Origin of the sequence: Leucothrix pacifica (assembly GCF_003172875.1) — a bacterium.
GTDB lineage: Bacteria > Pseudomonadota > Gammaproteobacteria > Thiotrichales > Thiotrichaceae > Leucothrix > Leucothrix pacifica.
The window spans coordinates 1-57,671 of record NZ_QGKM01000078.1 but is presented as its reverse complement, the minus strand read 5'-3'; the positions used below and the strand labels follow the sequence as shown (position 1 = coordinate 57,671).

Below are 57,671 nucleotides of genomic sequence, written 5' to 3'. Positions count from 1 at the left end.
TCAAACTCCATTAATCGATACAAACGTCCTGCATTCTGCAATGCTAACTCGTTGAACGTATCCAAGTGAGAGTAAGCGGACTGATCAATGCCATATGCCGCTTGTTCCCCAGCGTCATCATCCAATAATTTCTCAACCTCGCTGCGCATATAGACCAGATAATCACGGGTATACTTTCTGAGTTCTCCAATGTCTTGAGTTGCTGCGCCATGTCCGGGGATAATGTGCGTAGCATTTAACGCTTCAATCTTATCCCATGTATCAATCCAACCTGCAGTGTCTGTATGTTCAAAGATCGGCATCAGACGTTGATGGAAACTAAGGTCACCAGTGATCAACGTTTTCTGCTTTGGTATCCACAAGGCAATGTCTCCCGGACTATGACCGGGACCAAGATAAAGCACTTCAAAGGTTTCACCGCCCATTTCAATCACCAACTTATCTTCAAACGTTTGATCAGGCTCAACAAGTTGTGTCCATTGCGCTTTATCCCGGCGACCACGTTTCATGCGTTCAAGCACTTCCTCGCCATACTCTTGAAGTTCAGCATGAGAATCGACGTGCATAATGATGTTTGCGCCTTGCTCTTTCCAGTAGTTAGAGCCCAGCATCGCGTGACCCTGTGCATTTTCCAGCACAACATATTTGACGGGTTGATCGGTGAGTTTTTTGATTTCGTGATGCAGCGCTTTGGCCAGCAAATAATTATCACCTGCATTAAATACCAAGACGCCTTCATCTGTAATGACGAAGGATAAATTGTTATTGTGGCCAGAGTTAGCATAAGTACCGGGGGCAGTCGCCCCAATCGCGGAGTAGATATTAGCGGTGACCTGCTCTGGCAGGCTAAACAGTAAAGATTCCGGTGCTTTGTCGGTCAATTTTATTGGCTTACCTAGCTCTCTCCATTTTTCAAAACCATCGGCAAGGTTTTTAACATTGGTATAACCAAGATCCATCAGTTTCTTAGCGGCAAGTGGGCTACGTTGATTAGTACCGCAATAGACTACAATTGGTGCATCCTTGTTTTTTACATAGGCGGCCAAGTTGAACTCTAACCAACCGCGCGTAATATTGACGTGTTCATCCGCATCAATATAACCACCCATGAAGTCAACTTCATTGGCACTTCTGACATCGACTAATTCGGTCTTTGGGTTATCTTTAAGAATTTTTTCAAGCTGATCAGAGTTGATATTGGTAATGACTTTATTGGCTTCAGCTATAGCGCGAATACCATCACTTGCTTCATCATCTGCAGCATAGAGGGGGTGTGAGCCTAATGAAGCGGTAAGCATTAAGAAGCATAGCATTCGTATCGGTCTTGTCATTTCCATCCTCACTATAAAATCAGCCTGAAGCCACAAGTACCAATGCCTGTGACGTCGTGTTCATTCAATCAACCTAGTTTACAGTGTAGGGTGGTAATTGATAATTAGCCAAATGGGGGAGTGTGAGCTAAGGCGAATAGGCGTGATTTGCCTTGATTACATTAGCGGCAAGGTTTTGATAAGGTCTTTGACTTCCTGAGTTTTAGCGTCATCTTCGCCATAGGTGAGTTTGCTGGCCTCAAGAGCGCGTTCGTAGTAATTTTTCGCGCTTGTGTAATCTTTTTTAGCCACATGCAGTGCTGCAAGCCGGTTAAATATCGCTATCGTGCCAGCATTGTTGAGCCGTTTATAGCGCTGCTGATTGTTTTGCAGGCCTTCAAATATCCCTTCATCATCAGCAGACCTTGGTTTACCTAATCTGGTGCTCAGTGCCTGCTCATAGTAGCTTTGCGCCTGATCAATGTGTTTGTCGCGCTCTGCAATAGTACCCAGATCAAAATACGTTTTACTGACGCTGTAAGTATTGACGGGGTTTAGGCGTTTTTTTGTCTCCAGTGCTTTGAGATAGTGCGCTTTCGCCTCTGCAGTATCGTCTGCTTTAGCATGTAGCTGGGCCATCTCTTCATATATTTCGGCGGTGTCAGTGGTTGTTTCTTTGTCGGTACCGAGCCGTTTTAATAACAACCCACGATAAAGGCTGAGCGCTTGCGTATGGTCGCCCTGAGCAACAGCTTCTTTGATCGACAGTTCTTCTTTGCTCTTTCCTAAGTCTTCAAAGAAATCAGGATAAAAATGATTAACGATTAATCCGTAAGCGATTAGGGCGATGACGCCATAAAAGATAATATTCGACTGACGATTTGTCATTGATTCCTTGTTACTTTATTTGCCTTGTGCTGTTCAGTTTATCAGTCATTACAGCTGTGCGTTGCGTTCTTTCACCGCGTTTACCGCGTCAACTAAACCACTCGGTACCGCATCCGGTACAGCCTCATCCAAATTCTTTTCCTCAAACACAGCTTTTCCCTGGGTGATGGTACGTTCGTAGGTGTTGATATAATTTCGGCAGTCACGACATACTTTCACATGTCGGTCGAACAGCCGTGACTCGCTTTTGTCTAGTTTACCCGTAATATACTTATCGATGTATTGTTCGAACTCAAGGCAAGTCAACATACCCGGCGTATGTTTTAGCATTTTGCCTTTCATAAAACTCATGATTGGAGAGCCAAAGATATTCATTGCTCACCCCAACTGCTTGCATTACCCGTTTTTATTAGTGCCATTCTTCTTAGTATCAACAATTGTTGCATTTTTATCTCCTAGTTGTGTATCACAAAAGGGCTTCCCTACTGGGATTACGAAGCAACTTATTAGGTGGATTCAATTATATTCTAAGTGACTTAGGCTGTAATGTTTAGCTCTTGCATGTTGTTTGATTGCTCCAACTTATCCACTTTGTCCACACGAATTGGGGATAACGTTGTTGATAGCTAATATATTAAGTAATTATGACGCTATAAAACAGTAGCTTAATCGAATTGATTAATAATTAATCAGTATTGGGTGTGCTGATTTAGACTGATGAAATGAGTCTAAATCGCACTGTAAGATGGCTGATTTACCGCTTACCGTTTTTACAAAGAAAGTGGGGATTGTTTAAAACGGACTACTATTAACAGCAATCAGTTGATCTTTCAGTTGCCAGCGTAATAATCCGGCTCGTTGTTTTTCGAAGTGCTGAAGGTATTGTGCTTCTAGCTCCATCTGTGCACCACGCGGATCGATTACTTCTTCTACCTCACTGGCAGAAGCATAACGACTCGGCGGGATCTGAGGCGTTGTGTCATCTCCTAGTTCACCTTTCCATAGCACTGGATAGGTTTCATCAGGCATGATTATTTCTTCTTTAGGGCTTGTTGGGACTGGGTCCCAGGCTATCATTGCTGGTGCTGGTGCTGGTGCTGGTGCTGGTGCTGGTGCTGGTGCTGGTGCTGGTGCTGGTGCGATAGCAACCTTAGTACCGAGATAGGTGATTTTTTGTTTTTTGATCAGCTTAAAGCGGCTACCAAAGAAGCCAATCATGTACTGGTCATCTGGTGTGAGTACATCCGGCCCACACTCGGAAGCCGTTCTCATCAGCGAAATGGTTTCCGTTAACTCATCCTCTAAGCGCTGGCATTCATCCAGCACATTACACACAGCATACTGCTTCATACGTGCTTTGGTAGACTGAAAGGTTTCGCCCAATGAGCCATGTGTCCACTGACAATTAGCAAATGCGGTAGATGTCACAGGCACAGTTAAAATAGTGGCGAGTAGCGTGAAGGTTTTGATGGTTTTTTTCATTATTATTTTCCCCGTCAGCGAGTGCTTACTGATTCATATTATCACTTTACCGAGGGTCGGTATGTTACGGCAGATAAGCGGTCGTACTTGAAGTCAGCTCAGTTATAGCTCTTCCAGATAGCTTTCTAACACCAGATTGGGACGGGCGTTTTTTCGGGTAATGGCTGTGTAATGGGTCGAATAACTGAACTGTTTTGGAAGTAATGCACGAAGACTACCTTTGAGCAACCAACGCTCAGCAAAATGTGTGGGTAAATAACCGATGTACTGTCCGGTCAGAATCAGAAATGCAATCCCTTCGCGATCCGTTGCCGTGGCGGTGCTTTTCATACTCTGGTAAAGCGCTTTCACCTCAGGTGACTGCGCATAAGCGGGCAATACCGCATCACTTGCGTGAATATCCTCCAGACTAAGATCACTTTCATCACGCATAAATAGTTGATGCGTATTACTACAATAGAGCTGTGATTCTTCATCATATAAGGGGAGGTAGGAAAGCCCTGATAGTGGTTTAAGCGTCGGCACCACGCCGATATGTAAGCGACCATCAAGCACCGCCATTTCAATTTCACTGGGCGGAGTCATGCGGATATTAACAGTGACATCCGGCCCTTTTTCTTTGAGTGCTTTAATCGCGCGGGTGATACGCATGCGTGGCATGGTGACCAGATTATCCGTGATGCCAATATTCAGTTCACCCTTAAGCTGCGTGTGGATGCCGTTGACTTGGGTGCGAAAGTCCTCCAGTGCCGACAACAATTGCAGAATCGCCTGATATACTTGCTGCCCCTGATCGGTCAGCGAAAAGCCGCCACGACCTCGCTGACAAAGCCGCAGTGATAGCCGCTGTTCAAGGTCACTCATGGCGATGCTAATGGCCGCACGGCTAATATTCAATGTGACTTCCGCAGCTGCAAAGCCACCACACTCCACCACAGCTTTGTAGATTCTTAGTAAGCGAATATCGGTGTCAGCGATACGACCGGAGAACTCATTTTTCATTAGCGGGATACGTTATAGCGATCACCACGGGCGTTTTCTACGACGAAGTAATCAGGGTAGCTCGTGATAATTTTACCTCCACCGATTTGTATAGAATGGCGGGTGCTGGTATCACGAATGGAGCGACTTAGGCTGTCACCAAAGGCGCGGTATGATTGCATAGCATTGTTAAAGTGCAGTTGATTAAGCTTAAGCTGCTGTATCAATGCACCGGCAAGGATTTGTTCTTCGATGGCGCTGGGTTGCTTATTCTGTTTCATTTCTGTCAGTAGGCGATGGTTGTATTTATTCACAATATCCATCAAATCACTGTTTGAGCGTTGCGCGAGCGGGTCATTTTTAAAACCCTGATAAAAGCGTCGGTAAGTATTGGCACGATATTGCGCGCGCGTCTTAGCGTTACTCGGGTTCATGGCGAATGGCACCATCTCATCCAAAAATAGCGCGTATGCCATCATCGCTTGCTGCGGCTTTGCTTTGAAATCCTGCAAGCTCCATTGGTGCATTGCTTGTGAGTCTTGATGTGAAATGGGTTTGCCAGCCAGTAACACTGCAACCGTATTTAACGCACTCCACATCGGGCGCGAATAAAAATAATTCCCGCTACGCAGCAACACGATGTCATTTTTAGTCAGGATCATGCGCTCTTTATTGAGTCGTTTCACAATCGGGTTGTAGCGCTGAATCACGTCATACAGCGTTGCCTGAGAAGGGCGGTATTTGGGAAAGCGCCAGTTGAATGTCATATGGCGGTAAAAATGATGCCAGATCATCGCTTTCATATCGCGCTGCTGGTGTTTATGACTCAGGTTGAGGTATTTGCTATACAGCGTAAATGCTTTTGTCACACCCTGAATCTGAGGCTCTTTGTTGAATAGTTCGATGGCCCATTGTTTTAGTCTGAGCTTTTCCTGAGCCGTAAAATTATGCCCTGCAATTTGCTCACCTGCGCGAATCATATTGTTCACGTCAGCTTGCTGTAGTTTGTTTTGGCCACGCGTTGCCAGCGGTGCTGCCTGTAATAAGCTACTGAACAGCAACGTCAGTACTGCGACTTTCCAAAATAGCGCCATGATTTTCATAAATCGTATTGTCCTTGTTACATCATTTTTTTAGTTTGTTGAGGACAGTATAGTAATTTCCAAAATAGTTCTGACCGAAACTTACTGATGATATGTCTTTAAATAAGGATGAACTGTGACCTCTTAGCAGTGATGGGCGGTATTGTCGCAACGAGAAATGTGAGTGTTTAAAGTTAACTAAATACTTACCTAAGTGTAAATAAAAATATATTTTAAAAACATTATGGACGACAGAGAATGCTTGTAAACCCTAGTCACTACAGAGCGTCACTATGTCTGAATTTAACACCGCTAAAGCCGCAGGCATGAGCCGCGAGCAATTAGAATCCTACTGGATGCCATACACGGCTAACCGCCAATTTAAAGATGATCCACGCATTATTGTCTCGGGAAAAGGCTCTTACTTTACTGATGCAGAAGGTCGCCAGATTTATGATGGTCTATCAGGATTATGGACGTGCGGAGCAGGGCATTGCCGTCCTGAAATTGCTGAGGCAGTTGCTAAGCAATTGAGCACACTGGATTATTCACCGGGTTTTCAATTCGGTCACCCCAGCGCTTTTAAGTTGGCAAACCGCATTAAAGACTTTATGCCGAACGGTTTGAACTACGTCTTTTTCACCGATTCCGGTTCTGAAAGTGCGGATACTTCCTTAAAAATTGCCCGCGCTTACTGGCGTAAAAAAGGCATGCCAACTAAGACCAAATTGATCGGACGGGTAAAGGGTTATCATGGTGTGAACTTTGGTGGCATTAGTGTCGGTGGTATCGGTGCCAATCGAGTGTTGTATGGTAATGCGGTGGATGCTGACCACTTGCCACATACCTTACTTAAAGAAAATGCATTTACCCGTGGCATGCCAGAGACTGGCGCACATACTGCCGAGGAGTTGATTGAGCTGATCGGCCTGCATGATGCGTCGAATATCGCAGCTGTGATCGTTGAACCCATGGCAGGATCAGCGGGCGTCATTCCACCTCCGGTTGGCTACTTGCAACGTCTGCGTGAGATCTGTGATCAGCACAATATTTTGTTGATATTTGATGAGGTGATTACCGGTTTTGGCCGAGTAGGGTCAAATACGGGTGCAGAAGAGTTTGGTGTGACGCCGGATATCCTGAATGTAGCGAAGCAGTTAACCAACGGCGCAGTACCTATGGGTGCGGTGATTGTGACAGACGATATTTACCAAACTTTTATGGACAATGGCGGGCCGGATTATTTGCCGGAAATGCCGCACGGTTACACCTACTCAGGCCATCCGGTGGCTTGTGCAGCCGGTTTAGCCGCGTTGGATGTGCTGGAAAAAGACAATTTGGTACCGCGGGTTAAAGAGATGTCGCCGGTATTCGAAGAAGCGCTGCACAGTCTAAAAGGCATTCAATACATCACCGACATTCGCAATTATGGTTTGGCAGGTGCATTACAAATCGAAGCTTATCCTGGCGAACCGGCAAGACGACCTTATGAAATCGCCATGAAATGTTGGGAAAAAGGCTTTTATGTGCGTTATGGCGGGGATACTATCCAGCTAGGTTTACCGTTTATCGTGGAACGCGAAGAAATTGATAATCTGATTAATGCCATCGGCGAGTCAATTAACGAATTAGCATAATCACACCTATTTTGAGGAAGAAATAATGAGCACAGTTGGACACCTAATTAACGGCGAAAGCATCACCACTGCAGAACGCACTCAGGATGTATTTAACCCATCCACCGGTGAAGTCAACAAGCAAGTTGCGTTGGCCAGTAAGGAAACAGTCGAAGAAGCTATCGCTGCAGCACAGGCTGCTTTCCCGGAGTGGCGCAATACACCGGCGGCAAAACGTGCCCGCATTATGTTCCGTTTCAAACAATTACTTGAAGAAAATGCGGATAAAATCTGCGCCATGATTGGTGAAGAGCACGGTAAGATTTCACATGACGCAGCGGGTGAGCTAACGCGTGGTATCGAGAATGTGGAATACGCATGCTACGCGCCAGAGTTGCTGAAGGGTGAATACAGCAAAAACGTTGGTCCTGAGATTGACTCCTGGAGTGAGATGCAGCCACTAGGTGTGGTTGCCGGAATTACGCCGTTTAACTTCCCGGCGATGGTGCCATTATGGATGTATCCTGCAGCGATTGTTTGCGGTAACTGCTTTGTGCTCAAGCCTTCTGAGCGCGACCCTTCCTCTACCTTATTTATCGCAGAATTACTGCACGAAGCCGGTTTGCCAGCAGGTGTAATGAATGTGGTCAATGGTGACAAAGAAGCGGTTGATACACTACTTGAAGACACCCGTGTGAAAGCGGTGAGCTTTGTTGGCTCTACACCGATTGCTGAATACATTTACACCACAGCAACGTCGAATGGTAAGCGTTGTCAGGCATTGGGTGGCGCTAAAAACCACGCGATTATCATGCCGGATGCGGATATGGATAACGCGGTCAATCAACTACTGGGCGCAGCCTTTGGTTCATCGGGGGAGCGTTGCATGGCGCTGTCTGTTGCCGTTGCCGTGGGTGATGCTGCTGCCGATGCCTTGGTGAGCAAAATGAAAGAAGCGATGCAGCCGCTAAAAGTGGGCGCATTTAGTGACAGCAGCAATGACTTTGGCCCTGTGATTACAGAAGCCGCGCAGCATAAAGTGAATGGTTGCATTGACAGTGCAGAAGCTCAGGGCGCAACAGTTGTGGTTGATGGTCGTAATCCTGATGTCGCTGGATTTGCCGGTGGTTTCTTTGTTGGTGCCACGCTGATCGATAATGTCACGCCTGAAATGGACAGCTACAAAGAAGAGATCTTTGGCCCTGTGCTGCAAGTGGTGCGTGTTGACACCATGCAAGAAGCGATGGATCTGATCGATGCGCATGAATATGGAAATGGTACCTGTATCTTCACCCGTGATGGTGAAGCGGCTCGTTACTTTACCGACAATATTCAAGTGGGCATGGTTGGGGTGAATGTGCCGTTACCAGTGCCGGTGTCTTACCATAGCTTTGGTGGCTGGAAGCGTTCATTGTTTGGTGATCTGCATGCTTATGGGCCGGATGCGATTAAGTTCTACACGAGACGTAAGACAATTACTCAGCGTTGGCCTTCGGCGGGTGTTCGGGAAGGGGTTTCGTTCTCGTTTCCTTCTTGAGTGAGGGGGAAGCTACCATAATAGCTTGGTTATGCTTGGGCTAAACACCGTTCGCGGTGATTTAGCCACAGGCGAGAATGGCTTGGCAGCGCTTTGGGGCAAGATAATGCCCTTGATTGGTCATACCAAATTGCGTCAGTGCCTGATCGGGCTGAACCGGATCATGGTGAGTTGGATTATGCGCATGTTTTTCAAGTGCTGCGTGAGTTGGGCTATGACAAACCATTGGGAGCGGAGTACAAGCCTGCTGGTAGTGTTGAGGCGGGGTTTGGGGTGGATGATATCTGATTTAGTTTTTAACTAGCACTCAGGCGTTGTTGGACGAGCAGGGGTATTACATTTTCTACAGCTAAAAATATCTGAGTTAAGTGCAGCTAATATTTAGTTCGAAGACTTCGAAGATTACTTGGTCAAGTGCATACATAGTTTTGTGTAGTTACTAGGAACAACACCCGGTATACGGCATAATCCTGTGCATATTCATAACAGGAAGTACGCTGCAAATGGCCCAATACATTTACACAATGAATGGGGTGGGAAAAGTTGTCCCACCTAATAAGCACATACTCAAAGACATCTACCTCAACTTTTTCCCCGGTGCCAAAATCGGCGTACTCGGTTATAACGGTGCGGGTAAGTCTACTTTGCTACGTATTATGGCTGGGCTGGATACCGATATCATCGGTGAAGCGCGTCCACAACCCGGTATCAATATTGGCTATCTGGCACAGGAGCCACAGCTGAATCCTGACAAAGATGTGCGCGGTAATGTCGAAGAAGGCTTAGCAGTTATTTTGGAAGCGCAGGAAAAGCTGGATGCTGTTTACGCGGCTTATGCGGAACCTGATGCAGACTTTGATGCGCTGGCTGCTGAGCAGGGCCGATTGGAAAATATCCTACAGGCATCTGATGTGCAAAATCTTGAGCATACGCTTGAAGTGGCTGCAGATGCGTTGCGCCTGCCACCTTGGGATGCGGATGTGACAAAACTATCCGGTGGTGAGAAGCGCCGTGTGGCACTGTGCCGCCTGTTATTGTCATCTCCCGATATGTTGATTCTCGATGAGCCAACCAACCACCTTGATGCAGAGTCTGTGGCTTGGTTGGAGCGCTTCCTACAGGACTTCGCAGGTACAGTGGTTGCGGTAACCCATGATCGTTACTTCTTAGATAATGTCGCTGGCTGGATTCTGGAATTGGATCGCGGACAAGGTATTCCATGGGAAGGCAACTATTCTTCTTGGCTTGAGCAAAAAGAAAATCGCCTTATGCAAGAAAAGAGGTCTGAGCAAGGCCGCTTAAAAGCGATGAAAGAAGAATTGGAATGGGTGCGCTCAAACCCTAAGGGACGTCAGGCAAAAAGCAAAGCGCGTATGCAGCGTTTTGAAGAGTTATCCTCTAGTGATTATCAGGCGCGTTCAGAAACCAATGAGATCTATATTGCGCCCGGCCCACGCTTGGGTGATTTGGTAATTGAAGCTAAAGGCATTAGTAAATCGTTTGGTGAGCGGGTGCTGTATGAAGACCTAAACTTCAATCTACCGAGAGGTGGTATCGTCGGTATTATCGGGCCTAATGGTGCAGGTAAAACCACGCTTTTTCGCATGATTACGGGCGAAGAAACACCGGATAAAGGTGAGTTTACTGTCGGTGAAAGCGTACAAATTGGTTATGTTGATCAGTCACGTGACTCACTTGATGATAATAGATCGGTTTGGGAAGAAATTGCCGATGGCCAAGAGATCATTACCGTCGGTGGTTATCAGATACCGTCGCGTGCTTATTGCGGGCGTTTCAACTTTAAGGGTGATTCCCAGCAAAAGCGTGTTGGCGACTTGTCTGGTGGTGAACGTAACCGTGTGCATTTGGCGAAATTGCTTAAATCCGGCGGCAACTTAATGCTGCTCGATGAGCCAACCAATGACCTTGATGTGGAAACCTTGCGTGCATTGGAAGAAGCATTGCTTAACTTCCCAGGTTGTGCGGTGGTTATCTCGCATGATCGTTGGTTCCTGGATCGAATTGCTACCCATATTCTGGCGTTTGAAGGCGACTCACAAGCGGTGTGGTTTGAGGGTAATTACAGTGACTATGAGGAAGACTATAAGCGCCGTCATGGTAATAAAGAGCTGAACCCTGAGCGTATTAAGTATAAGAAGCTTAAGACTGCTTGATGCACCTTACAGGACACGTTTTTGAACCGTCTTACCCAACTCAAACCTCACCAAGTCACCAAGGCACTCATCATTTTCGGCTTAATGATTAGTGCCTTGGTACTGTGGCAAACAGCCTATTGGACAAAGCAGGTCGCCAGCGATGAAATCCGCAATCGCAGCAGCAATACCCTGAAACTAGTAGTATCAAACCTCAATGCTGAATTACAACGATTCCGCGCTCTACCAGAGCTGATCTCTGCAGACAAACGCCTCATTCCTGTTCTCAACAATACTGCCGACGCCCAACAACTCAGAGCTTTAAATTTGGAGCTGGCGCGTATTAATAGAGTGTCTGGTGCCAGTGATGTCTATCTAATGAAGCCCGATGGCTGGACGGTTGCCGCCAGTAACTGGGATAAGAATCCTACCTTCATCGATCGTAACTTCAGTTTTCGTCCGTATTTTAAAATTGCTTTGCAAGGTGAGTTAGGGACGTATTTTGCATTAGGTACAACCTCGGGTGAGCGTGGTTATTTCTTTGCTTATCCGGTAGTACAAGCGAATAAAGTACAGGGCGTGGTTGTCGTTAAAATCACTGTGGAGGGTCTTGAGAACAAATGGCGTCAAGCCAAAGACAAGATCATGGTCTTAGACTCTCATGGTATTGTGTTTTTGGCGAGTAATACCGACTGGCATTTAAAATTGGTCAATGATTTGACGGATAAAGAGATGGCAGGGATTGTGGATAGTCGGCGTTATGGTGATCATAAATTTGAGAAATTACCCATTGAATCAGCGAGCTGGGATGATGAGGTACTGCGTGAGTTGCAGCTTGCTGATGATGCTGGTCAGATGCAGCGCTACTTCGTTGAGCAAGAAAATATGCCTGCAGAGGGTTGGCGAGTGATGTTATTGGTCGGCGCTGATGAGATTACCGGTCGGGTCAATGCGGCGCTCGCAGTCGCTGCATTGATGTTGGCCAGTTTGCTTCTGGCTATCGCCAATATTGTGCAACGTCGTCGACGCTTAGCTGAGCGTATGGCGATGAAAGATGCGACGAGTCGTGAGTTGGAGCGGCGGGTTGAAGAGCGTACCTTGGCTCTGAGTGAGACTAATGAAAAGCTGCGCAATGAAGTGCGTGAGCGTGAACATGCTGAGTCAGAACTGCGCGATACACAAGCCGGTTTAGTTCAGGCAACTAAGCTTGCTGCACTGGGACAAATGTCAGCGGGTGTTAGTCATGAACTGAACCAGCCATTGGCAGCAATTCGCTCCTATGCCGATAACGCCAAAACCTTTATTGAGCGTGGTAATACAGCGACGGCCAGTGAAAACCTACAATCTATTGGCGAGCTTGCGGATCGCATGGATCGTATTATTAAGAATCTGCGCACCTATGCTCGCGATGAATCGATTTCCATGCGCCCTGTATCAATCATTTTGCCGCTTAATGAGTCGTTGAGCTTGCTGGCGAATCGCATTAGTGACGATGGGGTTGAAGTGAATCTATCTATTCCGGATGAGTCACCGGTGGTGATGGCGGGAGATGTACGTTTACAGCAGGTGTTTGTGAATATCCTGTCCAATGCTTTGGATTCCATGCGTAGCGTGAGTGTGAAAATGCTGGATATCTCAGTGACTGAGCAAGCGGATAAGGTCTATGTGAGCATTGCTGATAGTGGTTCTGGTGTGCCTGAAGCGCTTCGCGAGCATGTGTTTGATCCGTTTTACTCAACCAAGTCAGTAGGGGAAGGAATGGGCTTAGGCTTGTCGATTACCTACGGCATCGTTGATCAGTTTGGTGGTAAGATTGAGATCGATAATCGACCGCAAGGTGGTGCGATTTTTACGGTTATTTTGAAGAAGGCAGATTTAAGTGCCACGCAGGCTTTGTCCGCTGGCACGAGGTAAAGAGAGTAAATGGCTACGGCAGAACCGCAACAATCTATTATTCTAGTGGATGATGAAAAACACCTGCGTCAGGCCTGTACTCAGGCGTTGGAGCTGGCTGGTTTGCCGGTGCAAAGTTTTCCTTCTGCGGTTGGTGTACTGGATGAGTTGAGTCATGACTTTCCGGGCATTGTGGTGACTGATATCCGTATGCCGGGAATTGATGGTCTGGAGTTGATGTCAGAAATTCTCAAGCTGGATGAGACCATTCCGGTGATTCTGATTAGTGGTCACGGTGATGTGCCAATGGCGGTTCAGGCGATGCGCGACGGGGCTTATGACTTTATTGAAAAACCATTCCCGTCGGATATGCTGGTTGATGCGGTACGTCGGGCCATGGAAAAGCGTCGCTTGGTGTTGGAGAACCGTCGCCTAAGAGCAGAGTTGGAGGGTGGTAGCAATCTACAGAGTAAATTGCTCGGCACTAATCCGGCTATTGAACAGCTACGACAACAAATTCTCGATTTAGCCAGTATCGATGTGGATGTATTGGTTAATGGTGAAACGGGTGTAGGAAAAGACCTGGTTGCGCGTAGTCTGCATGAGCAGGGCACACGCGCTACCTCTCGTTTTGTGGCAATCAACTGCGGTAGCCTGCCAGAAAGTGTCATTGAGAGTGAGTTATTCGGGCATGAAGCCGGTGCATTTACCGGTGCAACTGAGCGACGTATCGGCAAATTCGAACACGCCTCAGGTGGCACCTTATTCCTTGATGAAATCGAAAACATGCCGGTGGAATTGCAGATTAAATTGCTGCGTGTGTTACAGGATAGGGTGGTTGTTCGTCTGGGCTCCAATCAGGAGATTCCGGTTGATGTGCGGGTGATTGCGGCGACCAAAGTGGATTTGCTGACGGAGTGCGCTGAAGGGCGTTTTCGGGAAGATCTGTATTACCGTTTGAATGTATTGAATTTACAAGTGCCAGCCTTACGTGATCGCCGTGATGATATTCCCCTGTTGTTTCAGGCCTTTGTGAATCAAAACTCTGTACGTCATCATAAAGAACCGATGCAGGTGTCATCCGATACTATCGCCTCATTGGTGGCGCATGATTGGCCGGGTAATGTGCGTGAACTGCAAAACGTGGCGACGCGTTATGCCATCGGCTTGCAGGTCAACGTGGGTGCTGGCACTGAAACCTTAATGCCACAACATGGCACGCTAGCGGATAAGGTGAATGCCTTTGAAAAACAAGTCATTGAGTCCAGTATTCGCGAGCATGAGGGAAGTTTGAAAGCGACTTACGAAGCCTTGGGTGTGTCACGAAAAACACTCTACGATAAAATTCAAAAGCACGGCATTCAGTCGGCGGGGTAATCTTCTACCCACGAAAATTTGGTGGATGGGTAAGGGTCTATACATCAGTGCGTTGTCTATGCTTTTTTAAACGGGTAGTAGGTTTATAAAAAATATTAAATATCAATAATTTAGGCTGTTATCTGGTTTATTTTGCCGATTCACTTTCTGATCTGATTACGAGTTGTTAATATAATGTGAGTCCCCAAATACATAGGGGGCGTAATTATATCTATTCTTTTTTGAGGAGAGAATCAATGCGTAAATTAATGTTATCAGTCATGGTTAGTGGCGCTCTAATGGCTGGCGCAACGTCTGCATATGCGGCAGATGCTTGTCAGGACGGCGAAGTAAAAATCAAATTCAGTCACGTAACTAACACTGATAAACATCCTAAAGGTATTGCTGCTTCTTTATTAGAAAAGCGTATCAACGAAGAGATGGATGGCAAAGCGTGTATCGAAGTTTTCCCTAACTCAACACTGTATAACGATGATCAGGTTCTGGAGGCAATGCTTCAGGGCGATGTTCAGTTAGCAGCGCCTAGTCTGTCTAAGTTTGAAAAATTCACTAAGAAATACCGTATTTTTGACCTTCCGTTCATGTTTAACAACGTGGATGCGGTCAATGCATTCCAGCAGTCTGAAGCAGGTCAGTTTCTTAAGAACAGCATGCAGCGTCGTGGTCTGCAGGGCTTGGCGTTCTGGCATAACGGTATGAAGCAGATGTCTGCTAAGAAGCCATTATTGGTTCCTACTGATGCGAAGGGCATGAAGTTCCGTGTTCAGTCTTCTGATGTACTAAAAGCACAGATGTCAGCAATGGGTGCAAGCCCACAGCCAATGGCTTTCTCTGAAGTATACGGCGCGCTACAAACAGGTGTTGTGGATGGTCAGGAAAACACTTGGTCAAACATCTTTGGTAAGAAGTTCTTCGAAGTACAGGACGGAACCACTGAAACCAACCACGGTATTCTTGACTACATGTTGGTAACGTCAACTGAATTCCTTGATTCTTTGAAGCCTGAAGTTCGTGAGCAACTGTTGACGATCATTGCTGAAGTGACTGAGACACGTAATGCTGAGTCTTACAATGTGAATCAGGCGGCTAAAGCTGCGGTTATCAAAGCAGGTGGTGTTGTTCGTACTTTGAACGAAGCACAGCGTGCTGAGTGGGTTGCTGCAATGAAGCCGGTATGGGCACAGTTTGAAGGTGATGTTGGTAAAGAGAACATCGAAGCGGCTCAAAAAATCAATGGCGTAATGGATCAGATTGCAGGCTTGCAGGCTCAGATTCAGGAACTACGCGATTCACTGAAGTAAGCATTAGACCTGTCAGTGGCTAATACGCACTGATATCACAAGGTTTAAACTCGATTGAAAGACAGCTCTGGTGGCTTTGTTGCCGGAGCTGTGTTTTTTAAGCAACGCTGAAAAGAGAGGGAGTCATGAGTACTACTACTCAAGCTGCACCCCAGGGTTTAATTGGTCGTTGGGTCAATTCACTAGAAGAGAACCTGATTGCCTTGATTCTTGGTCTGATGACCATCATCACATTTGTTAACGTTGTGCTTCGCTATGGTTTTGATAGCGGTCTGATCTGGGGCTTAGAAGCAACAGCAATTCTATTCGCATGGTTGGTGCTGTTTGGCATGAGCTATTGCGTAAAAATCACCGCGCATCTCGGGGTTGACGCATTAATTACTTATTTTTCACCGCCGCTACGTCGCACTATTGCACTAGTTGTAGCTGTGATTTGTATTGCTTACGCCTCTTTATTGATGAAAGGTGCGTGGGATTACTGGGCGAATTTCGCCAATTTACCGGGCACGGAGGGGCGTTGGTTCCCGTTGGGCTTTGAAGAAAAGTTTCTGGCAAAGGCTTGGTATGAAGTTGAAGATATTCCACTGCCGGAGTTTCTGCGCTTTTTAGAACCGATGATGAATGAAGGCGAAGCGTATGAAAAATTACCGCGCTTTATTCCTTACGCTATCTTGCCGATTGGAGTTGCGCTGTTCTTATTCCGTTTAGTGCAGGCAACGGTACGTGTATTCAAAGGCACTTCTGAAGGCTTTATTGCCAGCCATGAAGTTGAAGATGAACTGGAAGAGTTGGCACGCGAGCGAGGTGACAAATAATGGAAGTTGCAATTTTATTTGGACTGATTATTGGTCTGTTGCTCCTTGGTGTTCCGATTGCGATTGCATTGGGTTTTAGCTCTATCATCTTTTTATTGGTTCTGTCTGATACCTCGCTGGCATCAGTCGCTCAAACGCTGTATCAGGCGATGGCAGGGCATTACACCTTGCTGGCGATTCCGTTCTTCATACTAGCCTCCAGCTTTATGTCGACCGGCGGTGTGGCGAAGCGAATTATTCGTTTCTCGATTGCTTGTGTAGGGCATTTACACGGTGGATTGGCGATTGCCGGTGTTTTTGCTTGTATGTTGTTCGCGGCTTTATCCGGTTCTTCACCAGCGACGGTGGTGGCGATTGGTGGCATCGTAATCGCAGGTATGCGTCAGGTCGGCTATACCAAAGAATTCGCAGCAGGTGTTATCTGTAATGCGGGTACGCTGGGTATTTTGATTCCGCCATCTATTGTTATGGTTGTGTATGCAGCATCCGTTGAAGTCTCAGTCGGGCGTATGTTCCTTGCAGGTGTCATTCCTGGATTGCTGGCGGGCTTTATGCTGATGCTGGCGATTTATATTATTGCGCGTATTCGTAATATGCCTAAGGGCGAGTGGGCCGGTTGGTCTGAGGTCTTTAGCGCAGGTAGTGAAGCAGGTTGGGGATTGTTCCTGATCGTGATTATTCTGGGCGGTATTTACGGTGGTATCTTTACACCGACAGAAGCAGCTGCAGTGGCGGCGGTTTATGCTTTCCTGATTTCTAGCTTTATCTATCGTGATATGGGGCCGCTGGCTTCTGGTACGGAAGAGGGTGAGCGTACCAGTTTGCTGAAAAAGCCGTATGCATTGGTGACAGCGTTTTGGCACGTCGATACACGTAAAACATTATTTGAAGCGGGTAAGCTAACCGTTACACTGATGTTTATTATCGCCAATGCATTGATCCTGAAGCATGTACTAACGGATGAGCAGATTCCTCAGCAGATTACTCAAGCCATGTTAGCAGCAGGTCTTGGGCCGGTTATGTTCCTGATTGTTGTGAATGTGATCCTGCTGATTGGTGGTCAGTTTATGGAGCCATCAGGTTTGTTGGTCATCGTTGCGCCATTGGTGTTCCCGATTGCGATGGAGCTTGGGATTGATCCTATTCATCTGGGTATTATCATGGTGGTAAATATGGAAATTGGTATGATTACGCCGCCGGTTGGTTTGAATCTGTTTGTGACCAGTGGGGTGGCTGGTATGCCGATGATGGCGGTGGTTCGTGCAGCTCTGCCATTCCTGGCGATTCTGTTTATCTTCCTGATTATGGTGACTTACATTCCTTGGTTATCCACGTTCCTGCCTAATCACTTTATGGGACCGGAGATTATCACTAACTAGCTTTGGAGGCACAGTAGCAGGATTATCTTCACTACGCCGACTCGCGGGTTCGTAAGGACTTCGTGAATTTAATCCTGCTACTGCTAAAACTCAGCAAGTGTGTTGGTATACATCAAAAATAAAAGAGCGCTATCTGCATGCACAGATAGCGCTCTTTTTACTTCAGGTTCCGGATTAACCGGTTTTTAGTTTCTCACAAACGATTAGTGTCCAGGGTATGGACAGATCTCGTAGGTATGACCATGGTGTGTGTGAGATTTTGAACTGCCTTTACCATAGGTGTGGACATGGTGATTCAAACCATTAGGGTGGTTGTGTATCAAGTCATTAGTGTAAGGATTGGCAGGGTGTTGGTGCCAGTTGTCAGCTGGTTTAACATACACCGGTTTCACATAAACGTGATGTGAGTGTGTACCATGATAGTGTTTACCATGGTGATGGCCTTTCCAGGCATAGGCTTGGCTGCCGATTAACGATGCGCCAAGTAAGGCGACTATTGTCAGGCTTTTGAGTTTCATAACATATCATCCTTGATTATGTTGTTGATAAATTTATTATTATTTTCGTAAGCCCTGTGGTTGCCTCTTGCTATGGCAACTAATGGTATAGACCTTAATGTGCTGTAAAGTGCAATTTAAATTGTTGAGTATCCGCCATAAGATTTATAGTGATCAGTGTTTATGCCTGACAGATAAGCCGCAATTGGCCTTAGAATGACCGAGGGTTTACCGGAATAGTTGTTAATCCAAATACAAACCCTATAATAACGTATCAAATACCAACAAAATAAGAGAGGAGACGCCAGATGCTCAATCCTGCCATTGCTCAATCGGTGATAGATCACGCCCTTTCCCTCGGTGCAAATTTTGCCGAATTATTCATTGAAAAACATCGTACATCCTCTATTGATACCTTAAGCGATAAAGTGAAGTCGGTAGACTCGGGTATCGACTTTGGTATCGGCTTACGCATCGTGTTTGGAAGTAAGGTTTTATATGGTTATACCAATCAAACGGATGCTGACAGTCTAAAAAAGATAGCCTCAAATCTGTCCTCACGTGATTTGCGTGAGCGTGTTAATGAGTTCATTAGTTTTGATTACCGCAAAATGAGTGATCATCACCCTGCGAAAATCGTGCTGAGTAAAAATGCGGCTATCGACAGTAAAGTGGAGTATTTGTTAAAAGCTGATGCTGCGGCGCGGGCAGTGAGTGAAAGCATCAGCCAGACTCGCGGATATTGTATGCAGCGTGAGCAAGAGATCGAGATCTTCAACTCTGAAGGTTTACACACTGGTGACACACGAAACTATATTCGCTCTGGTTTGACCTCGATTGCCAGTGATGGCACCGAGCAGGCGACCGGTGGCTGGAATGATGGTGGCTTATTGGGCTGGGAGCTCAGTGATTCAATGGACCCTGTGTATACCGGTGAGGAAGCGTCGCGTCAGGCTTTGGTGAATTTAAGTGCCAAGCCTTGTCCGTCAGGCAAAATGCCAGTAGTGATTGGTAATGGCTTTGGTGGCGTTATTTTCCACGAAGCCTGTGGTCATTTGCTGGAAACGACGTCAGTCGCTAAGAAGGCGTCTGTTTTCCATGACCAGATGGGTGAAATGATTGCCAGTGAAGTAGTGAATGCGGTTGATGACGGCACCATGAATAATGAGTGGGGCTCAATCAATATCGATGATGAAGGCATGGAAACGCAGCGCACGCAGTTGATTACCAATGGCAAGCTAACTAGTTTCCTGGTGGATCGTATGGGGAGCGAAAAAACGGGCTATGAGCGTACTGGCTCTGGTCGTCGTCAGTCTTATCGTTATGCGCCAGCCTCTCGCATGCGTAATACCTTTATCGAAGCCGGCGATAGTGAGATTGATGACATGATCTCGTCGATTGATAAAGGAATTTATGCTTCACATATGGGCGGTGGTTCGGTGCAGCCGGGCACGGGCGAGTTTAACTTTGCGGTGACAGAGGGTTATTACGTTGAGGATGGCAAGATTCAATATCCGGTGAAGTCTGCAACCTTGATCAGTACTGGCCCTGAGGTACTAAAAGAGATCAGTATGGTCGGTAAAGACTTTGCCTTGGCTTGTGGAATGTGTGGCTCTGTGAGTGGGTCGATACCAACAACAGTGGGGCAACCCGCGCTCAAAGTGGATACCATTCTGGTCGGAGGTAATGCCTGATGACACAGCAAATTAGTGAGACATTATCGACTGCGAGTGAGCAGGTTTTTTCACGTGCGAAAGCAGCAGGTGCGGAGGCTGATCTTATCGTGCTGGAGGGTGAGTCTTTATCCCTGAAAGCCAATGAGGGTGAGCTGGAAGAACACACAGTGAGTAACACGCAAACGTTTGGTGTGCGTGTGATTAAAGATGACAAGGTAGGGATAGCCTACAGTGAAGCCAGTGATGCCGAATCGCTGCAATGGATGGTTGATCAGGCTTTGCAAAATGCCACTTACTCAGCGGTTGAGCCTGATGAAAAGATTCTGGAATATCAGCAATCTCTGCGCAGTGATGATGCGATCTTCTATCCTGAAGACACCGGCACAGTTGATGAAAAAATTGAAATGGTATTGGAGCTTGAGAAAGGCTTAGTTAGTAAAGACCGTATCAAAAGCTCTCCGTACAATGGCGTAGCAGAGTCGTCTAGTAGTCGTTATATCTTCTCCAGTGCCGGATTAAATGCAGCGAGTCGTAGCCGTATGGTTTATGCCTACGCTTATGCGCTAGCTGAAGAGGGTGAAAAGAACGCAATGGAAGGGACGGGCCAAATGTTCCGCCTGACTAAAGAGCTAAGCATTCCGACATTGATCGATGAGGTTGCAGATCTCAGTTTAAATATGCTGGATGGTAAGCCTGTGCCTTCAAAGCACTATGATGTGATCTTTGATCGGGAATGTCAGGTAGAGCTGTTTTCAGTGTTTTCAATGGTGTTATCGGGCAAAGCCGCTAAAGATGGTATCAATCCATGGCGCGAGAAAATCGGTGAGCAGGTTGCTGATAGCCGTTTGCAATACTGGGATAAGCCATTATTGATGGATGGTTTTGGCTACAGCCTTTTTGATGATGAAGGTACAGCCGCTGCAGATACACCTTTTGTGGTGGATGGTGTGTTCCAGAACATGATGCACAACAGTGTGACAGCGAAACATTTCGGTGTGAAAACCAGTGGTCATGCATCGCGTGGTGCGCGCTCTACCCTTGGTGTGGGCTACCACCAGTTAGTCATAGGTGAGGGCACAGCCGCTGCTGCAGAGTTAAATGCTGGTGAATATATTGAAGTGACCAGCATGGCAGGATTGCATTCCGGTGCGAATCCAATCTCGGGCGATTTTAGTCTGGGTGTGTCAGGTTTTCTGTGCCGTGATGGTCAGCGCGTTCAACCTGTTCGTGGTATCACGGTTGCCGGAAACTTCTACAAAATGCTAAACCAGATTCAGTGCATTGGCGATGAGCAGTTCTGGAACTGGGAGCGCTCTGCATTGATGCCATCCATTCGTTTCGCGGATATAGCCATTTCAGGCGAATAATATGTTCTATTTAGTCGATTCTCTGAAGCGCCTTAGGGCGCTCAGGATACTGCGGGAAAACAAGTATCTGTTGTTGTTTTTCCTAGGTATCTCCGTTTTATTCGCCTTGTACATGTGGACGGTTGAAGGCTTATCGCTACTCGACACTTATTACTTCTTAGTCACTACTGCCACCACGGTGGGGTATGGCGATATTTCACCAAAAACCGGTTTCGGCAAGGTGTTTGTTACCGTGTACATGGTAGTGGGTATCGCACTGCTTGGATTGTTCTTAGGTAAGGTAACAGAGGTGATGGTGGACATCAGTTCACGTCGCAAACGAGGTTTAATACGCATGAAAGACAAGATTGATTTGATCATTACCGGTTACCCAAGTGATGACAAGGTTGAGAACATCGTTGCGGAGTTGCGCAATGATGACCGGTATAAAGATTTAGGCATCGTCTGTGTTAATAATCAGTTAGAAGAAAAGCCGGCATGGATGACAGCGTTGAATGTACACTTCGTCAAAGGGGTGCCTTCCGATGGGAGTGTATTGGAGCGGGCAGGTATCCAGACGGCCAGCACCTTGTTAATTTTGGCTAATGACTCCCGACGTATTGAGTCAGATGATTTGTCGACCTCAGTGTGCGCGGTAGTAGAAAAACTGCGGCCTGAAGTCAGAACAATTATCGAGAAAGTACGCAAAGATGGATTACTGTTTGAAGTGGTAAATGCTGATACGGTAGTTGATGTCGCGGCACCTAGTGTACTAGCTCAGGAGATATTGGATCCTGGTGCGATTGAATTGCAGAATGCTATTTTCTCTACGCATACCGATGGCACTCAATACAATTTAGTGTTCAGTGGTGAGGATGCGAAGTGGTCTGATATTGCGATGGCAGTATTAAAAACGGACTCTATACCAGAAGGCTACCAAAACCCGGGTGAGCGGAGTTTTCGTTTATTACCAAAGCAAGGTGAGCAGGTAAAAACAGGCGCATTAGTGAAATATCGTGGAACTAAAGTGTTGGGTAATTTATCACTTTAATTGTGCAATATTATGTTTTTGAAATAAATTGAGAGAAGGCTTGCGCATTCATTGAAGCCTACCTATAATGCGCTCTCTCTGGTGCGGGGTGGAGCAGCCAGGCAGCTCGTCGGGCTCATAACCCGAAGGTCGTAGGTTCGAATCCTACCCCCGCTACCAATTTGACTGAGGATTGCCTGTCCTCTTTTACGTTCGGTTTATCGCTAAGATAAGATCGTCACAATCTAGCTAAATCGCACACACTGGTGCGGGGTGGAGCAGCCAGGCAGCTCGTCGGGCTCATAACCCGAAGGTCGTAGGTTCGAATCCTACCCCCGCTACCAATTTTCTGATATCTCCATTCTTGCTGCGTAATACTTGTTCCGTTGGTCTCGTCAATACTGGCTTTCATACCGTATGGTAATTAGCGATTTTACAAAATCACTCTATACTGCGATTACCGTTTGGGTTATGTTTGCTATAACATCAAAATAAATCGCGATTGTTTCACGAACCAAACATTCAGTCTTGGGTCATAATTTTTACAGTCTCCGGGTCTAAAATTAACCCCTGCTGAAAGAACAACAGAGTAAGGCCGTTGGTCAGGTTTTGTTTGTTTATTGAACGTTAAGCGCGCTATATAGACTATAAACCTCGTCCAAAATCTGTGTACTAAGTCATTACTCTGACACCGTTTTAATTACGAACTATTTAAGTTACACAGAGGTATAAAGCACTATCGAGGTCATGCCCTCGTGGCATCAAGACCATACATAATAAAAACTTCAGTCTACAATTAGGTGGTATAAAAATGAGCATATTTGATCATTATCAGTCAAGATACGAGTCTTTAAAGGAAGAAGAGTACTCGCTTAATGAGTATCTCGACCTATGCAAGAACGACCCCTTAACTTATGCCACAGCGGCCGAGCGCATGTTGAGTGCGATTGGTGAGCCTGAGATTGTAGATACTGCAAAAGACCCACGCCTGAGCCGAATTTTTATGAATAAGGTGATTCAGCGTTATCCGGCGTTTGCTGATTTTTATGGCATGGAAGACAGCATAGAGCAAATCGTTTCATTCTTTCGCCATGCCGCGCAGGGACTTGAAGAGAATAAGCAGGTTCTGTATCTGCTAGGTCCGGTGGGTGGTGGTAAATCATCTCTGGCTGAAGCATTAAAAGCATTGATGCAAAAGCAGCCGATTTACTGCATTAAAGGCTCTCCTATTAATGAATCACCATTGGGCTTATTCGGTGACGAGGATGCGGTGATTCTCGAAGAAGATTACGGTATTCCAAAGCGTTATCTCGACACCATTATGTCACCTTGGGCTGCTAAGCGCCTGAAAGAATTCGGTGGTGATATCAGTCAATTCCGTGTCGTTAAGCGCTTTCCATCAATTCTGAATCAAATCGCTATTTCTAAAACTGAGCCTGGTGATGAGAACAATCAGGACATCTCATCGTTGGTTGGTAAGGTTGATATTCGTAAGCTGGAAGACTTTCCTCAGCATGATACAGACGCTTATAGCTACTCAGGTGGCTTGTCGATGGCCAATCAGGGCTTAATGGAGTTTGTGGAGATGTTTAAGGCGCCAATTAAGGTGTTACATCCTCTGCTAACTGCAACACAAGAAGGTAATTACAATGGTACCGAAAGTATTGGTGCGATTCCTTTTAATGGTGTGATTCTTGCTCACTCGAATGAGTCGGAATGGCAGACCTTTAAGAATGATCGCAATAATGAGGCGTTTATTGACCGTGTTTCTATCGTCAAAGTGCCTTATTGCCTGCGCCTGAGTGAAGAAATTAAGATCTACGAAAAACTGATGCAACATAGTTCATTGTCTGAAGCGCCTTGTGCGCCAGACACGCTGAAAATGTTGGCTGAGTTCTCTGTGTTATCACGCCTGAAAGAGCCAGAAAACTCCAGTGTTTACTCCAAGATGCGCATTTATGATGGCGAGACATTAAAGGACATCGACCCAAAAGCGAAAACGATGCAGGAGTATCGTGACGCAGCAGGCGTTGATGAGGGTATGAGCGGTATTTCAACCCGTTTTGCCTTCAAGATTCTGTCTAAAGTATTCAATTTTGATTCTACTGAAATTGCGGCTAATCCCGTGCACCTCATGTATGTGCTGGAGCGTCAGATTGAGCGTGAGCAGTTCTCTGAAGAAATTCAGGATCGTTATATGGGTTACATCAAAGAGTATCTCAGTCCACGTTATGTGCAGTTTATTGGTAAAGAAATTCAAACGGCTTATCTGGAGTCTTACTCAGAGTATGGTCAGAACTTATTTGATCGCTATGTCACCTATGCTGATTTCTGGATACAGGATCAGGAATATCGTGACCCTGAGACGGGTGAGTTACTAGACCGCAATGCCTTGAATGCTGATCTTGAAAAGATCGAAAAATCCGCGGGTATTAGTAACCCTAAGGACTTCCGAAATGAGGTTGTGAACTTTGTGTTACGTGCACGTGCGAATCACGGTGGTAAGAATCCAGACTGGACAAGCTACGAAAAGCTGCGTCGCGTAATTGAGAAGAAGATGTTCTCAAGTACTGAAGAGCTGTTACCGGTGATTTCATTTAGTGCCAAGTCTTCGACGGAAGAGCAACGCAAGCACGATAACTTCGTAAACCGCATGGTTGAGCGTGGTTATACAGAGAAGCAGGTTCGTTTATTAGCGGAGTGGTATTTACGCGTACGTAAGTCACAGTAAGTCATTGCTGATGACTCGCTGTATCCGATAACTTCGTATGAGGGGCTTATGCCATACATAATTGATCGACGTCTTAATAGTAAAAATAAGAATACGGTAAATCGCCAGCGTTTTTTGCGCCGTTATCGCAAGCAGATAAAGAAGGCTGTGTCTGAGGCGATAGGCAAGCGTAGCATTACCGATATGGATCGCGGTGAAGATGTGAGTATTCCGCGTGAAGATGTTAATGAACCAGTGTTTGGCCATGGCCCCGGCGGCCGTCGTGATTTCGTTCTGACAGGTAATAAGGAATTTGTTACCGGAGACCGCATTCAACGTCCACCACCGCAAGGTGGCGGCGGTGCAGGTGAGGGCGAGGCGTCGGACTCTGGCGAGGGTGATGATGACTTTGTATTCCAGATCTCCCAAGAGGAGTTTTTGGAGTTCATGTTTGAAGACCTTGCCTTACCGAATATGGTGAAACGGCAGCTTGCTGATAGTAGTGAATTCAAATTAGCACGCGCTGGCTTTAGTGAGGTAGGTAGTCCTAGTCAGTTAAACGTGGTGCGTTCATTACGTAGCGCACATGCCCGTAAGATTGCCCTAGGTGGGAAGAAGCGACGTCGACGTAAAGAGTTACGCTTGGAGTTAGAGGGGTTTGTTGAGCCTTTGACTGAAGCAGAAGAGTCTCGCAAGAAAGTGATTCTTGATGAGATCGATGTATTAAGTCGCAAAATCAATGCCATTCCGTACATTGATGAATTTGACCTTAAATACAATTTGACTGTAAAGCTTCCTCAGCCTTCACCAAAGGCGGTGATGTTTTGTTTGATGGATGTGTCGGGTTCAATGACAGAAGAGATCAAAGATACCGCTAAACGATTCTTTTTTCTGCTGTATTTATTCCTCAAACGCAATTACGAGAAGATTGAATTGGTGTTCATACGTCATCACAACACGGCATCTGAGGTGAATGAACATGACTTTTTCTATTCACGAGAGACTGGTGGAACGGTGGTTTCCAGTGCGTTGACGCTGATGGATGAAATTATTCAGGAGCGTTATTCGCCCTCACAATGGAATATCTATGCGGCTCAAGCTTCAGATGGTGACAACTGGCAGGGTGATACTGAAAAATGTGTCGAGTTACTGACTGAGAAGGTTTTACCGTGTGTGCAACACTATTCATATATTGAAATTGGTAAGCGCCCACCACAGGAGCTGTGGTATAGCTACAAAGAAATCCAGGGTGGGATTTTTAAAGATCGCTTTGATTTAAAAGCCGTGCAGGATAATACACAGATCTATCCGGTGTTCCGTCAACTATTTGAGCGAGGTGTGTCATGAGCAGACGTGAGCCTATTTCGACTGGGCCGGATTGGACCTTTGAGCTACTGGAACAATACGACCAGGAAATTGCGCGTATTGCGAAGGAGAAGTTCAAGCTTGATACCTATGCAAACCAGATAGAAGTTATTCGTTCTGACCAGATGATGGATGCTTATGCATCTGTGGGAATGCCTGTTAGTTATAATCACTGGACCTATGGAAAGAAGTTTGTTTCTACGGAGAAAAATTATTCCCGTGGACGAATGGGGTTGGCGTATGAGATTGTTATCAACTCAGATCCTTGCATTGCCTATCTAATGGAAGAGAACTCCATGACGATGCAGGCGCTGGTGATTGCTCACGCCTGTTATGGTCATAATTCTTTCTTTAAAGGTAACTATTTATTCCGTACCTGGACGGATGCAGAAGCGATTATTGATTATTTGGTGTTTGCCAAGAAATACATCGCTGACTGCGAAGAACGTCATGGGGTTGATGCTGTTGAGTCTCTTTTGGATTCTTGCCATGCCTTAATGAATTATGGAGTGGATCGTTATAAGCGTCCGTTGCCGATTTCAGCGGAAGCTGAGCGTGCGCGTCAGAAGGAGCGTGAACATTACATTCAAACGCACCTGAACGACTTGTGGCGCACGATTCCGGATACCGCTAAACAAATTGATGAGCCTCAGCGTAAGACTTTCCCGGAAGATCCTCAGGAGAATATTCTTTATTTCGTTGAAAAAAATGCGCCACATTTAGAGTCTTGGCAGCGTGAGGTGGTGAGGATTGTCCGTAAAATGGCGCAGTATTTTTATCCTCAGCGACAAACTCAGGTCATGAATGAGGGCTGGGCTACGTTCTGGCATTACACCATTCTAAATGAGATGTATGACGAAGGTTTGGTCAATGATGCTTTCATGCTTGAGTTCCTGACTTCGCATACTAATGTGGTGGCTCAGCCTGAGTATGACAGCCCGTATTATTCCGGCATTAATCCGTATGCCTTAGGCTTTGCGATGATGACGGATATTCGTCGCATTTGTGAGAACCCAACCGATGAAGATAAGCGCTGGTTTCCTGATATTGCGGGGTCGGATTGGTTGGAGACGCTTCATTATGCGATGAAGAACTATCGTGATGAGAGTTTTATAGAGCAATATTTATCGCCGACAGTTATTCGCCAGTTCCGCTTCTTTGCGCTGGAAGATAATGAATATAAGTCGACCATTGATGTTACGGCAATTCATGATGACGAGGGCTATCGTCGTGTTCGGGAAGTGCTGTCACAACAGTATAACCTCAGTAGTAATGAGCCTGATATTCAGGTTTACAATGTGAATATCAGGGGTGATCGCTCACTGACTCTGCGTCATTATCAACATAACGACAGGCCTTTGAATGAAGAAACAGATGAGGTGCTGAAGCATATGCGACGTCTGTGGGGTTATGATGTCAGGTTGGAGTCTTTTGGTGATAATCATCAGGCGAAGGTATTTGAGGCCTAGTGCCTGTTAATCCAATCAAGAGTATTCTTTCGCTGCATCTCTATCGATGAGTATTAGATATGTCATATACATATGTGTTGAAGTTGGTTTATTTTTTAGTTGCTTTGAATGCAATAACCGGTTGTATCGGCGATAATAAGCAGTTTGCAAATCAACCTCAATCGTCTGTCGAGCAGCTTAACAATATAAGTACAGCTATAAAAAAAGTGAAAAAGTTAGCACCTAATTACGTGACAGAGGTTAGCTACCCGTTCGTTATTACAGGCGACTTGGCACTAAAGCAGATGAAGTTTTGGAGGAGAAAAATACAAAGATCTCAACGAGCTCTTAAGAAACAATTCTTCAGATCCGATCCTTCGCAAGTTATTATTATTTGGTTGTTCAAAAGTGAAGCGAGCTATACAGAAAATAACCAGAGGTTGTGGGGATTTATTCCAGATACCCCTTATGGTTACTTTGACCCCTCAAACAAACGGATGGTGATGAATATTGCTTCTGGAGGCGGGACACTCACTCACGAACTGGTTCATCCTTATATCACTCAAAACTTCCCTGAGAGTCCACTATGGTTTCATGAAGGACTTGCTTCACTTTATGAGCGATCCCGTTACTCAGGTGGTTACATTTATGGAATGAATAATTGGCGTTTGGCTTCATTGACGGCACTCACAAAGGCAAAGGCATCACCGAATTTATCGACTATGATGAGCTCCGGAGATGGTTTTTATGGTAAAGATCGCGAGACTAGCTATGCAAAAGCTAGGTACTTAATGTTTTACCTTCAAAGCAGAAGATTGCTAAAGAGATATTACAGAACATACCGTGATAGCGTAGCTAATGACCCGTCAGGAATCAAAGCATTATTAGAGGTGACTAATGAAAGCAATATATCATCACTTGAGTCTAAGTGGGTTAAGTTTGTCTCTCGACAACACTTGTAAATCTATTACTATCCGATATACATATTGCCACTAGGTATGTGATCCGGCACTATCTATCAAAATACATTTTTGAGGAAAGCATTGTGCCAGGATTACTACCTAATATTGACCCCGATGGGCTGCTGGAATACTCGGTCGTTTACACTGATCGCTCCCTTAATCACATGTCACAATCGTTTCAGGGTGTGATGAATGATATCTCGTCTACATTAAAATCTGTTTATAACGCTCATTCGGTAGCTGTTGTGCCAGGAAGTGGGACCTTTGGTATGGAAGCTGTTGCGAGACAATTCGCGACTGATAAGAAGGTACTGGTTGTTCGCAATGGCTGGTTTAGTTACCGTTGGACTCAGATTTTTGAAATGGGAAACATTCCGTCATCTGAAACGGTTCTCAAGGCACGTCGCCAATCAGAAGAATCACAGTCTCCTTTTGCACCAGCTCCGATCGAAGAGGTGGTGTCTACAATTCGTGAGCAACAACCTGATGTCGTTTTTGCACCGCATGTGGAGACATCTGCAGGCATTATCCTTCCAGATGATTACATCGCAGCAATGGCGGAAGCGGTTCATGAAGTCGGTGGCTTAATGGTTTTGGATTGTATCGCCTCAGGAACTGTTTGGGTTGATATGAAAGCATTAGGCGTTGATTTACTGGTTAGTGCTCCGCAAAAAGGCTGGAGTGCATCCCCTTGTTGTGGTCTGGTCATGATGAGTGAGTTAGCCAGAGAGCGAATTGAAGAGACAACTAGCACTAGTTTTGCTTGTGACCTTAAGAAATGGCTTCAGATAATGGAAGCTTATGAAGGTGGTGGGCATGCTTATCATGCGACGATGCCGACAGATGCGTTAACTCGTTTCCGCGATATCATGAATGAAACCCAAGAGTATGGCTTCGATAAGGTGCGTGACGAGCAGCTTGAGCTCGGTAAGCGGGTGCGTGAGTTGTTTGCAAGTCGTGGCATTAAGAGCGTTGCTGCTGAGGGTTTTGGGGCACCGGGTGTAGTTGTGAGCTACACAGAGGATGCAGGATTCCATACCGGTAAGAAATTTGCTGAGGTTGGTCTGCAGATTGCCGCTGGCGTTCCACTGCAGTGTGATGAGCCGGATGATTACCAGACATTCAGAATCGGTTTGTTTGGTTTGGATAAACTCCACAATGTAGATGAGTCTGTCTCTCGTTTAGAAGCTGCCTTAGATAAAATTAGCTAGATAATTCACAAGCCTGTCATTAATACTGCTATGTAAGCTTTTGTTAACCTAGCTTAGATTATATTAAGCCCGTCAGTTATTTAACAATAATTGATGGGCTTTTTTATGCTATTTCTGACGAGATACGTCACGATTATTTTAATTATCTTGTGTGATAAAGCATCTATGAGATCATAAAGCACGTAAAGTAGCTTAATTAAATTACGAATATAATCATACCAGAGACTCTCTATGAATAAAAAAATTACAATCATTGGAATTATTGTACTCCTGATTGCAGGCTTTTTTCTGTTTGATCTACAGCAATATTTTTCTCTTGATTTTATAAAGGCTAAACAGGAAGCATTCAATGCCTACTATCAGGAGAATACATTCCTGACGTTGCTCATATTCTTTGTTGTTTATGTTGCGATGGCCGCTTTATCGCTACCAGGCGCTGCCATTATGACGCTGTTGTCTGGCGCATTGTTTGGCCTGTTGGTTGGTGTGATTATGGTGTCAATTGCCAGCACCTTGGGCGCTACATTAGCATTTCTGGTGTCGCGCTATCTGTTTCGTGACACGCTGCAGACACGTTATGCAGACAAGCTGAAGACCATTAACGAAGGTGTCGAAAAAGAAGGTCCTTTGTATTTGTTTGCAATGCGTTTAGTACCGTTATTTCCATTCTTTTTAGTGAATATCCTAATGGGATTCACATCGATTCGCACCACAACATTTGCCTGGGTTAGTCAGCTCGGTATGTTAGCGGGAACTGCTGTATTTGTATATGCAGGTACTCAGCTCGCTCAAATTGATTCACTGTCCAGTATTCTCTCGCCTGGATTAATTATTGCCTTTGTTTTACTTGGAATATTCCCAATGATTGCTAAAAAAGTAATGGATAAGATTCGTGCTAATAAAGTGTTGGCAGCCTACGACAAACCAGAAAGCTTTGACTACAACCTATTGGTGATTGGTGCAGGCTCTGGCGGTTTGGTATCAGCTTATATTGCTGCTGCTGTGAAAGCTAAAGTCGGCCTAATTGAGAAACACAAGATGGGCGGGGATTGCCTGAATACGGGCTGCGTACCGAGTAAAGCGCTCATTCGTACTGCTAAGGCAATCCATGAAGCTGAAAATGCAGAGAAGTACGGTTTGGAGAACATGAAGCCAAGCTTTGATTTCAAAACAGTGATGAATCGGGTACAGAGTGTCATTAAGGCGATTGAGCCACATGATTCCATTGAACGATATACAGAACTGGGTGTTGAGGTGATTACTGGTGAAGCAAAAATTGTTGATCCATACCGCATTGAAGTAAATGGTAAAGTACTGACCACCAAAAACATCATCATAGCGACAGGTGCCAGACCGATGGTTCCACCGATTCCGGGTTTGGATAAGGTGGATTACCTGACCAGTGATAACTTATGGGAATTGGAAGACCAGCCTGAACGCTTACTCGTGCTAGGTGGTGGTCCCATTGGTAGTGAGTTGGCACAGGCATTTAATAGACTTGGTTCTAAAGTTAGCATGGTCGAGCGAGCACCACTTATTATGGGACGTGAGGATGATGAGGTTGCAGAGTTTATGCAATCGCGCTTTACGAAAGAGGGCATTGATGTTCTGTCCTCACATACCGCCAATGAGTTTGTTGTTGAGAATGGTCAGAATGTGTTGATTTGTGAACATGACGGACAAGAGACGCGGGTTCCATTTGACCGTGTATTGTTAGCACTCGGGCGTAAAGCAAATATCGAAGGATTTGGTCTTGAAGAGCTGGGTGTTGAGATAAACCCAAGGGGTACTATCGAAACTGATGGCTTCTTGACAACTAACTTCCCGAATATTTTTGCAGTGGGTGATGTTGCAGGTCCTTACCAGTTCACTCACACTGCGGCACATCAGGCTTGGTACGCAAGCGTTAATGCTCTGTTTGGCAGCTTCAAACGCTTCAAGGTTGATTATCGTGTTATCCCATGGGCTACCTTCACCGATCCGGAAGTTGCACGTGTTGGTATCAACGAGAAAGAGGCGAAAGAGAAAGATATCGCTTATGAAATCACTACATACGGCATTGATGACCTTGATCGCGCTATCGCAGATAGCAGTGACGAGGGAGTTGTGAAGGTGCTCACCGTTCCGGGTAAAGACAAGATCTTAGGAGTGACCATACTTGGTAAAGGTGCAGGTGATCTGATCCCTGAGTTTATTCTTGCGATGAAATATAATCTGGGAATGAATAAAATTCTCGGTACTATTCATATTTATCCGACGATGTCTGAGTCAAATAAGTTTGCTGCTGGTAACTGGAAAAGAGCGCATGCTCCTGAAAAGTTGCTGACTTACGTTGAGAAGTTCCATAGTTGGAGACGTGGTTAATTTCTATCGTTATTTAAATTAACCTTGAAGCTGACAGCTAACGCTATGATTAATCAAAATAGTGTTGGCTGTCACCGCTATAATTAACTTTCACAGTTTGGAATCAATCATACTTTCAGCGCTTATCAAAAGTGATGCTGAAGTATTCTATTAGTCCTCAGTCACAGAGGTGTCATTGCTAATATCCTCGCTATTGCTAGTTCCGGAATATGCCTTGCAGTCTCTGTTGATTATGTCTTGAATTCGTATCTTACGGTCGGCTTGAGCCGGTTCCGATAAGCCATCCAAACTTTTTTGCCAGTACGTGCAGGCAGTTTCTGCCTTATTCCAGGCGGTGTAGAGAAAGCCAAGATTCGTGTACTGCGTCACAATAGCTTGAGTAGCGTTTACTTTTTCATAAAGCTCGATGGATTTTAGATGCAGGCTCTCACTGTTTTCAAACTGTTTTTTGTTACGCGCCAGAATCGCTAGATTACTGTATTGATCAGCAGTGCCTTGGTCTTGTTGCAATGCTTGGTAAAGCACTAAAGCTTGATTGAAGTAGGACTCTGCCTTTTCCAGATCGTTACTTTGCTGAGATAAAATGCCCATATTGGCATACAGTCCGGCGCTAAAACGCTTATTGGGGTTTTCCTGTGTTAGCGATAAGGCTTTCTCATATTCAAGCAAAGCAAGCTCTGTTTGTTTTCTGGTTTGATACAAGCTTCCCAGTGCGGAATGCAGTTCAATCAATTTCGCCTGTTGATTCTCTTGTCGGTAGATCTCAAATGCCGCTTTGTAATGCGATTCTGCGGAATCATAATTCTTTAATGTGCGCTGCAAACTAGCAAGGTTTTCATTGTTTGAGGCAATCCCCGACGTGTTATTCAGCTGAGTATTTATCTTAAGTGCCTGCGTGAATGACTCGATGGCTTCCTGGTATTTCTTCTGTGATTGGTGAAGTAAGCCAAAGTTAGCGAATGAGAGTGCTTGGGTATGAGTCATATCCCCAGACAGGCGCGTAACATTCTTATACGCAATCTCAGCACGGTCAAAGTTTTTATTGGCTCGCTCAAGATGCCCGATACGATTCCATGCATTAATATTATCAGGGTCTAGTGTTACCGATTTCTGATAGGCATCGATAGCAGCTTGTCTGGTACTCAGATTGCTAATATTACCAATATCAACCCACAACTTAGCTGCATCCCGTTTGGACTTAGTATCAAGTGCGAGTGCTTTTAACGTATCAGTAGCTTCGTCGAGTTTATCTTGTTTGAGGAGGAGGAGGGTTTGTGCAGCGGCTTCACTAGTGTTGTTTTTTAAATTGTGCAGAGTGTTGCTAAGTGCCTGAATATCTTCATCCTGAGCACTTTGTTTACCGCCCAAATGCTTTTTAACTAGTGCTTGCGCTATACCTTGAAGTTCCGAGTCACTGATTTTGGGCGCGGACTGTATCGCATTAATGTTTGTTGTTTCTTGTTTGATTTTTTCTGACTGAATTACGGTATAGGCTACAGTGCCAATCGCACCGATCAGAATCAGAACAGCGAAACTAACGAGCAGTCCTTGCCCTTGTTGCGCTGTTATTGTATCCCTTTGCATTGTTTATTCCTTATTTGGAAGTCACTAAGCGTCAGTGCCTGGATCTTCCTTTAGTAGGGTTCGCTTCTTGTCCTTATAGCGTATAACAACACGTTTTTCTTTGCTGGATTTATTTTCTGCAACAGCTTTGTCCCAGTCAGTATTTGACATTGGGGCAGGCTGGTTGCTTTGAGTGCCTTTGGTGCTCACTCCGAAGTCAGTACGCTTTCTTTGTGCGCCGCCATTCAAACGACCATAAGGACCTTTACGCTGACGCCTTGGTTCTTTATCGTCGCTGGCAGATGTGCCACCACGCGTATTTTTCCTTACCGTCGTTGGCTTGCCGCGTTTGTTCTCAGCAGCTTTTCCTTTACTGGCAGGAGAGGATTTACGGTTGGTAGCTGTCCTGCCTTTCGCGTTTTTACTATTACTACCAGTGTTTCGTTTTTGAGCAGGCTTACCAGAATTAGTTTTAGCACGACTTTTTGTTTGTTTCTTAGGGTTGTGTGTCTGTGTGCTAATGAACGGATTCAGTGGTTCCAGTCCGGGAGCAGTACGTTGCTCAATTGGTGAGCCAATCGCCTTTTCAATACGCCTTAAGGCATCATAATCACTTCCGTCTGCAAGTATAATCATGGCAGAGTCACGCTCCAGAGCATGACTATTCAAACGCTTCTTGTAATTATCGATTTTATAGGGCAAATCAAAATGTATGACGTGTTGATCGGTACCTGCTGGTAGATTCACAGCATTTTGATCGGCGACAATTAATGTGGGTGTATCTCCGGGAGAAATCTCACTGGTCTTTAGCTGGTGTGCCAACTCTGCAACGTGTCCGTGATTAGCTAAGTTGTCCTGCAGAGCAGTGGCTGCTTTAGTGGTTGATGTATGAATAACGGTTGTTTCACCGGCAAACTCATCCAAAAAGTGATCCATTAAAGCAATTTTATGTGTGTAGTCATCAGCAACGTAAGCATGTTGCTCGTGTTCCGGCAGCGAGCTCTCTTTTTCCGGCTTACTGTGAACAGGTCTATCTATAATTGAAATATTATTATCCAGATTATCTGGCAGCTCTTCGTTCTCCTCCTCAATGCCTTCTATCTCTACAGCATCCGGGAATAATTCTCGTGCGAGCGCTGTAACCGCCTCATCATGCCTGATAAAGGCAATGACTGGACATTCTTGCTTAACCTGCTTGAGAATTTTAGAGATCAGCTCGTGCATGTTTTTCTGATGTATGGTGGTCATATCATCAATGATTAACATCTCGAGCTGTGAAAAATCTGCTTTGTTGTTATCGACAAGGTCATTCAACCTTCCCGGAGTAGCGACCATCATATCAAGAGGGCGACGCATCAGGCGCATTTGCGGCTGGTATGGTCTACCACTAACAATAAAACCGAAGCGCATGTTATGGTCTCGGGTTAGTCTTTTTAACGTGTAATTTATTTGACTAACTCGATCACGTCTGGAAGTCAGTATTAATATACGAGCGCCACGCTTTTCTTCGAGCGGATTAGCTAATATATAGTTAACTGCCGGAATCAGGAAGGCTCCCGTTTTGCCGGCTGCTGACTGACTCCATACCAGAACACTTTTGCGTTCACCAACTAATGGTATGAGTTGGCTTTGTAATTGTGTTGGCGCTAAATAGCCTGCCCCCTCAATGGAGGTAACAAAGCTGTCTTGTAAATTTAAGTTTGAAAATGACAAATTAAAACCTAGCAAAGTGCGAAAAGCACGGGGCTATCCCCAGTCAATGTTTAGAAGAAAGAAGTTAATAGCGGCACTTAATAGAAAATTCGATGCCATCCCCCCCTAATTTATAATTTGGTCTGCTGGCATCAGATGGCGCCTTTATTTGACGCTCGCGGTAACTGTTTGAAACATAATTACTCTTTAAGTGAACTTATAGTAATCATGGGGGGGAGTCAAGCATTTGAAGAGCAGCGGTGTGTTTAATTTACAACAGTTTTGCTAGGAGTGTATCGAAATTAAGACAATTAATTAGAATCAGTTGTTGTTTCTTTGCCAGGTGATTGTTTTAATTGATTAATTTCTTGCATGACTGCTTGGGCTGCAGATTGCATCTCCGACATGAGGATATTCAGGTTGTTTTGTGGCACATTGGCTAGTGCAGTGTTAATGCTGGCAGTACTGCTTATTACTTTCTGCCCGATAGGGGAATCATAAAACGAGATGAGTTGTTTTAATTCACTCTCAGTGTAGTTATCGGTATAAATACGCGCGTATTCCGGCTTCAGAGTTTCCCAGCTCAACATGGAATCGATCAGGACGTACATCTTGACCCGGAAGTTATCAAAAAGCTTTTGCTGCTGCTCTGTCAAGTCCTCACCAACGGGCATATCACTGAGCAGTTGTTTCATTTCAGTGACCATGCCGTCAGTTAGTGACTGACTATTCGTCACCTCAAGCAACTTAAACGCTGCTTGAGTGTGATTATCACGGGCTATGACGGTTGTTGTGTTTATGCTAAAGAGTAGCAAGCTGGCAAAAGCCAGTGAAATCAGCTTCATGGAAGTAGTGATTTCCAGTCTTTTTCTTCATCACGCAGGGTGAGAATTTCGTAACCACTACCCGTTACTAATATAGTGTGCTCCCATTGTGCAGACAAAGAGCGATCTTTGGTCACCACAGTCCATTTGTCTCCTAACAACTTAGTGTGTCGTTTACCTAAGTTAATCATCGGTTCGATGGTGAATGTCATGCCTTCTTTTATTTCAACACCGGTTCCTGGCTTTCCATAATGAAGTACCTGAGGTTCTTCATGAAACTGAGCGCCAATGCCATGACCACAGTATTCGCGAACTACAGAAGTGTGATTTGCTTCAGCATAGGTTTGAATAGCATGGCCGATATCGCCGAGCTTAACGCCTGGCTTCACCATATCGATACCTATATACATGGCAATTTGAGCAATATTACTCAGACGTGCGGCTGGTGCCGATACATCACCGACATGATACATACGGCTGGTATCGCCGTGGTAACCATCTTTAATAACCGTTACATCTATATTCACGGTATCGCCTTTCTTAAGCTTCTTGTCACTTGGAATCCCATGGCATATCTGTGTGTTGACTGATGTACAGATAGACTTTGGAAACGGGGGATTACCATAGTTAAGAGGGGCAGGAATTGCGCCTTGCTCATTAACAATGTAATCATGGCAGATTGTATTGAGTTCATCGGTTGTTACGCCGGGGACTACATGCGGCTTAATCATGTCCAGCACTTGCGATGCAAGTTTGCCGGCGATGCGCATTTTTTCTATCTCTTCAGCGGTTTTTATAGTGACAGGCATAAGGTTTATGTTACCGATTGTTGTATTTAGCAAATCAAACATGGTATAAAGCGCGCGCGTTCAACGCAAATTTATTTTTTGGACATTTTTTGTCCCTAATACTCACACAAATCGTCACGTCTGGCAGGGTGCTAAAAACGATGTTTTTGGTTGGCAGATGGGGTTTGTGGAGGCCTAACCCTATAAAGGAATTTATAATGGCTAAAGTTACAATGCGCCAAATGCTAGAAGCAGGCGTTCACTTCGGACACCAAACCCGTTACTGGAACCCAAAAATGGGTCCTTACATCTTTGGTGATCGCAACAAGATTCACATTATCAACCTAGAAAAGACATTACCAATGTTCAACGATGCGTTGAACTTCACGGGTAAGCTGGCTGCTAAAGGTGGCAAGATTCTTTTTGTTGGTACTAAGCGCGCTGCACAGAACACGGTTCGTGAAGAAGCAACTCGTGCAAAGATGCCTTACGTAAACCACCGTTGGTTGGGTGGCATGCTGACTAACTTCAAAACGGTTAAGCAGTCAATTCGTCGTCTACATGAGTTAGATAAGATGATTGCTGATGGTTCTATGCAGAGCCGTGGTAAGAAAGAAGTGCTGACACTTACTCGTGAGCTTGAGAAGCTAGAAAAAGGTTTGGGCGGTATCAAAGATATGCGTTCTCTACCTGATGCACTTTTCATCATCGACGTAGGTCACGAAGATATCGCTGTTAAAGAAGCGGTTACGCTGGGTATTCCTGTCATCGGTGTTGTTGATACTAATAATGGCCTTGAGGGTGTTGATTACCCAATCCCTGGTAACGATGACGCTATTCGTGCAATTCAGCTATATGCAACAGCAGTTGCTGACAGCATTGTTGAAGGTCACGTAAGTGCAGCAAAGACTTCTGAAGATATGGCAGCAGCAGTTGATGCGGCTGAGCCTCAAACTGATGCAGCTGAGCCTGCAGCGGCTGAAGCTCCTGCAGCAGAAGCGACTCCAGCTGAGTAATATCATTTAGCGAACACGTTTTAATTACAGTAATCAAATTTTAGGATTAATGTTATGGCTATTTCAGCCGCTCAAGTAAAAGAGCTACGCGAGCGCACAGGCGCTGGCATGATGGACTGCAAAAAAATGCTGACCGAAACTAACGGTGACATGGATGCAGCGATTGACCTGATGCGTAAATCAGGTGCAGCAAAAGCCGACAAGAAAGCAGGTCGTACTGCTGCAGAAGGTCGTGTTGTGATCGTATTGAGCGATGACAAGAAAGAAGGCGCAATGGTTGAAGTGAACTCTGAGACTGACTTTGTTGCTAAAGACGATAATTTCGCATCATTCGCACAAGCTGTTGCGGCGCAGACGTTGGCCGATAAGCCAGCTGATGTTGCGGCACTATCTGAGTTGCCACTTGATTCTGGTGAGTCTGTTGGGGAAGCACGTGCAAACTTAGTTGCAAAAATTGGTGAGAACATTCAGGTTCGTCGTTTTGAGTTACTGTCTGCTGCTGATGATTCAGAGATTTGCTACTACCAGCATGGTGAGAAGATCGGTGTTGCGGTTATCCTGAAGGGTGGCGATGACGCGCTGGGTAAAGACATTGCAATGCACATCGCTGCAAGTCGTCCTATCTGTGTTTCTGAAAACGAAGTACCTGCTGAAGTGCTAGAGAAGGAAAAAGAAATCCTGATCGCTCAGGCACAGGACAGCGGCAAGCCGATGGAAATCATCGAGAAGATGATCCAGGGTCGTTTACGTAAGTATCTTGCTGAAGTGACTCTATTAGGCCAGAGCTTCGTTAAGAACCCTGACCAGACTGTTGCTGATCTGCTGAAAGAAGCTGGTGCTGAAGTGACTAGCTTTATCCGTTATGAAGTTGGTGAAGGTATCGAGAAGGTACAGGAAGATTTCGCTGCTGAAGTAATGGCAGAGGTTAATAAATCTAAGTAATCGAATTCAGCATTTTTTGTGAATTTGGAAAAAGGGACGTAGTAACGTCCCTTTTTTTTATGTAGTCTAAGCGGGTTTGAGCTAAACGGGCTTCGATGATGGTCACGTCTGGTATCAAACTTTTTTCACTTATCAGGTTTGGTAAAAATGTCAGATAATACGGGGCAGCGCCCAAAAAGGATTTTATTAAAACTCAGCGGTGAAGCCTTGATGGGCGACTTTGATTTTGGCTTTGATGCGGACGTGTTGCAGTCAACCGCACAGCAAATCGCAGAACAACAAAAGCAAGGGGTGCAGATGGCGTTGGTCATCGGTGGCGGAAATATCTTCCGCGGTGCTGGCCTTGCTAAAAGTGGGATTAATCGCGTCAGTGGTGATCAAATGGGCATGCTTGCAACAGTGATGAATGCACTGGCGATGCAAGATGCGCTACATAAGCAGGGCGTGAGTTGCCGTGTCATGACATCGATGAATATTGATGGCGTTGGTGAAGGCTTTTCAGCCGAACAAGCACAACGGTATCTTGATCAGGGTGAGATTGTAATCTTTGCTGCGGGCACAGGTAACCCATGTTTCACGACTGATAGCGCAGCAAGTCTGCGAGCAATCGAAATTCAAGCGGATTTGCTGTTGAAGGCCACAAAAGTCGACGGTATTTACGATTCAGATCCTGTTAAAAACCCTACTGCCAAAAGATACGAGCAGATCAGTTATGATGACGCGATTGAGCAGCGTTTAGGTGTAATGGATTTGACAGCAATGGTATTATGTAACGAGAACAACATGCCGATGCGCGTGTTTAATATGTTTGAATCTGGCGCTTTGGCTTCCATTGTGAATGGCGAAAGCGTTGGAACATTAGTAGAGGTAGCGAAATGATTGACGAAATTCAGCAAGATGCTGAGGAAAGAATGAATAAGACCATTGAAGCACTGAAAGATCAGCTTGCTAAGGTTCGCACAGGTCGTGCACATCCTTCATTGTTGGATCAGGTTAGTGTTGATTACTATGGCAGCATGGTACCTCTGAGTCAGGTAGCGAATATCGGTATCGAAGATTCCCGTACACTGAGCATCACTCCTTGGGAGCGTACGATGGTGCAGGCTATCGAGAAAGCGATCATGACGTCAGATTTGGGATTGAATCCTAACTCTGCAGGCACGGTAATTCGTGTTCCAATGCCAGCGCTTACAGAAGAGCGACGTAAGGATTTAGTAAAAGTAGTACGTGGCGAAGCAGAAGGCTCGCGTGTTGCAGTACGTAATATTCGTCGTGATGCCAATAGTAGCTTCAAGGCACTGCAAAAAGACAAAGAAATCTCCGAAGATGATGAGCGTCGTGCTCAGGATTCTATCCAGAAGTTAACGGATCAGTATGTCAAAGTTATCGACGAGGTATTGGTCAAGAAAGAACAGGACTTGATGGAGATTTAGTATCAAGTTTTTTGTCACAAAGTTTGCCGTGAAAGAATAATAAAATATGATAAATCAATCGGTTATACCACGTCATATTGCCATCGTCATGGATGGCAATGGGCGCTGGGCTCAACAGCGTCGCCGGCCACGATTGTACGGTCATCACCGTGGTGCAGAGGCGGTAAGGTCTACCGTTAAAACCTGTGGCAGGTTGTCGGTTGAATGCCTGACCTTGTTTGCGTTTAGTAGTGAGAACTGGAAACGCCCTGAAGATGAAGTCAAAGGATTGATGACTTTGTTGTCAAAGGCTCTGGATCGTGAAGCAAAAGGCTTAATCAAGCACGGTGTGAGACTCAGGTTTATCGGTGATACCTCTGCATTTTCTCAAAAATTGCAAGAAAAAATCGCTCATGTAGAAGCGCTGACTGCTGAAGGTGACGGTTTGTTATTACAAATTGCTGCGAATTATGGGGGGCGCTGGGACATTGTTCAGGCAACACAGAAAATCATCGCTGAAAACCCTGATGCTGTGATTACAGAAGAGTCGATCTCATCGTATGTATCTACCAGTGATGTTCCCGACCCTGATTTATTTATAAGAACCGGTGGTGAACGCCGTATTAGTAATTTCCTGTTATGGCAGCTAGCCTATTCCGAACTCTATTTTACCGACTTGTTGTGGCCTGACTTTGATGAGCAAGCACTTATCGAAGCCATTAAAGACTTCTCGGGTAGACAGCGGCGTTTTGGCATGACAGGCGAGCAAGTTAAGGAAGGTGGACATGCTTAAGCAACGCGTTATTACAGGGATCATTATGGCATTGGTTGTATTTGCAGCCGTGTTACTTTTGCCTGCAACGTACTTCTCCATTGCTGCGCTTGTGGTCATCATGAGTGTAGGTGGTTGGGAGTGGGGGCGTTTGATTGGTTTAGATGAAACGTCACGTGGCTGGGCCGTCGTTGCTTTGCTTGTGCTGGCGACCCTCATTCATGTAACTGGGCTTGCGTGGTACGCAATCGCGGTTGGCGTAGTTTGGTGGGTTACCATTCTTGGCTTATTGACGATATACCGCCAAGGCAGCACATTTTATTCAAGCAGGCCCTGGCTGTTGAGCTTGTCTGCTGTGCTGATTCTGATTCCGGCATGGTTAGCGATTAGCCGATTACAAAGCCATGATCCACGGATGGTGTTGTATTTGGTGTTCTTGGTAGCAGCGATGGATACCGGTGCCTACTTTGTGGGTAAGGCTATCGGTAAAACAAAGCTGGCGGTGCACTTGAGTCCCGGTAAAACACTGGAAGGTGTGAAAGGTGGCTTAGCAGCAGCACTGTTATTTGCGGTGTTAGGCGCTTCCTTCTTTGGGTTTAGGGGTACGGCTTGGGTCTACTTCTTGTTGTTATCACTGTTAGTGGCTGCATTGTCTGTTGCTGGTGACTTATTTGAAAGTCTGGTCAAGCGCGAAGCAGGGATGAAAGATAGTGGTTCCATACTCCCCGGACACGGCGGAGTGCTCGATCGAATTGATGGATTGTTAGCGGCGCTTCCTGTCTTCGTACTTGGGTTGTCAGTGAGTATTGTTGAGCTCGGTATTTGAGTATGGTGAGTTCGACATCGTCTTCAGCTGGCAGTAAAGGCATTACTATTCTGGGTGCTACGGGTTCTATTGGACTTAGTACACTTGATGTAATCGCCCGACATCCTGACAAATATCATGTAGTGGCAATGACGGCCAACACACAAACAGACTTATTATTCGAACAGTGTCAGTTATTTCGCCCAAAATACGCGGTCATGGTCGATCACAATTGTGCTGAACAGTTGGATGCTAAGCTGCGCTCAGCAGGTATAGAGACAACGGTCTTATCTGGTTCAGATGCACTCGAAGAGGTTGCAACATTAACAGAAGTTGATTATGTCATGGCTGCCATTGTTGGAGCAGCCGGCCTGTTGCCTTCGCTGGCAGCGGCTAATTCGGGCAAGCGTGTCATGCTTGCCAATAAAGAAGCTCTGGTAATGTCCGGTAAGCTATTTATGGATGCCGTTAAAAATAACGGTGCTGAGCTTTTACCAATCGACAGTGAGCACAATGCTATTTTCCAAAGTATGCCCGCGAGCGGCCAGCATGGCGTCAAGCGAATATTACTGACTGGCTCAGGCGGCCCATTTCGGACGCGTGATATCAATACATTGAAAGATGTCACCCCGGAACAGGCTGTTGCACACCCTAACTGGTCGATGGGTCAAAAAATATCAGTTGACTCTGCCACCATGATGAATAAAGGTTTGGAGGTCATTGAGGCGTGTTGGTTATTTGACACCCCTAGTGCTAAAGTTCAGGTTGTCATACATCCTCAAAGTACGATTCACTCAATGGTTTCATACGTGGATGGCTCGGTGATTGCTCAATTAGGCAATCCCGATATGCGAACCCCGATAGCCTACGCCTTAGCATGGCCTGAGCGCATTGATGCCGGTGTTGATGAGCTGGATTTATTTGATGTTGCCAGATTGGATTTTGAAGCCCCGAACTTTGAGCGTTTCCCGTGTCTAAAGTTTGCTTATGAGGCCCATGAAATCGGTGGATATGCAAGTATTGCGCTGAATGCGGCCAATGAAGTCGCAGTAGCCAGCTTTCTGAATAAACAAATTAACTTTACTGAGATACCGCAACTTATTGAAAATGTCCTTGAGCAAGCGCCTACCGGAACGCCACTCGTCTTGAATGAGATACTTGTTCAGGATGCAGACAGCCGTGAACGGGCACGCTTATGGTTAAAAAACAATAAGAAGCAGTCAACTGCATTATGAATATCTTTATTACTATCGTCGCTTTTTTTGCCACGATTGGATTATTAGTCGCTGTACATGAATTTGGTCATTACTGGGTTGCGCGTAAACTCGGTGTCAAAGTGCTGCGCTTTTCAATCGGCTTCGGCAAGGTTATCTGGAAAAAGAAAGGGAAAGATGAGGATGAAGTCGAGTACGCTCTGTCCCTGATTCCGCTTGGTGGCTATGTAAAAATGCTGGATGAGCGAGAAGGGGATGTTGATCCTGCTGAGCGCCACCGTGCATTTAATCTGCAGCCCGTCTGGAAACGCTTCCTGATAGTTCTGGCTGGCCCTGTATTCAACTTCATTTTTGCTATCTTTGCTTTTGCCGTTACTTATATGGCGGGCATTGATTCTGTCCGGCCGTATCTGGCCACACCTGCCGCCAATTCTCCGGCAGCCATTAGTGGTGTGGTTGCTGGCGACAGAGTGCTCAGTATCAATAATCAACCGATTGAAACTGTCAATCAGCTGCGTTTGACTGTGTTAGGTGAGTACCTTGGCGATAGCAGCGTCAGTTTACAAGTTGAACAAGCCAATGGCAGTAGAGCTGAGCGTGTGTTGGACTTGAGTCAGGTCGCATTGCTTAAAGATGAAGGTGATTACTTCAAGAAAATCGGACTTAATCTGGAAAGACCAGAAAATTATCCGGTTGTTACAAAGGTATTACCCGATTCAGCAGCAGCTTCCGCGGGACTACAAGCTGATGATCATATTCAGTTCCTGAACGGTGAGGCGATCAAATCCACCAGAGAGTTTTCAGAATTCATTAGTTCGCATCCCGATCAAGTGGTCAACCTTGGCATCTTACGTGATGGTAAGGCTATGGATGTTAGTCTGACGCCCAAGCTGACTGAGTTCGAAGGACGAAAAGTCGGTATGATTGGTATTGGTATGGCGTACCTCAAAACTGCCGAGTCTGTGAATAAACTGGAATTCAAACGCAAAGCGTCCTTACTGGAATCTATTAAACTCGGCGCGATAGAAACGTGGGATATGTCTTTAATGACGCTGAGAGTCATGGGTCGTCTGGTGACCGGACAGGCGTCGATAAAAAATATTAGCGGCCCGCTAACGATTGCGGACTACGCTGGGAAAAGTGCAGTGATTGGTTTCTCTGTATTTATGAGTTTTTTAGCCATCATTAGTCTAAGCTTGGGAGTACTAAATTTACTTCCTGTCCCGATGCTGGATGGCGGCCACTTGATGTATTACATCATTGAAATAGTGAAAGGTAGCCCCGTTTCAGAGAAATTTGAAGCGATGGGAATGCGAGTGGGTATGGCGATGGTTGGCGTGCTTATGGTGCTGGCAATTTATAACGATATAACACGATTAGTGAGTTAATTATGAGAAAACAGACGCTTCGGCTTTCTTTTGCAAGCTGCTTATTTGCCATAAGTCAGGGTGTGTGGGCTGACAACTTTATTCTTCAGGATATTCAGGTTAGCGGACTTAAGCGTATTAACGCTGGTACTGTGCTCAGTAATGTCCCTGTCAGAGTTGGCCAAAACTTTGATGACCGTATGACGGGTGAGGTCGTTAATTCACTATACCGCACTGGCCTATTTGATGATGTCGCATTGAGTCGTCGTGGAAATGTTCTGATCGTAAAGGTAACTGAGCGTTCTGCTATTGGTGATATCAAGATTGACGGCAACAAGACGATTACTGATAAAGTTTTGTTGGATGCAATGCGCGGTGGTGGTCTTGCACTAGGACGACCACTAGATCGTGCGGCACTGGCACAATTTGAAAAAGAACTTCAGCAGCAATACGTTTCACGCGGTAATTACTCAGCACGTGTATCATCTACGGTCACTCCGATGGATGGTGGAAGATCTGCTGTAAAGATCAATGTTCAGGAAGGTGGTGTTGCGAAAATCCGCAACGTAAAGATCACTGGTAATAAAGCATTTCCTGAAGCTACATTGAAGAAACTGTTAGAGTCAGGCCCTAAAAGTCGATTAGCAATTCTGAGCACAAAGGACCAATATTCTAAAGGGAAGTTGGTTGGTGATCTGGATAACTTAACAGCTTTCTATCGTGATCGAGGCTTCCTGCGCTTTGAAGTATTATCGTCTCAGGTTTCATTATCCGATGACAAGCGTGCGGTTAATATCAATATCGATATCCGTGAAGGTGATCAGTATCGGGTTGGAAAGGTTGATGTAACGGGTACTCAGTCTGCGGCCATCCAGAAGATGGTTACCATGAAACAAGGGCAGGTTTTCTCCCAGCGTAAAATGCGCGAAACCCAAAAGAATTTTAGTTCTGAAATGGGTAAGTATGGGTATGCATTTGCTAAGGTGGACGTCGTACCACGCGTCAATGAAATTAATAAAACGGTTGATCTGACCTTTGATCTGAAACAAGGACAGCGCACATACGTACGACGTATCAATGTCAGAGGCAACTTCCGTACAAATGATGAAGTGTTCCGACGTGAGATGCGTCAGCTTGAAAGCTCTTTCTATTCAAAAGAGTCCGTAGAGAAGTCGCGTCGTCGCATTCAGCGTTTGCCATTCGTATCCGCGGTTAAAATTGAAACCTCTCCGGTTGCAGGTACCAATGACCAGGTTGATTTGGATGTGACTGTTACAGAGCAATCGTCAAATCAGTTCACTGCTGGTGTTGGTTACTCACAAAGTGCAGGTATTCTGTTTAACGTTGGTCTGACTCAGAACAACTTCATGGGAACAGGTAAGAGTTTATCTATTGCTGGTGCAAACAGTGAGTCTGAGCGTAAATTCAACCTAAGTTATAACAATCCATATCACACCATCGATGGTATCGGTCGTGGCTTTAAGCTTTATTACGACAAGACAGATGCTACTGATGATGATACTTCTGATTACCTAAGTGATAAGTACGGTGCTAGTGTGAATTACACCTTCCCGCTGGGTGAAGATGATTCATTACGCTTCAGCCTGGGTGCTGAACAACGCAAAATTACAACAACGGCTTCAAGTCCGGATCATGTTACTGATTTCATTGATGGTAATGCGGCCGAAGGCATCGAAGCTCATGGGGATGAGTATACTCAGTTTATCGGCTCAATGAGCTATGTAAACGATACTCGTGACCGCACCATATTCCCGACCTCTGGCAGACGACACAGTCTAGTGCTTGAAGCTGGCTTGCCGGGCAGTGATCTAGAATATTACAAACTGAAGTACAGTGGTTCTGCTTACTACCCTGTGACTGACAATATCACAGCGGTCATGAAAGGTGGCATCGCCTATGGTGATGGTTATGGGAATACCAGCGAGCTGCCATTCTTTGAAAACTTCTACTCTGGTGGTATCCGTACAGTGCGTGGTTTCGAGCATAACTCCCTAGGTCCTGATGACTCATCCGGTGATGCAAAAGGTGGTAATTTATCACTCAATGCAACGGCTGAACTTCGCTTCCCTGTGCCATTACTATCAGATGTCAAAGGTCTGAAAGGGAGTGTGTTTGTTGATGCAGGTAATGTCTTTGAAGATGACTTCGATCAAGACGAAATTCGTTACTCAGCAGGTGTTGGTGTGACATGGGTTTCTCCGTTGGGCCCACTAACATTAAGTTATGCGAAACCGCTTAATGCTGAAGATGACGATGAAGTACAGGAGCTGCAGTTCTCTGTGGGCGCAAACTTCTAATCGTTATTCCGCTTATGAATTAAAAGCCTTGTTTTCTAGCAAGGCTTTTTTCGTTGTCCCAATTGAAGAATTTCAATGAATCAGCACAACTCTATTTGTTTCAGTGGGTTCCTGCGAGTAAACTGTCCGGATAATTAATGTCCCAATAATAGTCTTGTTCTCTATGAAGTATTTTGTTTCTGCTCTGTGTATTGCTTGCTTCGGCTTGATTGACTCTGTTGCATCAGCTGATGATTCACCTATTAGTATTGCTGTAGTCAATGTTGCTTATCTTCTGAAAAATGCACCAGAGGCGGAGCTGGCAAGTCAGGCGCTCAAAGCTGAGTTCTCACCACGGGAACAGGCATTGCAGGAAAGACTAGAAGAAATTAATACACTGGAAGAAGCGCTGGATGAAAACCGCTCGAAATGGTCTGAGGAAGAAGTTCGTCAGGCTGACCGTAATATACGCTCCATGAAGCGTGAGCGTACCCGTACTTTGGAGGACTTCCGTGAAGAACTACGGTTTGCGCGTGATACGGCACTGGATGATGTTCAAAAAAGCGTTTTTCAGGCCATCGAAGAGGTTCGTAAAAAGCAGAATATTGATATTGTGATTCAAGAATATGTTGCTGCTAGCCAGCGTGTCGACATGACTCTATCCGTCCTTGAATACCTACAACAGCAATTAGACAAGCAGCAGCCTGAGAACTCGGCTGATACTCAAACAGAAAAGGTTAATTAATATGGCTGCAACCAGCCTCGAAGCAATTGCGGCATTTACCGGCTCCACGCTCAATGGTGATGCTGCGCAAACAGTTGATGCCGTTGCGCCACTCACTCAAGCGAAGCAGGGTGATATTACCTTTATTAGTAATCATAAATTCCTGTCGCAAGTAGCTCAGTGCAGTGCTTCTGCCATTATTGCCTCACCGAAAATTGATCTGAGTGATTTCAACGGAGCGGTATTGTTGCATAATAATCCTTATCTGGCTTATGCAAAAACCGTCCAGTTGATGTATCCGGAAGCCCGGTTGATATCCGGAATTCACGCCTCTGCAGTCGTTCAGGAAGACCTTAGGACAGGAGAAGGTGTTTGTATCGGGGCTAATGCAGTGATTGATGAAGGTGTCACACTCGGCGACCGTGTCCAGATCGGTGCGGGTTGCGTGATTGGTGCTGGCTGCGTGATAGCTGATGATGTGTGCTTAAAAGCCAATGTCACTATCTATGATGGTGTCAGTATCGGAGAACGCACCCGTATCCATTCTGGCTCTGTGATTGGCGCAGATGGTTTTGGCTACGCACCAGATACCGGCGAATGGCATAAAATCCCACAAATTGGGGGTGTGCAAATTGGTCGTGATGTGGAAATCGGAGCGAATACCACAATAGATCGTGGCGCATTAAGCGATACAGTCATCGGTAATGGGGTTATAATCGATAACCAAATTCAGATTGGCCATAATGTTGTGATCGGGGATCATACAGCCTTAGCAGGTGCCGTAGCGGTCGCGGGTAGCACGATAATTGGTAAATATTGTCAAATTGGTGGTGCTTCAGCGATAGCAGGGCATATCACGATTGCTGATGAGGTCATCATCACAGGTATGAGCATGGTCACCGGCTCAATAAAAGAAAAGGGTGTCTATTCCTCAGGGGTTCCTGCGACAGAATCAAAACGCTGGCGTCGTAATGCGGTTCGTTTTACACAACTAGATGAAATGGCCAGGTCAGTACGCGAGCTACAGAAACAAATTCAAATACAAGACAAATAGGATCGACCGAATGAAAGTAATGGACGTTGTAGAAATCAGAAAATTTCTAGCTCATCGTTATCCGTTTTTATTAGTAGACCGTGTACTGGACTACGAAGAAGGCAAACACCTGACCGCTATTAAAAACGTCACGGTGAACGAGCCGTATTTCAATGGACACTTTCCTGACCAGCCTATTATGCCGGGAGTGTTACTGATCGAAGCCATGGCTCAGGCGACAGGCTTACTAGGTTTCTTAACCATGGGCACAGAGCCTCAGGAAAATACACTTTACATTCTGGTTGGTGTGAACAAAGTAAAATTCCGCAAGCAAGTCGTACCGGGAGATCAGGTCGAATTATATGCGGAGTTGGTTAAGCGCAAAGGCAATATGTGGATTTTTAATACTGTTGCAAAAGTTGACGGTAAAATGGTGACGTCTGCAGAGCTAATGTGCGCTGCTGTTAAGGAGGATGCTTGATACATCCAACTGCCATTATCGACCCGTCGGCAAACATCGCCGTAGATGTCACGGTTGGCGCCTACAGCGTTATTGGCGCCGATGTGACGATCGGCGCCGGTTGTAAAATCGGCCCCCATGTAGTGATTGAAGGCCCAACGATTATCGGCGAGGAGAATGAGATCTATCAATTTTCCTCCATTGGTGCTGCCCCACAAGATAAAAAGTATGCGGGTGAGCCGACGGAGCTGATTATCGGCGACCGAAATCTGATTCGTGAGAATGTCACGATCAATCGTGGAACGACACAGGATATCGGCAAAACTATCGTGGGGAACGATAACTGGATCATGGCGTATGTGCATATCGCCCATGATTGTGTGGTTGGTAATAATACGATTTTTGCCAACAATGCCACATTGGCGGGTCACGTGCGTGTTCATGATTTTGCGATACTCGGTGGCTTTACACTAGTGCATCAATTCTGCCGAGTCGGTAAGTATTCATTCACTGGAATGGGAACGTCTTTAGGTAAAGATCTGCCGCCATATATTACTGCACACGGCGCACCTGCTTTGCCTCGTGGGATTAACAGTGAAGGGTTAAAACGCAACGGTTTTGACGCGACGAGTATTTCACGTATAAAACAGTGCTATCGCATGCTGTATCGTCAGGATTTACAATTCCAGCAAGCATTACTGAAAATGGAAGAGACATATCCAGGCAGTGAAGAAGTTGAGCTTCTGAATAAGTTTTGTAAGCGTAGCGAACGCGGCATCATTCGCTAATAATGAAAATAGCGATTGTTGCAGGGGAGGTATCCGGCGATATACTCGGTGCCCGTTTGATTCAGGCACTCAAAGCCTATTATCCGGATGCACAGTTTGAGGGGATAGCAGGCCCTGAAATGCAGGCACAAGGCTGTGATTCTCTGTTTGAAATGGATCGCTTGTCGGTGATGGGGTTTACCGAAGTCATCGGTCGTTTACGCGAGCTAATGTCTATCCGTAAAAGTTTGCTGCAACGTTGGACGCAAGACCCGCCCGATGTATTTATTGGTGTTGATGCACCTGACTTTAATATCTGGTTAGAGCAGCGTTTACACGCACAAGCAACACCAAGCGTTCATTATGTTAGTCCATCAATCTGGGCATGGCGACAAAGCCGTGTGAAGAAATTTGTTGGTAATCTGGATTTGATGCTGGCATTGTTTCCCTTTGAAATGGATTTTTACAAGCAACATCAGGTGCCCGTTGCTTTTGTCGGTCACCCCTTAGCCGATGAAATTCCATTAGAGAATGATAAACACCAAGCCCGACAAGCACTTGACTTGGCGTCAGAGCCATTCACCTTGGCAGTGCTGCCGGGTAGCCGTAGTGGTGAGATCCAGCGAATAGGTCCGGACTTTTTACTGGGATTAAAAACAATTCATCAAAACCATCCGGAGTGGCAGTTAGTGTGCCCTTTGGTGAATGACAAGATAGCAGTACAGTTCAAAGCCTTGCACCAGGAGTTAGCTCCTGAAGTCCCTATGACATGGGTATCCGGGCAATCCCGTACCGTCATGAAAGCAGCGGATCAGATTCTGATGGCATCAGGAACTGCCGTGTTAGAAGGCATGTTAGTGGGCAGACCAATGGTCGCAGCCTATCGGGTAGCGGCACTCACAGGCTGGATCATTCAGCGCTTAGGTATGATTAAATCACCGTTTTATACCTTACCAAACAACCTGGCTAACCAACGATTAGTGCCTGAATTAATCCAGCAAGAATTGACAGTTGAGGCGGTCATTACGGAAGTTGAAATACAGTTTTCACAAACTTCAGAACAAAAAGCGCAAGTGCTCCGGCGCTTCTCAGAGATACATAAAATATTAAAGCAGGGAGCCAGCCAGCAGGCAGCCGCTGCAATTCACGAATTACTGAGTAAGAGGTCTTAATGTGACATCATTGATCGCGGGTGTTGATGAAGTTGGTCGGGGGCCACTGGCAGGGGCTGTAGTGGCTGCCGCTGTTATTTTAGACCCTGCCAATCCTATCGAGGGTTTAACCGATTCAAAAAAGCTCACCGAGAAAAAGCGAGATGCGCTGGCGATCGAGATTCGTGAAAAAGCCTTATCATGGTCGCTAGGGCGTGCTGAAGTTGAAGAAATCGACGAGATCAATATTTTGTGGGCGAGTATGTTGGCGATGAAACGTGCTGTTGAAGGGCTGCATATAGAACCCAACTTTGTAAAAATTGATGGTAACCGTTGCCCGGATTTGCCATACCGAATGGAAGCCATCGTTAAAGGGGATCTGACCGAAGCGGAAATTAGTGCCGCCTCCATACTGGCCAAAGTATCACGCGACCATGAAATGGTGGAAATGGATGAAAAATATCCCGGTTATGGCTTTGCCAAACACAAAGGCTACCCCACTAAACAGCATCAACAAGCTTTACAGGAGCAGGGGGCTTGCCCGATACACCGCCTTAGCTTCAAACCTGTACAACGCATAATAAGGACAATGGGATGAGTTTCGTACACCTCAGACTACACACAGAATTCTCACTGGTCGACAGCACCTTAAGAATTAAAAAAATGATGCCAGCGGTGGAAGAAGGCGGCATGCCAGCCATCGCAATGACTGATCAAAATAACCTGTTTGCCATGGTGAAGTTTTACCGAGCAGCAATGGGGCAAGGTCTCAAGCCTATTTTTGGTGTGGATGTACTGCTGCAGGATGAGAACGACCAAAACCTGCTGTACCACATGATTCTGTTATGCCAGAACAATCAGGGTTATCTCAATGTTTCAAAACTGATTTCCAAAGCTTATCAGGAAGGTCAGGTACTCGGAGTTCCACGGGTTAAACGTGAGTGGGTCAAAGAGCTTAATGAAGGAATCATAGCCTTATCGGGCGGTAAAAGTGGTGATATAGGTTACTCACTGCTGGCGGATAATAAAGAGGAAGCAGAGCGCCGCTTAAAAGAATGGAAGGAGGTTTTCCCCGACCGTTATTACCTCGAATTGCAGCGAACTGGCAGAACGGGAGATGAGCGTTATTTACAATCCGCTGTTGAATTAGCTGTTGCCAATGATGTACCGGTAGTGGCAACCAATGATGTCAGATTCCTGACTGAAGATGATTTCTCTTCACACGAAGCGCGGGTATGTATCCATGATGGTTTTACATTAGCGGATAAGCGACGCGAGAAAAAATACAGCAACCAACAATATTTGCGCTCAGCCGATGAGATGAAGGAGCTGTTTAAAGATATTCCATCAGCGATTGAGAACACTTTAGAGATCGCCAAACGCTGTACCGTCGAGCTGACCTTAGGCAAAAACTATCTGCCAGCCTTCCCGATACCTGAGGGTATGACTGAGGCGGAATACTTCTGTCAGGTTTCTCGCGAGGGTATGGAAGAACGCTTCAAAGTGATGTTTGACGTAGATTCTGAGGAGTTTAAAGAGCAACGTAAAGAATATGACGAGCGTCTGCAGGTGGAGCTGGACGTTATCAATGGCATGGGATTCCCCGGTTACTTCCTGATCGTGGCCGACTTTATCCAGTGGGGTAAAGATAACGATGTACCAGTAGGGCCGGGTCGTGGTTCTGGTGCGGGTTCCTTGGTGGCCTATGCCCTAAAAATTACTGATATTGATCCGCTACTTTATGACTTGCTATTTGAACGATTCCTGAATCCGGAACGCGTCTCCATGCCCGATTTCGATATCGATTTCTGTATGGATAAGCGTGAAATGGTGATCGACTATGTCGCGGAGACCTACGGCCGCGACAAAGTATCGCAAATCATCACCTATGGTTCGATGGCGGCAAAAGCGGTCGTGCGTGATGTGGGGCGTATTCTTGGTCATCCCTACGGCTTTGTAGACAGAATCGCTAAGCTCATTCCGTTCGAGATCAAAATGACGTTGACCAAAGCGTTGATCGATTCACCGGATTTAAAAGCACTGTATGACGAAGATGAAGAAGTCAAAAGTCTGATTGATCTGGCATTGTCGCTGGAAGGTTTGACCCGAAATGTCGGTAAACATGCCGGTGGTGTATTAATTTCACCATCCGCCTTAGTAGACTTTACACCGCTCTACTGTGAAGAAGGCGGTGGTAGTCTCGTTTCACAGTTTGATAAGGACGATGTTGAAGCGGTTGGCTTGGTTAAATTCGACTTCCTGGGTCTACGTAACCTGACCATTATCGACTGGGCTGTCAAAATCATTAATGATTTGCGAACAGAGAAGGGCGAAGAATTGCTCGATATCTCGCAAATTGATTTGGCTGATGAAAAGTCATTCGAGCTATTGCGTTCTGCTAAAACTACCGCCGTATTCCAGCTGGAATCGCGCGGGATGAAAGAACTGATCGGGCGCTTACAGCCTGATGTGTTTGAAGATATCGTAGCACTGGTAGCCTTGTATCGTCCGGGGCCGCTGCAGTCAGGCATGGTAGACGACTTCGTTAACCGTAAAAAAGGGATTGCGAAAGTTGAATATCCACACCCTGATCTTGAGCCGGTACTCAACACCACATACGGTGTAATCGTTTATCAGGAACAGGTCATGCAGATCGCACAGATTCTGGCAGGGTATTCGCTGGGTGGTGCGGACATGTTGCGTCGTGCGATGGGTAAGAAAAAGCCCGAAGAAATGGCCAAGCAACGTGAGATCTTCATGGAGGGCTCGGGTGGGCGAAACATTGATCCGGCACAAGCCACGGCGATTTTCGATTTGATGGAAAAGTTTGCGGAGTACGGATTTAATAAATCTCACTCGGCTGCTTACGCCTTGGTTTCCTTCCAGACTATTTGGTTAAAAGCGCATTATCCTGCGGCCTTTATGGCTGCTGTATTGTCCTCGGATATGGATAACACCGAGAAGGTGGTGACCTTTGTCGACGAATGTCGTCAGTTGGGACTAGAGGTGATTCCACCGGATGTAAACCGTTCAGGTTATCGCTTTAGTACTGAAAACGAAGGTAATGTAATCTTTGGGCTAGGCGCGATTAAAGGGGCAGGTGAAAGCGCCATCGGCGTTATTCTGGCAGAGCGTGAGGCAAATGGACCGTTTGTGTCTATGGCTGATGTATGTAAACGCGTTAACTCTAATAAACTCAGCAAGCGGACGCTAGAAACACTAATCAATGCCGGTGTGTTTGATAGTCTCGGTAAAAACAGAAACTCCATGCAGGCGCACTTGCCCGAAGTGATCCGGATGGCTAGTCAGTTACACCGCGACGAAGCGATTGGGCAGACTGACCTGTTCGGTGGCTCGATGGTGGTTGAGCAAGACGAAAAGCTTGCGCCGGACTTACCGGAATGGCCTGAGCGTGATCGTTTGCGGATGGAGAAAGATGCATTAGGCTTATACCTGACAGGTCACCCGATCAATGAGTACGAAGAAGAAATTGCGCAGATGCGGTCGATGAAACTTTCTGATCTGGCTGAAGAAGATAGTACTCAGAAGTATCAAAAGCATCCTGTGGTGTTGGCCGGTTTGGTGTCAGCTATTCGCACGCAAAATACTGAAAAGGGTAAACGTGCCTTTGTGCAGTTGGATGACAAAACCGCTTATTATGAGATCTTCATTTTTAGTAATGTATTCGAAGAGTACGAGCACTTAATTGTAAAAGAAGAGGTGCTGGTTATCAGCGGTACATTGAATACAGAGTACCACACAGGCAACACACGCCTGCGTATTGAGGCTTTGTATGATGTAGCAACAGCGCGCTCCATGTTTGCACGTAGCCTGAACCTGACCGTGTCAGAGGCGCAGTCACAAAACGGCTTTATCGATCACCTCGCTTCACTGATCCCACCAGAGGGTGAGAGTGAATGTCCTATCTTTGTTAATTATGAAAACCAACAAGCAACGGCGCAAGTGCGTTTAGGGGCCGCATATAAAGCACCTTTGGATAATGCATCATTAGAATCCTTACGAGGGTACTTGGGGCAGGACAAGGTTAAAATCAATTATTAAGCACACACTGTAAACCTGAAAAAGTGTATTACAATGAAGGCAACTAAGGAAAGGTATCTATCGATATGGGTTTATTATCAAGTTTAAAATCAATATTTTCGGGTGGTTCGGAAAACTCAGAAAACTCAGGGGCAATGCCAGTGGAACATTACCTTGATTATGAGATTATTCCGATGCCAGAAAAAGAGGGTGGCCAGTACCGCTTAAACGGTATCATTCGTAAGGGCGATAAAGAGCATCGCATTATTCGTGCAGATTTATTCACAAATAAGGAAGATTGTGCAAAAGAAGTAGTGCGTAAATCGACCTTATTGATCGATCAAATGGGAGATAAGCTGTTTGGCTAAGACAGCAGAGGATGCTGAGTTACTGACTCAGCGTATTCTTCAGGAAATACCACTGGCCGATGCAATGCATTTCAGCATTGAACAACTCAATGACCATGCTATTCAGGCACGGGCTCCAGTGGCTGATAATGTGAATGTCCACGGTACTGGTTTTGCCGGAAGTTTATACTCAGTGGGAGCGCTGACCGCATGGGCATTGACCACCTATATGTTGGAACAAACCGGGCATGATGCCGATGTCGTCATGGCTAAAGCAGAGATTCGCTATAAAAAGCCTGTGATTACTGACATTGTCTGTCAGTGTGAACTGGAAGCCGAGTCACGAGAAGTGTTTCTAAAGCATCTGGAGAACCGGGGACGAGCACGTTTGTCACTGCTGGTTGACATTGGTGAAGCCTCAGAGGCAATGCTCAGTACAACCATGATGGCAATTATCAAGTAATTCGGAGGGACCTCATGAATATTGAAAAACTGTTTGAGTTACAAGGTGACTTCTTTGCCAGGCATCCGGATGGGTTTGAGGATGAAGAACTCGTTAAAATCCGTAAGAAGCACAATATCGATAAGTTATCTGCACAAACTCAGGGTTTTTTCTCTGAATCACAGTTTGGTAAGGTTGAGTCCATTATCCAAAACATGATTCTCGTGATGTCCCGTTCATCTATGGTCTCAATGTTCGATAAGCCAAAATTCCGTGATGGTATCGGCACTCTGTCACCTGCAGAGCGAGAGCATCTGGCTGATGCAATGTTTGATTTGCTACATGGTGATACTGAAAAGGGCTTTAATCAATTTCTGGAGCAACTGGTGACCCTGAAACTGGCTCGATGGTCAGCCATCAGTACGATTCCATTTTATTTCGACCCAAAAAACAACTGGTTCATCAAACCAAATACCACCAAAATGATTTTGAACTATTTTGAGATGGATAAAGAGTTGGTCTACAAACCGCGACCATCTTATGCGTTTTACCGGGATTACAGTACGTTTTTGGATGAAATGAAGGATCAGTGCGACCCAAAACTCAGTATCAATAATGCTGCATTTACGGGTTTTTTGATGATGACCATAAACTAGCCGTCACGGTGAAAGTGCTGGACTATGTGCTAACACGTGTTACTGTAGTTGTTTAAGATGATGATTTTCCAATCCAAAGTGTCTGTGTATTGTCATCTTTCACAGGGCTAATAGTCGGAAGTAGGGCCGATTTGCTTATTCTTTGGATTAAAGTGCGAAATCCAAATCATCTTTGTTGTCTTCAATCGAAATAATTCGCCGGCACATTATTGTTTAAATGCTGTACAGCTCTATCTATAAATATTGCATACAATAGAGTATTCATTAGCAATATTTATATCAATAGAAGTGACCAGTTAGCCAATGGAGTAGGAATTGAAGCGGCTTTAGTACTAAACCTATACAGGTGTAAGTGAGGCTCTGTGTGGAGATAAACGAAAAACAATACAGTCTGAAGCGTACTAGCATAGGCGCGTTTTTGTCCGTGTCCTTTTTGATTTTAGTGTGTTCAACGCTCGTCGGTTATAACCTTCAGTTACAAAAAAGCATGTTAGAGGCATCAAGTGTTTCTTACGAACTACGTATACTGTTAGACCGGAGCAGTAATCAGGCAAACCTGATGTTTAAGTCTGAAAATGTTGCACAGCTCAGTGATCGAATCCTTTGGGAAGTACGAGATGACTTCGTCAGAACAGCAGATGACATTACCGAAAATATCAACCATTTGAGGCTTTTATTATTACATGAGAGTAATAACTTCGGTTCACTGTTACGTGCTGAAGACCTAAATAATATTTCTCTGGAGCTACAACGTATCGATCAGATCTGGGGTCGCTTCCAAAGCCGTATTGATGAAATAGCAAGTTACAATACAGCGGTGTTACGTGCCGGAAATAAGTACTGGCGTCCCACCGATGCGCTCATTGCTTATGACAGTACACTATTCAAAAGTATTTCCAATTTAAATCACTTAGTCCTCTGTACACGACAAAAAA

At 45.5% G+C, this 57,671-nt stretch carries 49 protein-coding genes and 2 tRNA genes (1 of these 51 running past the window's edge); 40 read left to right on the top strand and 11 right to left on the bottom strand.

The genetic code is table 11. The features are described 5' to 3' along the window. The 6 genes from DKW60_RS19960 to DKW60_RS19935 form a co-directional block, all read right to left on the bottom strand. Window positions 1–1,331: the 5' portion of an MBL fold metallo-hydrolase gene (locus DKW60_RS19960; RefSeq protein ID WP_219988850.1), read on the bottom strand. It extends 4 nt beyond the left edge of the window; the window shows 1,331 of its 1,335 coding nt (coding positions 1–1,331); its start codon is at window positions 1,329–1,331; the stop codon falls past the left edge of the window. Between the two features lie 156 nt (window positions 1,332–1,487). Then, window positions 1,488–2,198, bottom strand: a complete 711-nt coding sequence (locus DKW60_RS19955; protein ID WP_109839433.1) for a tetratricopeptide repeat protein — start codon at window positions 2,196–2,198, stop codon at window positions 1,488–1,490. 48 nt (window positions 2,199–2,246) lie between these two features. Beyond that, a complete protein-coding gene (locus DKW60_RS19950; protein WP_109839432.1) occupies window positions 2,247–2,573 on the bottom strand; it encodes an anti-sigma factor family protein in 327 nt (108 codons plus the stop codon). Between the two features lie 417 nt (window positions 2,574–2,990). Beyond that, window positions 2,991–3,680, bottom strand: coding sequence for a hypothetical protein (locus DKW60_RS19945; RefSeq protein WP_109839431.1), 690 nt, complete (start codon window positions 3,678–3,680; stop codon window positions 2,991–2,993). A 102-nt stretch (window positions 3,681–3,782) separates the two neighbouring features. Further along, complete coding sequence (locus DKW60_RS19940) at window positions 3,783–4,682, bottom strand: LysR family transcriptional regulator (RefSeq protein WP_109839430.1); 900 nt, start codon at window positions 4,680–4,682, stop codon at window positions 3,783–3,785. Further along, the gene (locus DKW60_RS19935; RefSeq protein ID WP_109839429.1) at window positions 4,682–5,764 is read right to left on the bottom strand and encodes a hypothetical protein; all 1,083 of its coding nucleotides are present in this window, start codon (window positions 5,762–5,764) and stop codon (window positions 4,682–4,684) included. Before DKW60_RS19935 ends, DKW60_RS19940 begins: the two co-directional genes overlap by 1 nt. A 272-nt stretch (window positions 5,765–6,036) precedes the next feature. Here DKW60_RS19935 and aptA point away from each other — a divergent pair, with 272 nt between their 5' ends. From aptA to DKW60_RS19890, 9 genes are all read left to right on the top strand, one after another. Continuing rightward, complete coding sequence (gene aptA, locus DKW60_RS19930) at window positions 6,037–7,380, top strand: omega-aminotransferase AptA (protein WP_109839428.1); 1,344 nt, start codon at window positions 6,037–6,039, stop codon at window positions 7,378–7,380. Window positions 7,381–7,405: 25 nt separating this feature from the next. Next, window positions 7,406–8,896: a CoA-acylating methylmalonate-semialdehyde dehydrogenase gene (locus DKW60_RS19925; protein WP_109839427.1), complete on the top strand. Its 1,491-nt coding sequence runs from the start codon at window positions 7,406–7,408 to the stop codon at window positions 8,894–8,896. 93 nt (window positions 8,897–8,989) lie between these two features. Further along, window positions 8,990–9,184 (top strand): hypothetical protein, encoded by a 195-nt coding sequence (locus DKW60_RS19920; protein WP_181389808.1) that lies wholly within the window; start codon window positions 8,990–8,992, stop codon window positions 9,182–9,184. 215 nt (window positions 9,185–9,399) lie between these two features. Further along, window positions 9,400–11,070 (top strand): energy-dependent translational throttle protein EttA, encoded by a 1,671-nt coding sequence (ettA, locus tag DKW60_RS19915; protein ID WP_109839426.1) that lies wholly within the window; start codon window positions 9,400–9,402, stop codon window positions 11,068–11,070. A gap of 21 nt (window positions 11,071–11,091) precedes the next feature. Then, window positions 11,092–12,963 (top strand): sensor histidine kinase, encoded by a 1,872-nt coding sequence (locus DKW60_RS19910; protein WP_109839425.1) that lies wholly within the window; start codon window positions 11,092–11,094, stop codon window positions 12,961–12,963. Between the two features lie 9 nt (window positions 12,964–12,972). Next, on the top strand, window positions 12,973–14,319 hold the full coding sequence (locus DKW60_RS19905; protein WP_109839424.1) for a sigma-54-dependent transcriptional regulator: 1,347 nt from the start codon (window positions 12,973–12,975) through the stop codon (window positions 14,317–14,319). 236 nt (window positions 14,320–14,555) lie between these two features. Beyond that, a complete protein-coding gene (locus tag DKW60_RS19900) occupies window positions 14,556–15,620 on the top strand; it encodes a DctP family TRAP transporter solute-binding subunit (protein ID WP_109839423.1) in 1,065 nt (354 codons plus the stop codon). A 125-nt stretch (window positions 15,621–15,745) separates the two neighbouring features. After that, complete coding sequence (locus tag DKW60_RS19895) at window positions 15,746–16,435, top strand: TRAP transporter small permease (protein WP_109839422.1); 690 nt, start codon at window positions 15,746–15,748, stop codon at window positions 16,433–16,435. After that, a complete protein-coding gene (locus tag DKW60_RS19890) occupies window positions 16,435–17,814 on the top strand; it encodes a TRAP transporter large permease (RefSeq protein WP_109839421.1) in 1,380 nt (459 codons plus the stop codon). The genes DKW60_RS19895 and DKW60_RS19890 overlap by 1 nt, the downstream gene beginning before the upstream one ends. 203 nt (window positions 17,815–18,017) lie before the next feature. Here the strand turns inward: DKW60_RS19890 and DKW60_RS19885 are convergent, their stop codons facing one another. Further along, window positions 18,018–18,332, bottom strand: coding sequence for a hypothetical protein (locus tag DKW60_RS19885; protein WP_109839420.1), 315 nt, complete (start codon window positions 18,330–18,332; stop codon window positions 18,018–18,020). A 287-nt stretch (window positions 18,333–18,619) separates the two neighbouring features. On the opposite strand from DKW60_RS19885, the gene DKW60_RS19880 reads away from it, so the two are divergent. From DKW60_RS19880 to DKW60_RS19830, 11 genes are all read left to right on the top strand, one after another. Further along, complete coding sequence (locus tag DKW60_RS19880) at window positions 18,620–20,005, top strand: TldD/PmbA family protein (RefSeq protein ID WP_109839419.1); 1,386 nt, start codon at window positions 18,620–18,622, stop codon at window positions 20,003–20,005. Next, the gene (locus DKW60_RS19875) at window positions 20,005–21,354 is read left to right on the top strand and encodes a TldD/PmbA family protein (protein ID WP_109839418.1); all 1,350 of its coding nucleotides are present in this window, start codon (window positions 20,005–20,007) and stop codon (window positions 21,352–21,354) included. Before DKW60_RS19880 ends, DKW60_RS19875 begins: the two co-directional genes overlap by 1 nt. Window position 21,355: 1 nt before the next feature. After that, the gene (locus DKW60_RS19870) at window positions 21,356–22,384 is read left to right on the top strand and encodes a potassium channel family protein (protein WP_109839417.1); all 1,029 of its coding nucleotides are present in this window, start codon (window positions 21,356–21,358) and stop codon (window positions 22,382–22,384) included. An 82-nt stretch (window positions 22,385–22,466) separates the two neighbouring features. Continuing rightward, a tRNA-Met gene (locus DKW60_RS19865) sits at window positions 22,467–22,543 on the top strand. A gap of 87 nt (window positions 22,544–22,630) precedes the next feature. Next, window positions 22,631–22,707, top strand: a tRNA-Met gene (locus DKW60_RS19860). Window positions 22,708–23,174: 467 nt separating this feature from the next. Next, complete coding sequence (locus tag DKW60_RS19855) at window positions 23,175–25,094, top strand: PrkA family serine protein kinase (RefSeq protein ID WP_109839416.1); 1,920 nt, start codon at window positions 23,175–23,177, stop codon at window positions 25,092–25,094. A gap of 48 nt (window positions 25,095–25,142) precedes the next feature. Next, window positions 25,143–26,420 carry a YeaH/YhbH family protein gene (locus tag DKW60_RS19850; protein ID WP_109839415.1) on the top strand — a complete coding sequence of 426 codons (1,278 nt, stop codon included), beginning with the start codon at window positions 25,143–25,145 and terminating at the stop codon, window positions 26,418–26,420. Beyond that, window positions 26,417–27,907: a SpoVR family protein gene (locus DKW60_RS19845; protein WP_109839414.1), complete on the top strand. Its 1,491-nt coding sequence runs from the start codon at window positions 26,417–26,419 to the stop codon at window positions 27,905–27,907. The genes DKW60_RS19850 and DKW60_RS19845 overlap by 4 nt, the downstream gene beginning before the upstream one ends. Before the next feature lie 59 nt (window positions 27,908–27,966). After that, entirely contained in the window at window positions 27,967–28,848 is an 882-nt protein-coding gene (locus DKW60_RS19840; RefSeq protein ID WP_109839413.1) for a DUF1570 domain-containing protein, read from the top strand. Window positions 28,849–28,931: 83 nt separating this feature from the next. Beyond that, window positions 28,932–30,059, top strand: coding sequence for an aminotransferase class V-fold PLP-dependent enzyme (locus DKW60_RS19835; protein WP_109839412.1), 1,128 nt, complete (start codon window positions 28,932–28,934; stop codon window positions 30,057–30,059). 231 nt (window positions 30,060–30,290) lie between these two features. After that, complete coding sequence (locus DKW60_RS19830) at window positions 30,291–32,423, top strand: FAD-dependent oxidoreductase (RefSeq protein WP_109839411.1); 2,133 nt, start codon at window positions 30,291–30,293, stop codon at window positions 32,421–32,423. A 150-nt stretch (window positions 32,424–32,573) separates the two neighbouring features. On the opposite strand, the gene DKW60_RS19825 is transcribed toward DKW60_RS19830, so the two are convergent. From DKW60_RS19825 to map, 4 genes are all read right to left on the bottom strand, one after another. Next, window positions 32,574–34,007: a tetratricopeptide repeat protein gene (locus DKW60_RS19825; protein WP_109839410.1), complete on the bottom strand. Its 1,434-nt coding sequence runs from the start codon at window positions 34,005–34,007 to the stop codon at window positions 32,574–32,576. Window positions 34,008–34,031: 24 nt separating this feature from the next. Beyond that, window positions 34,032–35,699: a DEAD/DEAH box helicase gene (locus tag DKW60_RS19820; protein ID WP_109839409.1), complete on the bottom strand. Its 1,668-nt coding sequence runs from the start codon at window positions 35,697–35,699 to the stop codon at window positions 34,032–34,034. Window positions 35,700–35,989: 290 nt separating this feature from the next. Next, entirely contained in the window at window positions 35,990–36,523 is a 534-nt protein-coding gene (locus DKW60_RS19815) for a DUF2059 domain-containing protein (protein WP_109839408.1), read from the bottom strand. Beyond that, on the bottom strand, window positions 36,520–37,311 hold the full coding sequence (gene map / locus DKW60_RS19810; protein ID WP_109839407.1) for a type I methionyl aminopeptidase: 792 nt from the start codon (window positions 37,309–37,311) through the stop codon (window positions 36,520–36,522). The genes DKW60_RS19815 and map overlap by 4 nt, the downstream gene beginning before the upstream one ends. Window positions 37,312–37,508: 197 nt before the next feature. On the opposite strand from map, the gene rpsB reads away from it, so the two are divergent. From rpsB to DKW60_RS19710, 20 genes are all read left to right on the top strand, one after another. Further along, complete coding sequence (rpsB, locus tag DKW60_RS19805) at window positions 37,509–38,306, top strand: 30S ribosomal protein S2 (protein ID WP_109839406.1); 798 nt, start codon at window positions 37,509–37,511, stop codon at window positions 38,304–38,306. Window positions 38,307–38,360: 54 nt separating this feature from the next. Continuing rightward, on the top strand, window positions 38,361–39,248 hold the full coding sequence (gene tsf / locus DKW60_RS19800; RefSeq protein ID WP_109839405.1) for a translation elongation factor Ts: 888 nt from the start codon (window positions 38,361–38,363) through the stop codon (window positions 39,246–39,248). Window positions 39,249–39,395: 147 nt separating this feature from the next. Next, a complete protein-coding gene (pyrH, locus tag DKW60_RS19795) occupies window positions 39,396–40,127 on the top strand; it encodes a UMP kinase (protein WP_109839404.1) in 732 nt (243 codons plus the stop codon). After that, window positions 40,124–40,681 (top strand): ribosome recycling factor, encoded by a 558-nt coding sequence (frr, locus tag DKW60_RS19790; protein WP_109839403.1) that lies wholly within the window; start codon window positions 40,124–40,126, stop codon window positions 40,679–40,681. Before pyrH ends, frr begins: the two co-directional genes overlap by 4 nt. A gap of 46 nt (window positions 40,682–40,727) precedes the next feature. Continuing rightward, window positions 40,728–41,453, top strand: coding sequence for a polyprenyl diphosphate synthase (uppS, locus tag DKW60_RS19785; protein WP_109839402.1), 726 nt, complete (start codon window positions 40,728–40,730; stop codon window positions 41,451–41,453). Next, window positions 41,446–42,258: a phosphatidate cytidylyltransferase gene (locus DKW60_RS19780; protein WP_219988849.1), complete on the top strand. Its 813-nt coding sequence runs from the start codon at window positions 41,446–41,448 to the stop codon at window positions 42,256–42,258. The genes uppS and DKW60_RS19780 overlap by 8 nt, the downstream gene beginning before the upstream one ends. A gap of 2 nt (window positions 42,259–42,260) precedes the next feature. Continuing rightward, complete coding sequence (gene ispC, locus DKW60_RS19775) at window positions 42,261–43,472, top strand: 1-deoxy-D-xylulose-5-phosphate reductoisomerase (protein WP_109839400.1); 1,212 nt, start codon at window positions 42,261–42,263, stop codon at window positions 43,470–43,472. Beyond that, the gene (gene rseP, locus DKW60_RS19770) at window positions 43,469–44,839 is read left to right on the top strand and encodes an RIP metalloprotease RseP (protein ID WP_109839399.1); all 1,371 of its coding nucleotides are present in this window, start codon (window positions 43,469–43,471) and stop codon (window positions 44,837–44,839) included. The genes ispC and rseP overlap by 4 nt, the downstream gene beginning before the upstream one ends. Before the next feature lie 2 nt (window positions 44,840–44,841). Beyond that, window positions 44,842–47,136, top strand: coding sequence for an outer membrane protein assembly factor BamA (bamA, locus tag DKW60_RS19765; RefSeq protein WP_109839398.1), 2,295 nt, complete (start codon window positions 44,842–44,844; stop codon window positions 47,134–47,136). Between the two features lie 163 nt (window positions 47,137–47,299). Beyond that, entirely contained in the window at window positions 47,300–47,860 is a 561-nt protein-coding gene (locus DKW60_RS19760; RefSeq protein WP_109839397.1) for an OmpH/Skp family outer membrane protein, read from the top strand. Window position 47,861: 1 nt separating this feature from the next. Further along, on the top strand, window positions 47,862–48,893 hold the full coding sequence (lpxD, locus tag DKW60_RS19755; RefSeq protein ID WP_109839396.1) for a UDP-3-O-(3-hydroxymyristoyl)glucosamine N-acyltransferase: 1,032 nt from the start codon (window positions 47,862–47,864) through the stop codon (window positions 48,891–48,893). 10 nt (window positions 48,894–48,903) lie between these two features. Then, window positions 48,904–49,353 (top strand): 3-hydroxyacyl-ACP dehydratase FabZ, encoded by a 450-nt coding sequence (fabZ, locus tag DKW60_RS19750; protein ID WP_109839395.1) that lies wholly within the window; start codon window positions 48,904–48,906, stop codon window positions 49,351–49,353. Beyond that, complete coding sequence (gene lpxA, locus DKW60_RS19745; protein ID WP_109839394.1) at window positions 49,350–50,120, top strand: acyl-ACP--UDP-N-acetylglucosamine O-acyltransferase; 771 nt, start codon at window positions 49,350–49,352, stop codon at window positions 50,118–50,120. The genes fabZ and lpxA overlap by 4 nt, the downstream gene beginning before the upstream one ends. Before the next feature lie 2 nt (window positions 50,121–50,122). Next, window positions 50,123–51,271, top strand: coding sequence for a lipid-A-disaccharide synthase (gene lpxB / locus DKW60_RS19740; RefSeq protein ID WP_109839393.1), 1,149 nt, complete (start codon window positions 50,123–50,125; stop codon window positions 51,269–51,271). A gap of 1 nt (window position 51,272) precedes the next feature. Continuing rightward, window positions 51,273–51,848, top strand: coding sequence for a ribonuclease HII (gene rnhB / locus DKW60_RS19735; RefSeq protein WP_109839392.1), 576 nt, complete (start codon window positions 51,273–51,275; stop codon window positions 51,846–51,848). Further along, window positions 51,845–55,312 carry a DNA polymerase III subunit alpha gene (dnaE, locus tag DKW60_RS19730; RefSeq protein WP_109839391.1) on the top strand — a complete coding sequence of 1,156 codons (3,468 nt, stop codon included), beginning with the start codon at window positions 51,845–51,847 and terminating at the stop codon, window positions 55,310–55,312. The genes rnhB and dnaE overlap by 4 nt, the downstream gene beginning before the upstream one ends. A gap of 65 nt (window positions 55,313–55,377) precedes the next feature. Further along, window positions 55,378–55,659 carry an HlyU family transcriptional regulator gene (locus DKW60_RS19725; RefSeq protein WP_109839390.1) on the top strand — a complete coding sequence of 94 codons (282 nt, stop codon included), beginning with the start codon at window positions 55,378–55,380 and terminating at the stop codon, window positions 55,657–55,659. Then, the gene (locus DKW60_RS19720) at window positions 55,652–56,101 is read left to right on the top strand and encodes a YiiD C-terminal domain-containing protein (protein WP_109839389.1); all 450 of its coding nucleotides are present in this window, start codon (window positions 55,652–55,654) and stop codon (window positions 56,099–56,101) included. Before DKW60_RS19725 ends, DKW60_RS19720 begins: the two co-directional genes overlap by 8 nt. 14 nt (window positions 56,102–56,115) lie before the next feature. After that, the gene (locus DKW60_RS19715; RefSeq protein ID WP_109839388.1) at window positions 56,116–56,736 is read left to right on the top strand and encodes a hypothetical protein; all 621 of its coding nucleotides are present in this window, start codon (window positions 56,116–56,118) and stop codon (window positions 56,734–56,736) included. Window positions 56,737–57,295: 559 nt separating this feature from the next. Continuing rightward, a partial coding sequence (locus tag DKW60_RS19710; RefSeq protein WP_146203530.1) for a hypothetical protein occupies window positions 57,296–57,671 on the top strand: 376 nt, incomplete at its 3' end.

Excerpts from the sequence above, each read along its gene's own strand:
- DKW60_RS19955 (WP_109839433.1), bottom strand. The coding sequence starts at position 2,198 with ATGACAAATCGTCAGTCGAATATTATCTTTTATGGCGTCATCGCCCTA.
- DKW60_RS19950 (WP_109839432.1), bottom strand. The coding sequence starts at position 2,573 with ATGAATATCTTTGGCTCTCCAATCATGAGTTTTATGAAAGGCAAAATG.
- DKW60_RS19945 (WP_109839431.1), bottom strand. The coding sequence starts at position 3,680 with ATGAAAAAAACCATCAAAACCTTCACGCTACTCGCCACTATTTTAACT.
- DKW60_RS19940 (WP_109839430.1), bottom strand. The coding sequence starts at position 4,682 with ATGAAAAATGAGTTCTCCGGTCGTATCGCTGACACCGATATTCGCTTA.
- DKW60_RS19935 (WP_109839429.1), bottom strand. The coding sequence starts at position 5,764 with ATGAAAATCATGGCGCTATTTTGGAAAGTCGCAGTACTGACGTTGCTG.
- aptA (WP_109839428.1), top strand. The coding sequence starts at position 6,037 with ATGTCTGAATTTAACACCGCTAAAGCCGCAGGCATGAGCCGCGAGCAA.
- DKW60_RS19925 (WP_109839427.1), top strand. The coding sequence starts at position 7,406 with ATGAGCACAGTTGGACACCTAATTAACGGCGAAAGCATCACCACTGCA.
- ettA (WP_109839426.1), top strand. The coding sequence starts at position 9,400 with ATGGCCCAATACATTTACACAATGAATGGGGTGGGAAAAGTTGTCCCA.
- DKW60_RS19905 (WP_109839424.1), top strand. The coding sequence starts at position 12,973 with ATGGCTACGGCAGAACCGCAACAATCTATTATTCTAGTGGATGATGAA.
- DKW60_RS19900 (WP_109839423.1), top strand. The coding sequence starts at position 14,556 with ATGCGTAAATTAATGTTATCAGTCATGGTTAGTGGCGCTCTAATGGCT.
- DKW60_RS19895 (WP_109839422.1), top strand. The coding sequence starts at position 15,746 with ATGAGTACTACTACTCAAGCTGCACCCCAGGGTTTAATTGGTCGTTGG.
- DKW60_RS19890 (WP_109839421.1), top strand. The coding sequence starts at position 16,435 with ATGGAAGTTGCAATTTTATTTGGACTGATTATTGGTCTGTTGCTCCTT.
- DKW60_RS19885 (WP_109839420.1), bottom strand. The coding sequence starts at position 18,332 with ATGAAACTCAAAAGCCTGACAATAGTCGCCTTACTTGGCGCATCGTTA.
- DKW60_RS19880 (WP_109839419.1), top strand. The coding sequence starts at position 18,620 with ATGCTCAATCCTGCCATTGCTCAATCGGTGATAGATCACGCCCTTTCC.
- DKW60_RS19875 (WP_109839418.1), top strand. The coding sequence starts at position 20,005 with ATGACACAGCAAATTAGTGAGACATTATCGACTGCGAGTGAGCAGGTT.
- DKW60_RS19870 (WP_109839417.1), top strand. The coding sequence starts at position 21,356 with ATGTTCTATTTAGTCGATTCTCTGAAGCGCCTTAGGGCGCTCAGGATA.
- DKW60_RS19855 (WP_109839416.1), top strand. The coding sequence starts at position 23,175 with ATGAGCATATTTGATCATTATCAGTCAAGATACGAGTCTTTAAAGGAA.
- DKW60_RS19850 (WP_109839415.1), top strand. The coding sequence starts at position 25,143 with ATGCCATACATAATTGATCGACGTCTTAATAGTAAAAATAAGAATACG.
- DKW60_RS19845 (WP_109839414.1), top strand. The coding sequence starts at position 26,417 with ATGAGCAGACGTGAGCCTATTTCGACTGGGCCGGATTGGACCTTTGAG.
- DKW60_RS19840 (WP_109839413.1), top strand. The coding sequence starts at position 27,967 with ATGTCATATACATATGTGTTGAAGTTGGTTTATTTTTTAGTTGCTTTG.
- DKW60_RS19830 (WP_109839411.1), top strand. The coding sequence starts at position 30,291 with ATGAATAAAAAAATTACAATCATTGGAATTATTGTACTCCTGATTGCA.
- DKW60_RS19825 (WP_109839410.1), bottom strand. The coding sequence starts at position 34,007 with ATGCAAAGGGATACAATAACAGCGCAACAAGGGCAAGGACTGCTCGTT.
- DKW60_RS19815 (WP_109839408.1), bottom strand. The coding sequence starts at position 36,523 with ATGAAGCTGATTTCACTGGCTTTTGCCAGCTTGCTACTCTTTAGCATA.
- map (WP_109839407.1), bottom strand. The coding sequence starts at position 37,311 with ATGCCTGTCACTATAAAAACCGCTGAAGAGATAGAAAAAATGCGCATC.
- rpsB (WP_109839406.1), top strand. The coding sequence starts at position 37,509 with ATGGCTAAAGTTACAATGCGCCAAATGCTAGAAGCAGGCGTTCACTTC.
- tsf (WP_109839405.1), top strand. The coding sequence starts at position 38,361 with ATGGCTATTTCAGCCGCTCAAGTAAAAGAGCTACGCGAGCGCACAGGC.
- pyrH (WP_109839404.1), top strand. The coding sequence starts at position 39,396 with ATGTCAGATAATACGGGGCAGCGCCCAAAAAGGATTTTATTAAAACTC.
- frr (WP_109839403.1), top strand. The coding sequence starts at position 40,124 with ATGATTGACGAAATTCAGCAAGATGCTGAGGAAAGAATGAATAAGACC.
- uppS (WP_109839402.1), top strand. The coding sequence starts at position 40,728 with ATGATAAATCAATCGGTTATACCACGTCATATTGCCATCGTCATGGAT.
- DKW60_RS19780 (WP_219988849.1), top strand. The coding sequence starts at position 41,446 with ATGCTTAAGCAACGCGTTATTACAGGGATCATTATGGCATTGGTTGTA.
- ispC (WP_109839400.1), top strand. The coding sequence starts at position 42,261 with ATGGTGAGTTCGACATCGTCTTCAGCTGGCAGTAAAGGCATTACTATT.
- rseP (WP_109839399.1), top strand. The coding sequence starts at position 43,469 with ATGAATATCTTTATTACTATCGTCGCTTTTTTTGCCACGATTGGATTA.
- bamA (WP_109839398.1), top strand. The coding sequence starts at position 44,842 with ATGAGAAAACAGACGCTTCGGCTTTCTTTTGCAAGCTGCTTATTTGCC.
- DKW60_RS19760 (WP_109839397.1), top strand. The coding sequence starts at position 47,300 with ATGAAGTATTTTGTTTCTGCTCTGTGTATTGCTTGCTTCGGCTTGATT.
- lpxD (WP_109839396.1), top strand. The coding sequence starts at position 47,862 with ATGGCTGCAACCAGCCTCGAAGCAATTGCGGCATTTACCGGCTCCACG.
- fabZ (WP_109839395.1), top strand. The coding sequence starts at position 48,904 with ATGAAAGTAATGGACGTTGTAGAAATCAGAAAATTTCTAGCTCATCGT.
- lpxB (WP_109839393.1), top strand. The coding sequence starts at position 50,123 with ATGAAAATAGCGATTGTTGCAGGGGAGGTATCCGGCGATATACTCGGT.
- dnaE (WP_109839391.1), top strand. The coding sequence starts at position 51,845 with ATGAGTTTCGTACACCTCAGACTACACACAGAATTCTCACTGGTCGAC.
- DKW60_RS19725 (WP_109839390.1), top strand. The coding sequence starts at position 55,378 with ATGGGTTTATTATCAAGTTTAAAATCAATATTTTCGGGTGGTTCGGAA.
- DKW60_RS19715 (WP_109839388.1), top strand. The coding sequence starts at position 56,116 with ATGAATATTGAAAAACTGTTTGAGTTACAAGGTGACTTCTTTGCCAGG.